General features: G+C 43.5%; 51 protein-coding genes, 1 pseudogene and 1 riboswitch. Of the genes and pseudogenes, 20 read left to right on the top strand and 32 right to left on the bottom strand.

The window, feature by feature from the left end:
- Positions 1-14: 14 nt before the first annotated feature.
- The 3 genes from B5J94_RS09895 to lnt all read right to left on the bottom strand — a co-directional run bounded on the left by B5J94_RS09895 (position 15) and on the right by lnt (position 3456).
- Positions 15-857 carry a peptide MFS transporter gene (locus B5J94_RS09895; RefSeq protein WP_079364106.1) on the bottom strand — a complete coding sequence of 281 codons (843 nt, stop codon included), beginning with the start codon at positions 855-857 and terminating at the stop codon, positions 15-17.
- Positions 858-1097: 240 nt separating this feature from the next.
- On the bottom strand, positions 1098-1577 hold the full coding sequence (locus B5J94_RS09890) for a hypothetical protein (protein ID WP_062498347.1): 480 nt from the start codon (positions 1575-1577) through the stop codon (positions 1098-1100).
- A gap of 247 nt (positions 1578-1824) precedes the next feature.
- Positions 1825-3456 carry an apolipoprotein N-acyltransferase gene (gene lnt, locus B5J94_RS09885; protein WP_373280013.1) on the bottom strand — a complete coding sequence of 544 codons (1632 nt, stop codon included), beginning with the start codon at positions 3454-3456 and terminating at the stop codon, positions 1825-1827.
- A gap of 161 nt (positions 3457-3617) precedes the next feature.
- On the opposite strand from lnt, the gene B5J94_RS09880 reads away from it, so the two are divergent.
- The 10 genes from B5J94_RS09880 (at position 3618) to B5J94_RS09835 (ending at position 13783) form a co-directional block, all read left to right on the top strand.
- Positions 3618-3857, top strand: coding sequence for a type II toxin -antitoxin system TacA 1-like antitoxin (locus tag B5J94_RS09880; RefSeq protein ID WP_062498348.1), 240 nt, complete (start codon positions 3618-3620; stop codon positions 3855-3857).
- A gap of 211 nt (positions 3858-4068) precedes the next feature.
- Positions 4069-4413, top strand: a complete 345-nt coding sequence (locus B5J94_RS09875; RefSeq protein WP_062498349.1) for a PIN domain-containing protein — start codon at positions 4069-4071, stop codon at positions 4411-4413.
- A 92-nt stretch (positions 4414-4505) separates the two neighbouring features.
- Positions 4506-7379 (top strand): valine--tRNA ligase, encoded by a 2874-nt coding sequence (locus tag B5J94_RS09870; RefSeq protein WP_062498350.1) that lies wholly within the window; start codon positions 4506-4508, stop codon positions 7377-7379.
- Between the two features lie 2 nt (positions 7380-7381).
- Complete coding sequence (locus B5J94_RS09865) at positions 7382-8572, top strand: HNH endonuclease (RefSeq protein WP_062498351.1); 1191 nt, start codon at positions 7382-7384, stop codon at positions 8570-8572.
- A complete protein-coding gene (locus tag B5J94_RS09860; RefSeq protein ID WP_211271077.1) occupies positions 8569-9621 on the top strand; it encodes a DNA cytosine methyltransferase in 1053 nt (350 codons plus the stop codon). The genes B5J94_RS09865 and B5J94_RS09860 overlap by 4 nt, the downstream gene beginning before the upstream one ends.
- Positions 9622-9639: 18 nt before the next feature.
- Entirely contained in the window at positions 9640-10344 is a 705-nt protein-coding gene (locus B5J94_RS09855; RefSeq protein ID WP_143821961.1) for a hypothetical protein, read from the top strand.
- The gene (locus tag B5J94_RS09850) at positions 10337-11032 is read left to right on the top strand and encodes a DNA-methyltransferase (protein WP_079364105.1); all 696 of its coding nucleotides are present in this window, start codon (positions 10337-10339) and stop codon (positions 11030-11032) included. The genes B5J94_RS09855 and B5J94_RS09850 overlap by 8 nt, the downstream gene beginning before the upstream one ends.
- A 178-nt stretch (positions 11033-11210) precedes the next feature.
- Entirely contained in the window at positions 11211-12116 is a 906-nt protein-coding gene (locus B5J94_RS09845; protein WP_062498354.1) for a DNA adenine methylase, read from the top strand.
- A gap of 1 nt (position 12117) precedes the next feature.
- Positions 12118-12960 (top strand): type II restriction endonuclease, encoded by an 843-nt coding sequence (locus B5J94_RS09840; protein ID WP_062498355.1) that lies wholly within the window; start codon positions 12118-12120, stop codon positions 12958-12960.
- Position 12961: 1 nt separating this feature from the next.
- Positions 12962-13783 (top strand): DNA-methyltransferase, encoded by an 822-nt coding sequence (locus B5J94_RS09835; protein WP_062498356.1) that lies wholly within the window; start codon positions 12962-12964, stop codon positions 13781-13783.
- Between the two features lie 7 nt (positions 13784-13790).
- Here the strand turns inward: B5J94_RS09835 and B5J94_RS09830 are convergent, their stop codons facing one another.
- The 4 genes from B5J94_RS09830 to B5J94_RS09815 form a co-directional block, all read right to left on the bottom strand.
- The gene (locus B5J94_RS09830) at positions 13791-14696 is read right to left on the bottom strand and encodes a histone deacetylase family protein (RefSeq protein WP_062498357.1); all 906 of its coding nucleotides are present in this window, start codon (positions 14694-14696) and stop codon (positions 13791-13793) included.
- Between the two features lie 3 nt (positions 14697-14699).
- A complete protein-coding gene (locus tag B5J94_RS09825) occupies positions 14700-15386 on the bottom strand; it encodes a hypothetical protein (RefSeq protein ID WP_062498358.1) in 687 nt (228 codons plus the stop codon).
- A 142-nt stretch (positions 15387-15528) separates the two neighbouring features.
- Positions 15529-15939 (bottom strand): hypothetical protein, encoded by a 411-nt coding sequence (locus tag B5J94_RS09820; RefSeq protein ID WP_062498359.1) that lies wholly within the window; start codon positions 15937-15939, stop codon positions 15529-15531.
- A 44-nt stretch (positions 15940-15983) separates the two neighbouring features.
- Positions 15984-16223, bottom strand: a complete 240-nt coding sequence (locus B5J94_RS09815; RefSeq protein ID WP_062498360.1) for a hypothetical protein — start codon at positions 16221-16223, stop codon at positions 15984-15986.
- A gap of 138 nt (positions 16224-16361) precedes the next feature.
- Between B5J94_RS09815 and ccmA the strand changes: the two genes are divergently transcribed.
- Both ccmA and B5J94_RS09805 read left to right on the top strand, forming a co-directional pair.
- Positions 16362-16964 carry a heme ABC exporter ATP-binding protein CcmA gene (ccmA, locus tag B5J94_RS09810; protein WP_062498361.1) on the top strand — a complete coding sequence of 201 codons (603 nt, stop codon included), beginning with the start codon at positions 16362-16364 and terminating at the stop codon, positions 16962-16964.
- Positions 16961-17620 (top strand): heme exporter protein CcmB, encoded by a 660-nt coding sequence (locus B5J94_RS09805; protein WP_062498362.1) that lies wholly within the window; start codon positions 16961-16963, stop codon positions 17618-17620. The genes ccmA and B5J94_RS09805 overlap by 4 nt, the downstream gene beginning before the upstream one ends.
- A 116-nt stretch (positions 17621-17736) precedes the next feature.
- Here B5J94_RS09805 and B5J94_RS09800 read toward each other — a convergent pair whose 3' ends face one another.
- Genes B5J94_RS09800 through tsaD form a run of 3 tightly spaced genes read right to left on the bottom strand, consistent with a single transcriptional unit; the run spans position 17737 to position 20374 of the window.
- Positions 17737-18897 (bottom strand): SIR2 family NAD-dependent protein deacylase, encoded by a 1161-nt coding sequence (locus B5J94_RS09800; protein WP_228144579.1) that lies wholly within the window; start codon positions 18895-18897, stop codon positions 17737-17739.
- Entirely contained in the window at positions 18885-19277 is a 393-nt protein-coding gene (locus B5J94_RS14830) for an arsenical pump-driving ATPase GET3 (protein ID WP_228144578.1), read from the bottom strand. The genes B5J94_RS09800 and B5J94_RS14830 overlap by 13 nt, the downstream gene beginning before the upstream one ends.
- A 47-nt stretch (positions 19278-19324) precedes the next feature.
- Complete coding sequence (tsaD, locus tag B5J94_RS09795) at positions 19325-20374, bottom strand: tRNA (adenosine(37)-N6)-threonylcarbamoyltransferase complex transferase subunit TsaD (RefSeq protein ID WP_062498363.1); 1050 nt, start codon at positions 20372-20374, stop codon at positions 19325-19327.
- Positions 20375-20594: 220 nt separating this feature from the next.
- Between tsaD and coaE the strand changes: the two genes are divergently transcribed.
- Together coaE and B5J94_RS13935 are read left to right on the top strand one after the other, a co-directional pair.
- Positions 20595-21242, top strand: a complete 648-nt coding sequence (coaE, locus tag B5J94_RS09790; RefSeq protein WP_062498370.1) for a dephospho-CoA kinase — start codon at positions 20595-20597, stop codon at positions 21240-21242.
- A gap of 23 nt (positions 21243-21265) precedes the next feature.
- Positions 21266-21490 (top strand): hypothetical protein, encoded by a 225-nt coding sequence (locus B5J94_RS13935; protein ID WP_062498364.1) that lies wholly within the window; start codon positions 21266-21268, stop codon positions 21488-21490.
- An 88-nt stretch (positions 21491-21578) separates the two neighbouring features.
- Here B5J94_RS13935 and B5J94_RS09785 read toward each other — a convergent pair whose 3' ends face one another.
- From B5J94_RS09785 to B5J94_RS09755, 8 genes are all read right to left on the bottom strand, one after another.
- Positions 21579-22820 (bottom strand): NRAMP family divalent metal transporter, encoded by a 1242-nt coding sequence (locus tag B5J94_RS09785; protein WP_062498371.1) that lies wholly within the window; start codon positions 22818-22820, stop codon positions 21579-21581.
- Between the two features lie 85 nt (positions 22821-22905).
- Positions 22906-22998: riboswitch (TPP riboswitch) on the bottom strand.
- Positions 22965-23096: a hypothetical protein gene (locus tag B5J94_RS15035; RefSeq protein ID WP_255216915.1), complete on the bottom strand. Its 132-nt coding sequence runs from the start codon at positions 23094-23096 to the stop codon at positions 22965-22967. (Overlaps the previous riboswitch by 34 nt.)
- A 9-nt stretch (positions 23097-23105) precedes the next feature.
- A complete protein-coding gene (gene lysM / locus B5J94_RS09780; protein ID WP_062498365.1) occupies positions 23106-23600 on the bottom strand; it encodes a peptidoglycan-binding protein LysM in 495 nt (164 codons plus the stop codon).
- A 489-nt stretch (positions 23601-24089) separates the two neighbouring features.
- Entirely contained in the window at positions 24090-24323 is a 234-nt protein-coding gene (acpP, locus tag B5J94_RS09775) for an acyl carrier protein (RefSeq protein ID WP_029103911.1), read from the bottom strand.
- A gap of 157 nt (positions 24324-24480) precedes the next feature.
- Positions 24481-25209 carry a 3-oxoacyl-ACP reductase FabG gene (fabG, locus tag B5J94_RS09770; protein ID WP_029103912.1) on the bottom strand — a complete coding sequence of 243 codons (729 nt, stop codon included), beginning with the start codon at positions 25207-25209 and terminating at the stop codon, positions 24481-24483.
- Positions 25199-26146, bottom strand: a complete 948-nt coding sequence (gene fabD, locus B5J94_RS09765; protein WP_062500711.1) for an ACP S-malonyltransferase — start codon at positions 26144-26146, stop codon at positions 25199-25201. Before fabD ends, fabG begins: the two co-directional genes overlap by 11 nt.
- Positions 26147-26522: 376 nt before the next feature.
- On the bottom strand, positions 26523-26705 hold the full coding sequence (rpmF, locus tag B5J94_RS09760) for a 50S ribosomal protein L32 (protein ID WP_029103914.1): 183 nt from the start codon (positions 26703-26705) through the stop codon (positions 26523-26525).
- Between the two features lie 176 nt (positions 26706-26881).
- On the bottom strand, positions 26882-27433 hold the full coding sequence (locus B5J94_RS09755) for a YceD family protein (protein ID WP_062500709.1): 552 nt from the start codon (positions 27431-27433) through the stop codon (positions 26882-26884).
- Positions 27434-27546: 113 nt separating this feature from the next.
- Between B5J94_RS09755 and B5J94_RS09750 the strand changes: the two genes are divergently transcribed.
- Together B5J94_RS09750 and B5J94_RS09745 are read left to right on the top strand one after the other, a co-directional pair.
- The gene (locus tag B5J94_RS09750; RefSeq protein ID WP_062500707.1) at positions 27547-28269 is read left to right on the top strand and encodes an elongation factor P hydroxylase; all 723 of its coding nucleotides are present in this window, start codon (positions 27547-27549) and stop codon (positions 28267-28269) included.
- 27 nt (positions 28270-28296) lie between these two features.
- Positions 28297-28845 carry a Sua5/YciO/YrdC/YwlC family protein gene (locus B5J94_RS09745; protein ID WP_062500705.1) on the top strand — a complete coding sequence of 183 codons (549 nt, stop codon included), beginning with the start codon at positions 28297-28299 and terminating at the stop codon, positions 28843-28845.
- Positions 28846-28937: 92 nt separating this feature from the next.
- Here B5J94_RS09745 and minE read toward each other — a convergent pair whose 3' ends face one another.
- From minE to B5J94_RS09720, 5 genes are all read right to left on the bottom strand, one after another.
- Entirely contained in the window at positions 28938-29213 is a 276-nt protein-coding gene (gene minE / locus B5J94_RS09740; protein ID WP_029103917.1) for a cell division topological specificity factor MinE, read from the bottom strand.
- A 1-nt stretch (position 29214) separates the two neighbouring features.
- On the bottom strand, positions 29215-30030 hold the full coding sequence (gene minD / locus B5J94_RS09735; RefSeq protein WP_062500703.1) for a septum site-determining protein MinD: 816 nt from the start codon (positions 30028-30030) through the stop codon (positions 29215-29217).
- 455 nt (positions 30031-30485) lie between these two features.
- On the bottom strand, positions 30486-31259 hold the full coding sequence (minC, locus tag B5J94_RS09730) for a septum site-determining protein MinC (RefSeq protein WP_062501328.1): 774 nt from the start codon (positions 31257-31259) through the stop codon (positions 30486-30488).
- Between the two features lie 152 nt (positions 31260-31411).
- Complete coding sequence (locus B5J94_RS09725; protein WP_062501326.1) at positions 31412-32518, bottom strand: hypothetical protein; 1107 nt, start codon at positions 32516-32518, stop codon at positions 31412-31414.
- A gap of 108 nt (positions 32519-32626) precedes the next feature.
- Entirely contained in the window at positions 32627-33580 is a 954-nt protein-coding gene (locus tag B5J94_RS09720; RefSeq protein WP_062501323.1) for an acetyltransferase, read from the bottom strand.
- An 833-nt stretch (positions 33581-34413) separates the two neighbouring features.
- On the opposite strand from B5J94_RS09720, the gene B5J94_RS09715 reads away from it, so the two are divergent.
- Together B5J94_RS09715 and B5J94_RS09710 are read left to right on the top strand one after the other, a co-directional pair.
- The gene (locus B5J94_RS09715; protein WP_062500313.1) at positions 34414-35055 is read left to right on the top strand and encodes an OmpA family protein; all 642 of its coding nucleotides are present in this window, start codon (positions 34414-34416) and stop codon (positions 35053-35055) included.
- A 235-nt stretch (positions 35056-35290) separates the two neighbouring features.
- Positions 35291-35959, top strand: coding sequence for a M48 family metallopeptidase (locus B5J94_RS09710; protein WP_062500315.1), 669 nt, complete (start codon positions 35291-35293; stop codon positions 35957-35959).
- 5 nt (positions 35960-35964) lie between these two features.
- Here the strand turns inward: B5J94_RS09710 and B5J94_RS09705 are convergent, their stop codons facing one another.
- Positions 35965-36861 carry a hydrogen peroxide-inducible genes activator gene (locus tag B5J94_RS09705; RefSeq protein WP_062500317.1) on the bottom strand — a complete coding sequence of 299 codons (897 nt, stop codon included), beginning with the start codon at positions 36859-36861 and terminating at the stop codon, positions 35965-35967.
- 203 nt (positions 36862-37064) lie between these two features.
- On the opposite strand from B5J94_RS09705, the gene ahpC reads away from it, so the two are divergent.
- Entirely contained in the window at positions 37065-37631 is a 567-nt protein-coding gene (gene ahpC / locus B5J94_RS09700) for an alkyl hydroperoxide reductase subunit C (protein ID WP_062500319.1), read from the top strand.
- Positions 37632-37787: 156 nt separating this feature from the next.
- On the opposite strand, the gene B5J94_RS09695 is transcribed toward ahpC, so the two are convergent.
- Positions 37788-38009 carry a YdcH family protein gene (locus B5J94_RS09695; RefSeq protein WP_062500321.1) on the bottom strand — a complete coding sequence of 74 codons (222 nt, stop codon included), beginning with the start codon at positions 38007-38009 and terminating at the stop codon, positions 37788-37790.
- Between the two features lie 288 nt (positions 38010-38297).
- Between B5J94_RS09695 and ahpF the strand changes: the two genes are divergently transcribed.
- Positions 38298-39854, top strand: a complete 1557-nt coding sequence (gene ahpF / locus B5J94_RS09690) for an alkyl hydroperoxide reductase subunit F (protein WP_062500323.1) — start codon at positions 38298-38300, stop codon at positions 39852-39854.
- 260 nt (positions 39855-40114) lie between these two features.
- Here ahpF and B5J94_RS09685 read toward each other — a convergent pair whose 3' ends face one another.
- From B5J94_RS09685 to B5J94_RS09660, 7 genes and pseudogenes are all read right to left on the bottom strand, one after another.
- A complete protein-coding gene (locus tag B5J94_RS09685; RefSeq protein WP_079364108.1) occupies positions 40115-43261 on the bottom strand; it encodes an autotransporter outer membrane beta-barrel domain-containing protein in 3147 nt (1048 codons plus the stop codon).
- Between the two features lie 409 nt (positions 43262-43670).
- Complete coding sequence (locus tag B5J94_RS09680; RefSeq protein ID WP_062499281.1) at positions 43671-44198, bottom strand: cytochrome b; 528 nt, start codon at positions 44196-44198, stop codon at positions 43671-43673.
- A gap of 30 nt (positions 44199-44228) precedes the next feature.
- A complete protein-coding gene (locus B5J94_RS09675; protein ID WP_062499280.1) occupies positions 44229-44729 on the bottom strand; it encodes a hypothetical protein in 501 nt (166 codons plus the stop codon).
- Between the two features lie 3 nt (positions 44730-44732).
- Positions 44733-45905: a chemotaxis protein CheB gene (locus B5J94_RS09670; RefSeq protein WP_079364103.1), complete on the bottom strand. Its 1173-nt coding sequence runs from the start codon at positions 45903-45905 to the stop codon at positions 44733-44735.
- Positions 45906-45916: 11 nt separating this feature from the next.
- A complete protein-coding gene (locus B5J94_RS15210; protein WP_444542970.1) occupies positions 45917-46753 on the bottom strand; it encodes a response regulator in 837 nt (278 codons plus the stop codon).
- 18 nt (positions 46754-46771) lie between these two features.
- Positions 46772-51301 (bottom strand): annotated as a pseudogene (locus B5J94_RS15150) (Hpt domain-containing protein); the annotation flags it as partial.
- Between the two features lie 2726 nt (positions 51302-54027).
- Positions 54028-54425: CheR family methyltransferase (locus B5J94_RS09660; RefSeq protein ID WP_322853509.1), on the bottom strand; the 398-nt coding region annotated here is incomplete at its 5' end.

Below are 54425 nucleotides of genomic sequence, written 5' to 3'. Positions count from 1 at the left end.
ATTTGGGGGTCGGTTCAGATGATGAGATACGTCATGGCATCACGAATCGCCACGGCATTGATGGTTAGTACGCCTGTACTTACCATCACCACCAACCCACACAACGCCACCAAAAAGGCAAAAACCACTTTGCCCACATGAGCCACACGGCGACTGGGCTTATCCCAGCTGACACTCATGCCTTTGCTGTTCGCAAATTCGGTCAGGTATTTTTTGGCGACAAAACGATACACCAACAACGCAATGAGCATGCCAATCCCACCGATGGTAAAGCCTGTGTGCCACTGACCTTTGTCCACAAAATAACCTGTGGCTATCGGGGCAACCATCGCCCCTAGGTTGATGGACATATAAAAAACGGTAAATCCTGAGTCTCGCCTGTCATCTTTGTCATCATAAAGCGAGCCGACCATCACCGCAATACACGTCTTAAACAGCCCCGTCCCCAGCACCAATAAAATCAGCCCCACAAAAAACATGGTCATGCCAAGCATGGGCAATGCCGACATGCCAATCGCCAAATGCCCCAGTGCCATGATGATACAGCCCCACCACAGTGAACGCTCCTGTCCAAGCCAGTTGTCAGCCAACCATCCGCCTGCCAATGGCACCAAATACATCATGCCACTAAATATCCCATAAATGGCGGCGGCTGTCGTGTCATCAAAACCAAAACCACCCGAGACGATGGCGGTCGTCATGAACAAAACCAGCAAAGGGCGAATGCCATAATAAGAAAAACGCTCCCACATCTCCACAAAAAATAGCCCTTGCAAGGGCTTGGGATGTCCTAAAAATGCTTTGTCTAGCTTTTTAAAGTGGGCATCTGCGTTGGTGTCTGCCGATGAATTTGCCATGCTTTTTTCCTTAAAATGATGATTTTAGATATTTGCAAGCAACATTAACCCCATTCTCAATTTTATATAAATAATTGACTCATCAAGGGTAAATTGCAATTTTCCCCCACAACAAATAATGATAGAACAATCAATGAGTTACCATTTTAAGCTAGGATTGGGGTTTGTTTTATCAATTTTTTGCATAAAAATCATGATTCATAAAAAACCTTATTTAATGATAAATAAGGTTTTGTCAGATTACTGGGTGACTTCCTGCTCACTGGGAGCTGTTTGGGCATCATCACCTGCCACACTCTCGGCAGTGGTCTCATGTGGTGCATCGCTGGTCGCCACGTCACTGGCAACAGGTTGATCTTCTGCTGACTTTTCTTGGACGGGGGTCTGAGCATCGCCTGCTGAGTTGGCAACTTGTTCGGCCGCTTCTTGTTCGGCGGTGTCGCTGGCGGCAGTATCTGCGGTCGCATCAGGGGCGGTCGCTACTGCCACGGCTTCTGCCTTTTGGGCATCGGTGGGATTGTTCTCTTGCTGGATGAGTTCGTCTAAGGCTCTGCCTGCGGGTGTGGCTGAGACGGCTGCAGGCTCATGGTTGCCCGCTGGGCGTAGCCATGCAAAAACGGCAATACCGCCGATGAGAACCAAAAGTAGAACCACACCAATCAAAGCATGGATGATTTCTTTGGTTGGGTTGTTTTCAGAAGCGTCGTGTGCGTGTGCCATAAATCACCTGTCGTGTTGATGGGTTTGATTTAACCGTTTGTTTGGGCATTTAATGATACGATTTTTAAAACCTTTACAAAGTTTTAAATGTCAAATTTTTAAAATTTTACAGTTTTTAAAATTCACTCATCAAATGCTTACATGAGTTTTATTTTTAAGACATAAATTTTTCTCTATTATATACCAATTTTTACCATTTTGTACAATCCCATATTAAAATTATGGGTAATTTTTACATTTTTTGTCATCAGTCTCGCACGCCATCGCCTTGATAGTACAGTTCATGACTGGCATCATAAAGGTTTTGACGTCTGACGACAAAGCTAAGCCCGATGAGCAACAAGCACAATATCAGTATCGGGTAACTGCCCCATCGCATAAAAGGTGTCGTCCCTGTCATCATCGGCACATCCCCACGCAATACCGTCGGCACAAAAGAAGGTGCTTGACTGACGATACGTCCCTTATCATCAATAAATGCCGTAACCCCCGTATTGGTTGCTCGTGCAAACCAACGCCCTGTCTCTATGCTTCGCATTTGCACCATTTGTAGGTGTTGCAAAGGGCCTGCACTTGTGCCAAACCACGCATCATTTGAGACAGTCAGGAGAAATTGGGTGTCTTTGGCGTTTTTGCGAGTGGTGTCAGGATATGCCACCTCGTAGCACACCGCCGGCCCCATGGGCTGATTTTTGACCAACAGTGGTTTTTGGGTATCATCACCACGACTATAACTCATCATGTTTTGCATGCCTGCTAAATCAGGCAAAATATTTAGCATCCCCTCAAAAGGAATGTACTCGCCAAAGGGAACAAGATTTTGTTTTTTATACAAACCATCACTGTCCTGATCCAACACCAACACACTATTATATAGGTGTGGATAATCTCGCTCGGCAGGGTCATAATGCTCTATGTCCCGATAAGGAATGCCCATGACCCATGTCGCTCCCTGTGTGCGAGCATGAGTGTGTACGTCATGGATAAACGCCCACGCTTCGTCTTGGAACATGGGAATGGATGCTTCGGGCCACACCACGACATCCTGCCCCCATTCACTCTCTGACAGCTGGGCGTAGATGTTTAGGGTCTCGTGGCGGTATTCGGTTAGCCATTTTAAATCTTGGGGGATGTTGCCCTGCACGAGCGACATGGACAATCTCTCGCCCGTGGGGGTCGTCCATTTGGGGTCAATGACCCACACCAATATGGCAAACAACACCAAAAAAGCACTGATGAACAAAAACCCTAATTTTTGGCGAAACACTTCTACCACACTCGCCCCGAACAGCACCGCCACAAAGCTGATTGCAAATACGCCAAACATCGGTGCCAGCGAGCTTATCCACGCCAAATCGGCAAAAGCATAGCCCACGAACAGCCACGGAAATCCCGTCAGTAGCCATGTCTTTATCCACTCTTGTATCACCCACAAAGATGCAAACGCCAAAGGCTGACGACCCATAAAACGCACAAACAGCCACGCCATCACCGCATGGAACAGCCCCATGATAAACGCCATCAGTGCTATCATGATAAGAGCAAGCCACATCGGGATGTTGCCATACTCATGAATGGACGTATAAAGCCAAAACGCCCCCACCGCCCACAGCCCAAAGCCATACGCCTGCCCCACCCAAAACGCACGCCCCGCCCTATCTTCACCGACAAGACAAGCGTATAGCACCATGGGCGAGAGTATGGCTATCGTCCATAGTTTGTACGGGGCAAGCGACAGTGAGAACATCGCTCCTACCATCAGGCACAACAGAACAGGAATGATGAGTGGCAGGCGTTTTTTGGTGGTGATTTTTTGGCGAGTGGCACGCTTGGCAAGTCGGGAAGCTGGCATGCTGACGGAAGTGGCTTGATGGGTCATGACAAAGAACAAGGCAAATAACCGCTTATTTTAGCAAATTTTCGGGGTAAATGTCATCTTTTCATCCCCAATCGGGCAATCCGAGTGTACCGCCAAGATTGCCAAGGGGGAGTTAATCAGTGTACAATACACCCTAACAACCCAAAATAAAGGGGAATGCCATGATTATAGAGCTGCCACCCCAAACCGAGCAAATCATCGCCCAAGTCGCCAAAGAGAAAGGGCAAAGCGTGCATGATTTTATCGTGATGAGCGCCTACGAAAAAGCAGTACAAGCCATGACGGACAAACCGCAAGCACAGGGCTTGGGCGAGCGTATTCATCTGATTTTTGCAAAGGCGGACTTTCCTGAACTTAGTTTACCGCAACGCACCGATCACCCAAGACACATTGAGTCATGAATGATTTATCAGTCAGCTATTTATTAGATACAGCTAACAAAATTTAATTTTACTACGGAAACCATTCGCCCTAAGCTCGTCAAAAAGTCGGTTTCTTTTATGGCTTGACGGGATCACCATGAATGGAGAGCGTAGCACTTTTTCATTTTGCAGAGTGTACTAATGTTATTTCAGAATTAAATAAGCCAGAACCTAATTTAAATGTCATTCGTTGGTAAATCAGCACCCCACGGCTTTTATTAGCACCATTACCAAGGCTGAGTTATTGTATGGCGTGGCAAATTTATCTGATGGCAAAAGAAAACGACAGCTATCCCAAGCCACCGATGAGATTTTGGCATTATTTGGAAATCGTACATTGTCATTTTGCACCAAAAGTGCCGAGCATTATACCAAAGTCATCAGCGACCGCCAAAAGCAAGGCAGACCTATTTTAATGGCAGACGCATTGATTGCCAGCATTGCCCTTGCCAATGGTTTGACAGTTGTTCCAAGAAACATCAAAGATTTTGATGGTATTGATAAATTAGCACTATTTAACCCTTTTAATCCATGAAAATCAAAATACCCTTTCCCAAACCCCCAATTTTACGGTAAAATTAGGGGTTTTTATTTTATATTCAATTCAAAGCATTTAAAGGTACTCTCATGACCCTACCCACAACCTACACCCCGTCCGAACTTGAACAAAAATGGTACACCACTTGGGAAGACAAAGGCTATTTTCGCCCAACCCTTGATAAGCCAAAATCTTTCTCTATTGCCATTCCCCCACCAAACGTAACAGGCTCGCTCCATATGGGACATGGCTTTAACAACACCATTATGGACGCACTCACCCGCTTTCATCGCATGAAAGGCTACAACACGCTGTGGCAACCAGGTACCGACCACGCTGGTATCGCCACGCAAATGGTGGTGGAACGTCAGCTTGGGTTACAAGGCATCAGCCGTCATGATTTGGGGCGTGAGAAGTTTATTGAAAAAGTGTGGGAGTGGAAAGGGCAGTCTGGTGGTAACATCACTCGCCAAATCCGCCGTCTTGGCTCGTCCGTGGACTGGTCTCGTGAACGCTTTACCATGGACGATGATTTATCCAAAGTGGTCAAAGAAGTGTTTGTCCGCTTGCATGATGAAGGCTTGATTTATCGTGGCAAACGCTTGGTAAACTGGGACTGCAAACTGCACACCGCCCTATCCGACCTAGAAGTAGAAAGCGTGGAAGAGCAAGGCAGTTTGTGGCATTTTAGATATTATTTTGCCGACAAAAATTTGACAACCCAAGACGGTAAAAATTACCTTGTCGTGGCGACCACACGCCCCGAAACCCTGCTTGGCGACAGTGCCGTGGCGGTACACCCTGATGATGAGCGGTATGCCCATTTGATCGGTAAAACGATTGTCCTACCGATTAGTGGACGTGAAGTGCCGATTGTGGCGGACGATTATGTAGAAAAAGACTTTGGGACAGGGTGCGTAAAAATTACCCCTGCCCACGATTTTAACGACTATGAACTTGGTAAACGCCACGAGTTGCCACTTATCAATATTTTTGATGAAGATGCGTGCGTTAAGGCGGAATTTGACTTTATTGCCAAAGTGGGCGAGCAGATTTCCGACCACATCACCGCACCAGTCGAGTATGCAGGGCTTGACCGTTTTGTCGCTCGTAAAAAACTCGTGGAGCAAGCCCAAAACGAAAACTGGCTTGAAAAAATTGAACCTTACACCCTAAAAGCCCCCCGTGGCGACCGCTCTGGCGTGATTGTTGAGCCACTTTTGACCGACCAATGGTATGTCAAAATCGCCCCCCTTGCCGAGCCTGCCATAGATGCGGTGCAAAATGGCGACATCAAATTCGTCCCTGAGCAGTATACCAATATGTATATGGCGTGGATGCGTGATATTCAAGACTGGTGTATCAGCCGTCAGCTGTGGTGGGGTCATCGCATTCCTGCGTGGTATGATGACAATGGCGGTGTGTATGTGGGGCGTGATGAAGATGAAGTGCGTGCCAAATATAACTTGGGCGACACCCCACTTTGTCAAGATGAAGACGTGCTGGATACTTGGTTTAGCTCGGCTTTGTGGACGTTTAGCACGCTGGACTGGACAGGGACAGATGCCGACTTTGACAACGCCATTTTACAAAACTTTCACCCCACAAGCGTCCTAGTTACAGGCTTTGACATCATTTTCTTTTGGGTTGCCCGTATGATTATGATGACGCTTCATTTTGTCAAGGACAAGGACGGCAAGCCACAAGTGCCATTTCACACCGTCTATGTGCATGGTTTGGTGCGTGATAGCGAAGGGCAAAAGATGAGTAAATCTAAGGGCAACGTGCTTGACCCCTTGGATTTGATTGACAGCATTGACCTAGAAAGTCTGGTGGCAAAACGCACCACAGGGCTTATGAACCCCAAAGATGCCGTTAAAATTGAAAAAGCCACTCGCAAAGAGTTCCCCGAAGGCATTCTTGCCTATGGCACAGATGCGGTGCGTTTTACCTTTGCAAGCCTAGCCAACACAGGGCGAGACATCAATTTTGACCTAAAACGTGTGGAAGGCTATCGTAACTTTTGTAACAAGATTTGGAACGCCACTCGCTTTGTCTTGATGAATGTAGAAGGCAAGCCAATCAGCGACACGCCCCGCCCCGAGCTGTGGGAGCTGTCCGAAAAATGGATAGTTAGCCGACTACAAAAATGCGAACAAGCGGTAAATTTGGCGTTTGAGACCTATCGTTTTGATTTGGCGAGCCAAGCGATTTATGACTTTATTTGGAATGAATACTGCGACTGGTATGTGGAGCTTGTCAAGCCTATCCTAAACGATGAGAGCGTATCGGACGAGCGAAAGGCGGAGATTCGCCGTGTACTGTTGTCGGTGCTGGAAGTTGCTTTGCGTTTGACGCACCCCATTATGCCGTTTATTACCGAAGAGATTTGGCAAACGCTTGCTCCCATGCTTGGGCAGACAGGCGAGAGTATCATGCTCGCTCCGTTCCCTGTGCCAAACGATGAACGCATTGACGAGCAAGCCGAAAGCGACATGACGTGGCTACAAAGCCTTATCGGTGCGGTGCGAAACATTCGTGGCGAGATGAAACTGGGCAATGCCGTGCGTCTGCCTGTGCTACTGCAAGGCGTAACGGACGAACAAAAGGCAAGCCTTGCACGCATTGAAAGCCAGTTTAAAGCCCTTGCCAAGGTTGAGATGCTAACCATTGTCAGCGATGATGACGAGATTCCGCTATCATCACAAGCCTTGATTGGTTCGCTAAAAGTGCTGGTGCCGATGAAAGGCTTGATTGACCCGACCGCCGAGCTTAACCGCCTAAATAAAGTGCGTGATAAACTGCAAGCCCAAGCAGATGCCATCAACAAAAAACTGTCCAACGAAAGCTTTGTCGCCAAAGCCCCCGCTCAGGTGGTACAAGCAGAAAAGATGAAATTGGCAGAATTAAATGGGCAATTGGCAGAAGTGGAGAAGCAGGTGGGGGCGTTGAAGGAGCTATAATTATGAAACCATCATCTTCTCTACAATCTAATTTGGATTATGACAGATTTCTTAGTAGTGCTAGTTTACCAGCACTACTAGTTGCTTTTGCCAATGCTAAACCAATCACAAAACCGTTTGTTGGTTTTGTGATTGAATCGTCATACAAGTGCTCAAAATACTCACCTAATGAGCTTACCGATGAAATTTATCAAAAAAACAATCAATTGTTAAGCCAGTTCACAAGTTTAGACTTTCAATTAAATGGCAAAAAACATCAGTTTTTTATTCAAAGCGATTTATCCTGCGATGATTTTTTTGCACTGGTTTATAAAAATATTCTCATTAAAGGCTCCACCATTGACAATGATGAATTTTCCAAATTAATTTTGCTGTCATTTTTTGCTTTGCGTGGCAGTCCTGATTTTAAATTAAATTTTTATAGTCTGGATTTACCAAGACAAATCGTTAATAAAAAATATTTGGATAATTTATTTAAACTATCTACTAACGTGAGCGATTTACGCCAATTAAATCTAAATTTTAGAGAGTTGCAAGAACAATTCATTACAGGTAAGAACGAAAGAAACACTCAATTTCGCATCAATTTACGTTATTTTTATGATAACTTTTCTGATGATTTGGCAACAATAAATATCTTTAAAAGTAATGTCTTAAAACATAACGCCAACTTAATCAAAACTAAAAATATTGCCCAAGAAAGCCAAACATTTATAGAGCGACTAAATTTTTATCGTGATAATGTTCTAAATCAAACCAAAACCCAACATGAAATTGAGCAATTACGTAAAAACTTAGGATTTATTTATGATGATTCTATTGATGAAAAAACCACACGCAACCAAGGTATTGTACAATATGTACGAGCCTATTTTCCTGATGAATGTGCCTGTTGCAAAAATCAATATGACATCAAAGACCGTTCATTTACCTATCGCCACAGCGACCGTTATTATTTAGAAGTTCATCATGTCATCTCTTTTGCCTCTGATAGAACACTTGACCAAATTGATAATTTGGTCAAAGTTTGCCCAACATGTCATCGTGCATTGAGCAAAAATCGTGCTGATGAACAATATCAAAAAGAACTCATTAGCGAAATTCTCATCAATGCCCCAAAAGCCAAAGAATTTTGTTTAAATTTTACTGATGAGAATGATTGCATTCAATTTATTTATGACAGATTAAGATGATGAATATACTAGATTTATTTTGCGGGGCAGGTGGTTTATCTTATGGATTTGAACAAGCTGGATTTAATGCCATTTTGGGCGTTGATTTTAATGAACAAGCCCTAGATACTTATCAAAAAAATCATAAAAATAGCCAAATCTTATGTGGTGACTTGACTTCTTGCGAATTAAAAAATGAAATTGTCAAAATTGCCAAAACCAATAATGTGCGTGCAATTTTGGGAGGTCCTCCTTGCCAAGGCTTTTCTTTAAAGGGTAAAAAGCTGGGCATGAATGACAGTCGCAATTTTTTATTTAAAGAATATTTAGAAATTGTACGGCAAGTCAATCCTGATTTTATCGTCATGGAAAATGTCAAAGCCCTAACCAATAAAACCAATGAATATTTTTTAACTCAAATATTAACAGGGCTAAAAAGTATGGGTTATTTTGTGAATTATCAAGTATTAAATGCCAAAGATTATGGCGTACCACAGAGCCGAGAACGTATTTTTATCATCGCCACAAAAAACCAACCTTTTGATTTTGATGCCATTGCCAAACAGCCAAAGGTAACCGTAGAACAGGCAATTTCTGATTTGAATTTTTTAAAAAGTGGCGAGGGGGATTTTTCGCAAGTCTACCCAACCAAACCCCAATCGCATTATCAGCAACAAATGCGACAAAAAAGCTCACTGCTGTACAATCACCAAGCGACTAACCACAGTTCTGTTGCCCTGCAAAAACTGGCAATGATACCGCCTGAGGGAGATAAAACAAGCCTACCTGCACATCTAAAAGGACGGCAAAAATTTGACACCACTTGGGGGCGACTAAAATGGCAAAGCGTATCGCCCACCATTGATACAAGATTTGACACACCCAGCAATGGTTGTAACTCACACCCTACATTACATCGTGCCATTACCCCAAGAGAGGCGGCTCGTTTACAGAGTTTTCCTGATGATTTTGTTTTTTATGGCAAAAAAACCGAAATCTGTAAACAAATTGGCAATGCCGTACCGCCAAGATTGGCTCATCAAATTGCATTAGCTCTAAAAACCATTTAACTTAATTAAAGACACCCCATGAATCAATACACCACCAAGATTAATGATTATTTGGAAAATTCAGCCTGTAAAATATTACAGGCTTGTCTTCTAAAATCAAGTTATATATTTCAAAGAAACAATATGACATCAAATGACATAGACCTAAAAGTTCTTGACAGTCAAAATAAAATGCTGTGCACGATTGACGTGCAATATAGCATGAACTATGCCAAATATGGCGATGTTAGAATTGACTTAATGTCAGCAGGGCGTCTTATAGAAAATACAGGAAGAGAAATTTGGAAGCTTAATAAAGACATTAAAGAGTCAAATGAGCCTTATCATTATTTCAAATCTCTATTTATTATAAATAAATCTGGGAAATATTTTGAAAAACAAGCTAAAAATATGCTGGGTGTTTTTTATTATTTTTACAATGGCAGTTTTGATAAAAATATAGATAATTTTAAAGCCCATAAAGCTGATTTTGTATTTTTCCTACCCACAAGAGTCGTTCTACAAGAATTGGAAAACAGTGCTCATGTGGTTATAAAAATAAACGACAAAAAGAAAAATGGCATTAATGAAAATCATCATTCGGCTTTTATCTGTTTAAATATTAATGAAATTTCAAAAAATTATGATATTCCCATATTTCAAAACAAAGATTATTTTTCTAAACACTTTCCAACTCTATTTCAAAAAGAATTAGATATCTTTCTTGGGAATAATTATGACTAACTTACTATTTCAAGACGACTGTATTTCCCAAATGCTACAATTAAAAAATAATAATATATCCATCAATCACATCATCACAGACCCACCTTATGCCATTTCATCAGAAAATAATTTTCATACGATGAATAACCCCAGAAAAGGGGTGGATTTTGGCGATTGGGATTGGGATTTTGACCCTTGTTTGTGGCTTGATGACGCTTATCCTTTATTGGACAAAAATGGCTCTATGGTTATTTTTTGCTCTTATCGTTTTATCTCCCAAATCATTCATAAAATAGAGCATTTGGGAGGCGTGGTAAAAGACGTGATGATTTGGCAAAAACAAAATCCCATGCCACGAAATATAAACCGCAGATATGTGCAAGATATGGAATTTATCATTTGGGCGGTCAAAAACAAAAACAGCAAATGGGTGTTTAATAAACCCGCTAACAAGCCTTATCAACGTGGGTTTTTTCAAACGCCCACACTGCTTGGTAAAGAACGCACCAAGCACCCCACGCAAAAACCCTTAGCTCTCATGAGTGAGATTATCCAAATTCACACCAATGAAAATGAGATAATCCTAGACCCATTTATGGGCGTTGGTAGTACAGGTGTGGCTAGCATGATGTTAAATCGTGGTTTTGTGGGAATTGAAAAAGAGTTGCAATGGTTTGAAATTGCAAAACAGAGAATGTGTGATTAACTCTTAACATTAAAAATCGTGAACTTCTTGGCTATTTTAAACACTCCACCTATTATAATATATGCCATCGTGGTGATTGGCAGTTGGCAGAAGTGGAGAAGCAGGTGGGGCAGCTTGGGAATTTGTGATCCTAACAACAGCAAATGGATCATCTTTTGGTCTATTTGCTTAACTTATTATGATAAACAATAGAAAAGTCATGAAACCTTTTATAAAATGGGCGGGCGGTAAGAATTCTTTGCTTGATAAAATTCAAAAACGCTTGCCTGATTTTGTTTACTCACAAGATTTTTGTTTGGTAGAGCCTTTTGTTGGTGGTGGGGCGGTGTCCTTGTGGGCATTGTCCGATTTGCCACATCTAAAACAGCTTATCATCAATGATTACAATGCTGATTTAACCAATGTTTATCAAGTCATTAAAAATAAACCAGATGATTTGATAAAATATATTGAAAATATGCAAAATCATTATGATAAACTCACAGACATAGAAAGTAAAAAACCTTATTTTTATCACAAACGAGATGTTTTTAATCAAAGAAATGGCAATGATGTTGAACAGGCAGGTTTATTTATTTTTTTAAATAAATCTGCTTTTAATGGCTTGTATCGTGTTAATAAAAACAATCAATTCAATGTTCCTATCGGCAGTTATAAGAAACCAACATTTATAGACAAAGACAATATTTTAAATATTTCAAAAAAACTACAAAATACAAAAATACTAACAGGGGATTTTGAATTGGTTTTAAATCACTTGCCAAATAATTTTCCTTGCATATTTTATCTTGATCCACCTTATCGCCCAATCAGTGATACAGCAAGTTTTACCGCTTATTCTGATAGTGGCTTTGATGATAATGAACAAAAACGGTTGGCAAACTTTTGTAAAAAAATAGATGAGATGGGTCATTACTTTTTATTAAGCAATTCCGATCCAAAAAATACCAATTTATCTGATGATTTTTTTGATGAATTGTATCAAGATTTTAAAATTGAAAGAATACAAGCCAATCGTGCCATTAGTGCCAGCAGTAATGGTCGCAAAAAGGTAAATGAAATTATAGTCAGTAACGGAGTTTAACATGAAATTAGCATTTGATGATTTTTTTAATAGCATGCCAGAAACAAATGCCACTTTGGATTATTTTACTGACTTTGATAAAGTAAAAAAGAATGTCGCTCAAATTGAGATCAAATTAAATCAACTGAATTATTTGTTAGGCAAAGATGATTTGGCACAAGCCGTTTATGAACTATATGCAGAATGCCCAAATGCGTTTTCTATCTTAGAAATACTGATTGCAGTTAGAAAAAAGGAACAAAAGAAAAGCCTAGATGAAAAAGGTCAAGTGGTAACATTAAATAACTACTTTCAATCAGCGGATAAAATTATAGATTTTCTTAACAATACAGGGCTTGCTGATGTATTTAGAGATAAAAACATCAAAAATTTAGTTGATTATGTGTTTGGCATTGAAGTAGGCTTGGATACCAATGCTCGTAAAAATCGTGGCGGAGACAATATGTCAAAAGCTGTTCAATCGTTATTTGACCGTGCTGGCATTTATTATAAAAAGGAAGTTAGAAATACCATTTTTACAGACATTGAAAGTTTGGGGGCTGATGTTAAACAATTTGATTTTGTCATCAAAACAAAAATCAAAACCTATGTGATTGAAACCAATTATTATAATAGCGGTGGCTCAAAATTAAATGAAGTTGCCAGAGCTTATACCGATGTCGCCCCAAAAATAAATCAATATCCGCAGTATGAATTTGTTTGGATTACCGATGGGCAAGGGTGGAAAACTGCCAAAAATAAATTACAAGAAGCCTATATTCATATTCCCTCCGTTTATAATTTATACACTTTGCAAAGTTTTATTGAACAGATAAATAGTGAAGGTGTTATAAGAGATTGGTGAAATGAGACTAAATCCTTATTTTGAAGCAAGTGATCAAACCTTTAATATCTACCAAGGTAATTGTATTGATATCATGTCGTATTTTCAGAGCAATTCCATAGATATGATATTTGCTGATCCACCTTATTTTTTATCCAATGATGGATTAACTTTTAAAAATGGCATTATCCAATCGGTTAATAAAGGCGAATGGGATACAAATGACAATGAAAACAGCATTTACAATTTTAATCATGAATGGATAGCACAATCCAGACGATTATTAAAAGACAATGGAACCATTTGGATAAGTGGCACACACCATAATATTTTTACCGTTGGTCAATTATTAAAAGAAAATAACTTTAAAATATTAAATATAATCACTTGGGAAAAACCCAATCCACCACCTAATTTTTCTTGTCGTTATTTTACCCATTCGAGTGAATGGATAATTTGGGCAAGAAAGCATTCTAAGATGCCACATTATTTTGATTATGATTTGATGAAAAAATTAAATGGTGATAAACAAGCCAAAGATGTTTGGCGATTGCCTGCCGTAAGCAAATGGGAAAAAGAGCAAGGCAAACACCCAACGCAAAAACCTCTTGGGTTATTATCTCGGATCATCTTGGCAAGCACTAAAAAAGGTAACATGGTACTAGATCCTTTTTCAGGTTCGGGTACCACAGGCATTGCAGCAACCATTTTGGGTAGGCAATTTATCGGCATTGATAAAGAATTGGAATTTTTAGAATTATCAAAAAGGCGTTATCAAGCAATTACACCCAAATCAAAATATGAATTTAAACAAAAAATTCGTGAGCAGATTAGTTTGGTGTAAAGGCACTTTAAGATGTCATTAACCCCACGGCCACCCCAAACACCCCACAATGAGCCGCCGCCACTGTCTCAATGTCAGGTGAATAGCCCCCACCCATGACGACAGCGACAGGTATGCCGTAGCGGTGGGCGACACTTAGCACCATTTCATCACGCTCATGACAGCCCTGCATGGACAGCGACAGCTTGCCGAGCTTATCGGTGGCAAGCACGTCCACACCCGCCTGATAAAAGATAAAATCAGGGCAAAACTCATCAATCAGCCTAGGCAACGTACCCGCCAGCACGCTCAAATACTCATCATCGCCCGTGCCGTCATCAAGCTCGATGTCTAGGTCGGACGGCGGTTTGATAAAGGGGTAGTTCTTTTTGCCGTGCATACTAAACACAAAAACATGGGGGTTATGTGCCATGATAGACGCATTGCCATTGCCCTGATGTACGTCCAAATCCACACTCAAAATGCGTTTGGCTTGCCCCCGTGCTAAGAGCAGATTGCTCGCCACGCACACATCATTAAACACACAAAATCCCTCACCATGGTCAGCAAATCCGTGGTGCGTACCACCTGATACCGACAATGATATGCCGTATTCTTTGGCGTATAAGGCACATTCATAGGTGGCGTGTGTGATGTAGCGTTCTCGTTTGACAAGCTCTGCTGACATGGGTAGTCCGATTTTACGGATTTCTTTGTCGGTTAGTGTGCCTGTTTTTAATTTGTGCCAATAGTCGGCGGTGTGGGTGGTTAGGATTTCTTGCTCGGATAAGAGTTGGGGGTGAAATAGGTTATCGGGTGTGATAATGCCTTCTTGGAGCAGTTTTTGGGGAATTAGGTCGTATTTTGCCATAGGAAAGCGGTGGGACGCTGGTACACTATGGCAAAATAGGGGCGAATGAGCGATTTTTAGCATGGCTTATTGGGCGGTGTGGGTGGGTAGAAAAAACGTCCGCTTTTCATCGTCCACAACCGCTTTTATCTCATCGCCCACGTCCACATAATCCCCTGCAAACTGGCTTGGCTCATCGTCTGCCAGCACGAGCGTCATGATACCCCGAGCCACTTCGGTAAGCCCTGCTAAGGCTTGCAGATAACAGCCGAGCGATTTGTCAGTCAATGGGTTAAACTCCACGTCAAAGGCAATCTTGGCACGCACTTCGCCGTCTGTGGGGTCAAACTCAATCCCACCAAAGCTCACGTTCATGTTCATCTTGGCAATCTCCATAAGCATGGCGGTATAATGACTCACAGGCACACTGTCGTCTAATATGCCAAATGCCGAGACAAGCTGATTGTCTTCGTTGATACGAAACACGCACGTCCAGTCGTTCTCACGGTCGGTAAAGCCCATGATAAGATGATGTGTGTGTCCGCCGTCATCAGGTGGGCGGTGGTCGTATTTCCAGTCTTGTTTGTCAAGCCACGCCATGATGTCGCAGGTTATGGGGTGCGATGTGGGCTTGGCGGTGGGGGCGGTTAGGATTTGTTTGGGTTTGACGGTTTTTGGGGTATCTGCCCCCTTGTCCGCCACTTTATCTGCTGTGGTGTCCGCTCCTGTATCAGGCTTGGGTTTTTTAAATAGACTTTTGATTTTTTTAAACATAAGGTTGCCTTGGTTGTATTTTAAAAGATTGATATTTCAAGAATTAGCATAACAAAAAATGGGGGAATTAAAAAGCATTATTTGGGGTTTTTGGGGATTTTTCAATTTGACAAATTTGACAGGGGCATTCACTTTTAAATCATCATTTACTTACCGTTAAATACTGCGGTGCAGGTAGCCAAAATGACTTATCATAACGATAATGGTCGGTGCAATCCACGATGATGATACTGTCCTGCTTTTTATGCCAAATAAAGTGTAACACCATATCAGACGTGTGATAACGTCCTGTTGTACTTAGGCGGTAAGACGGTATGCCGATGCGATAATGCCACAGATGATTGGTGTGGGTGTAGGTATAAGTATAATTGGGGTCGGTTGGCAACAGATTTCGCCAAGACGGGCTGATTTTGCCTTTATAATGACAAAAAACAGCATGGTCAAATCCGTGTTGCTCAACCAAATAAATAAAATCCACAATCGCATTTTGTAAATTGGACGGAAAATTAGGATATTCTTTTACAAATTCATCGCCAAATAAAATATCGGTCATAAAAAAGCCCTGTTTGTCATCAGGGCGTATTATATCAGGATTGTTTAGGCGTGGTTAATTTGTTTGGCACGGTTTAATAAAAACGCATGAATTTGTGATTTATCCAGCCCTTTTGGCAAAACAACCCTATCGGCATGAATGGCTTTATCCATACGCTGTCGGTCTAAGGCAATGGGCGTGTAGTCGTCTGTCATGTGTTTATCATGATATACGCCACGATAGATGTGCCGTACATATTGATGATGTACGGCATGGGTATTGTCAATGATAGGAGTAAATAACATGGAAAGCTCATAAATACTATGCAATAATGCATATTTTAAACATTTTTAATCTCGCAAAACAATCATCATTTTTGCCGTCATCATTCAAATTTCCCCCAAAATTTGCTATGATAACACTTTACAATCAAGAACAGCCCCATGACCCATTCAGCAATCCTACAACTACACCAAGTCGCCATTGGACGGGGCGATTTTATCTTGTGCGATGATGTCAATCTCACCCTACACGCAGGCGATGTGTGTCATCTCATCGGTGAAAACGGACTGGGCAAAACCACCCTACTCAACCAAACCGCAGGGCTACTCCCTACCACGCACGGCACGATAGAAAAATCGCCACTGGTGTACGTCTCTCATCAGCTGGGTATCAGCCCTGCCTTGACGGTCGCCCAAAATTTACGGTTTTTGTTTTCGCTGTATGATGTGCAGGCGGATAATGATACCATTGATATCGCCCTTGACATGGTTGGGCTGTATGGCTTGGGCGATACGTCTAGCGTTCAGCTATCAGCAGGACAAAAAAGACGAATCGGACTGGCACGGCTGTTTATCATGACCCCCACCCATGCCCCCTTATGGCTACTTGATGAGCCTTTGACTGCCCTAGATGTGGCAATGGTCGCCAAATTAGAAAAACGCATGGGCGAGTTTGCAGACATGGGCGGAGCGGTGCTTGCCACGAGCCACCAAGCCATGCAAGGGGCAAACCGTGTGCTAGACTTAGCGGAGTTTGCCCTATGAGAACCCTACTACAACGAGAATGGCAAATCAAACGTCAAGGGGCGGTGCAGTGGCTCTACCCCTTGGTGCTGTTTTTACTTATCATCACGCTGTTTCCGCTCGCCATTGGGGCAGAGCCTGCCACGCTGTTACGCTTGGCAAGTTCGGCGGTGTGGATAGCGGTGCTGTTGTCGCTCGTTATGGGCATAGAAGAGCTGTTTCGCCCTGATTTTGATAATGGCACGCTTGCTGAGCTTGTCGTCTCAAATACCCCACTTGCCACATGGGTAGCCGTGCGGTTGGCGGTGCATTGGCTGTTTAGTGCAGGCTTTGTGGCGGTGTTATCATTTCTAGCGATACCCTTGTTTGGCTTGCCTGTGGGCGACACGCTCATGCTGGCGGTATCTATCGTGGTCGGCTCGCCCATGCTTCTTATGCTGTCCGCCATCGCAAGCTCGCTCACGCTTACCCTAAAAAACGGGGCGGTACTTGTGCCACTCATCGCCCTACCCATGCAACTGCCTGTGCTGATTTTTGCCACAGGGGCGGTGGATTTGTACGCCACAGGGCTAAATGGCTTGCCCATTCTTGCCATGCTTGGGGCGGGCAGTATTTTGGCAGTGATGATAACGCCTTTTGTGATTGCAGGGATTTTAAAAATGGCGTGGGCGGATTGATTGGGGTTTTTGTTTTGCAAAAAGTATGCTACAAAGAAAACCGTTCGTGGTGAGCCGTGCCCCCACAACGGTTTTCCTACCCGAAGGTACGGCTTAGGGCGAACGGAAAACTAGTTTTACACACTTTTTAGACTACCACCATATTTTTTAATATCATACAAACACAACAACCGTTTTACTTCGGTTACTGCGTTTGCATTCAAGCTTTTATTTGGCAAATTTTCCATTAAATAACTTTTAACTTCTTCAAAAGTCAAGTTGTCATGATAAAAATTCCAAAATATCAAATTGTATTTTTTGTTATTAGATAGCGATTCGTCAATAGATATATCCATGATTGAGCTGTACTTTGAGTTAATCTGATTATAATTATTAAATTTTGTTGATGAAATATGAGCATTTAATTTCTTTTTTTGCAAATTTTTAATTCTATCCACATTATCTATTTCCTGACATATATTAGAAAATGCAAATATAGGAAAAATATTCTTATTAGACAGAATTGGATGTTTATTTATTATTTTAATAAGCTCTACATTCTCTTCATCAATGATATTGAAATAATCTCTTACGATGTCGTTTAAATTTCTAAAATCATAACGAATATTGTTTTTTGACCCTATAGCCAAAACCATATCATCGTTATCTAAGTTGTCAATATCATCTGTGATTGTTACAGCAACCCCACCATTTCCTACAACAATTTTATGCCAAACAGACTGAACTTTTCTAATTTCCATTGCAGAAACACGTAAAGTTAAATCTGATATTTTTTGGTAAATAGCAGAGAAATTATCTGTTTTTATTTTGTTTATTCTTATCGTTCCAATTTCACTGATTTGTATATCATGCTCTATAACTTCAGTGTTCATATTACCATTGTCAAATCCTACTAGCAAAAAATTATTTCTGATTTTTTCAGCTTCTTCCGAATTAACATCAACATAAGAAAATATAGTCTTCAATATACTAATTATATTCTCATCAGCCAAACTATAACCTATAAATATAATTGGGTTGTGCATAAATAATGATAAAATTTGAGCCTTAATCAACTCATATTTTTTATCAAATTTTTCATAATCTGATTCTGTAATAACAATACTATCATAATCAGTAACACAGCCATGAATTTTATAAACTGAACCATAAGGATTACTAAAAAGTATTTTATTACCAACCAAAGGGTTGAATTTAAAGACATGCTCTATGAACTGATCATAGTTTGTTGTAATAATAGAGCCAATATTCTTCCTTGCTTTTATTAAATCTGCCAACTCTGATTTTTTTCACTTTTCTCTGATATATCGCTTAAAATTTGACTGATATATATTTTAAATCTACTTATTTTTAACTCCTTATCCATGTTTTCATAAAAAATATCATTTACATCTTTAAAATCTGAACGATTCTTTGATATTTTTTCAAAATCAAATTCCAATTTTTCCGCCAACTTTTTATAATTCACCTTTCCCTCATTTGAAAAATCAGACAATAACTCCAAAAATAATCTTTTCTCTCCATATATATCAATGGCAATTTTTTCCAACAACTCTCTCCAAGTATAAGACACGTTCAAATATCTTAAACTAAAACCAGTTCCCAAAAACAAAACTGGATGATTTCTCATTTCTTTAAAAAACTTCTCAATACTCATAAAATAACCTTTGCACTTCCCAAAATTGCCAAATTACTTAGATTTTATCACTCGCTTGTCTCACATACCCCCAAACTCTCCATACTCCACCGTGGCACGCACGCCACCGCCAAATCGTCCGCCTGCCCCATGCCCAGACGGCAATACCCTGCATAGGCTATCATCGCCCCATTATCGGTGCATAGGTGCAAGGGAGCATAATGCACGCTCGCCCCCATCTTAGCAAGGGCGGTCTCCAAATGCGTGCGTAAGGTCGCATTGGCAGACACGCCCCCTGCGATGACGAGTTGTTTTAGCCCTGTCTGTTTTAGGGCTTTGGTGCATTTTTTGACAAGCGTGTCCACCACCGCATACTGAAAACTTGCCGAGATGTCCGCCCGTACCACAGGGTCGCTGTCGCTCCCTTTGGTGTCTTTGATGAGATTATGCACGGCTGTTTTCATGCCACTAAAACTAAAATCTAGCCCCTTACCCATCATCGGACGTGGCAAATCATAGGCATGGGGATTACCCCCTTTGGCAAGTCGCTCCACGTTCGGCCCCCCAGGGTAAGGCAGACCAAGCATTTTGGCGGTTTTATCAAAACACTCGCCCACCGCATCATCAATGCTCTCACCCAATATCTCATACCGCCCCACGCCGTCCGCCCTGACAAGCATGGTATGACCGCCCGAGACGAGTAGGCAGACAAAAGGGAAATTGACCCCTTTATCATTTTCTATCATCGGAGCAAGCAAATGCCCTTCCATATGATGAACACCAATGGCAGGTACGCCAAGCCCATAGGCAAGCGTCCGCCCAAATAACGCCCCCGTCATCAATGCCCCAATCAAGCCGGGCCCCTTGGTGTAGGCGACCGCATCAATGTCGGATTTGGCGATATTTGCCTTATCCAGCAGCTCATTAAATAATGGTACAAGTTTACGAATGTGGTCTCTACTGGCAAGCTCAGGCACGACCCCGCCATAAGTGGCGTGTAGCTCAATCTGGCTATATAACACTTGGGCAAGCACCCCACCTTGACCGCCGTTTAATTCACTATCATAAATGGCAAGTCCTGTCTCATCGCAGGACGTTTCTAAACCTAATACTTTCATGATTTGTTTTCCAAAAATTTGGGGTATTATAGCATTTTTATTTATCGTGAAAGAATTTAAAATTTGCCACCTTGATAAGAGCGAATGTGATTCACCCCTACACACCCGTATTGCAAAAAACATTTTAATTAAGTAATGTTAATCATTTTAATGTTTAAATTCATTGAAAAATTTATCAAGCTATGTTAATTTTACATTTTTAACCGAATCCCACACCAAAATGCCAAACACCCCCAAATCCCCCTTTATCATCGGCTTAACAGGCGGTATCGGTAGCGGAAAAACTGCCGTGAGCGACCATTTTGCCACGCTCGGCATAGACGTGATAGATGCTGATGTCATCAGCCATACCATCACCGCCAAAGGCTCGCCTGTATTAGATGAGCTTGCCCACGCTTTTGGGGCGGATATTCTTACGGACGGTGTGCTTAACCGCACTTACCTGCGTGAGCTTGTCTTTGCTGACCCTGCCAAACTTGCCACGCTAAATGCCATCACCCACCCTGCCATACGCACCCAAATCAAGCACGAGCTTGACCACGCCAGTAGCCCCTACGCCATATTATCCGCCCCGCTTTTATTAGAAAGTATTAAAGGCGATGATAAGGGTTTGACCGCCCTTTGTGATAGGATTTTGGTGGTGGACGTGCCGATAGAGCTACAAATACAGCGAGCCAGCAGACGAGACGGACAAAGTGATAAGGACATTTTAGCAATCATTGACAAGCAAATCCGCCGAGATATACGCCTATCTTATGCCAATGACGTGATAGATAATACAGGGAGTTTGGCTAATTTATATCGCCAAATCAATGCGTTACATCAAACATATCTGGCTATGGCAAACGATTTAGCAAAAGATAAATGATTTAAAAAGCACCTTGTAAGCAAATGCTTACACGCATTGATGACATTGGCGTATTTTCTTATGGGCTAGATTTTGGCATAATACGCACATCAGCAAGGATATGGCAAATGGATAAGCCAACATGGAAGACCGCTGATATTATGGAAGCCCTTATGGATAACGCAAGTAGCAAAACCCCTATGAAACCACAAACTCCCCCAAGTTTGTGGTTTTGTTTTTATCCATTTTATAATTATAAATATGGTTAAAAAGTAAGGTGTGTACCACGCACCTTTTAAATAAAAAATCATATTGGTACATGATATACACCCTGCCACCAAACAAATATTTGACAACTCAGCGACTACCCAAATACAGCCCCACCATCGCCACCAAATACAACAGCCCTGCATACGCCAGCATATTGACCCACACAGGTTGGGGCAAGCATTTATGACGCAAGCCCCAATTTAACCACGCAAACACAGGGGCAAACAAAAACGACAAGGTCATGGCAAAGGCAATCATCTTACCCACCATACCCCCAAACAGCCCAATGACCACCCCCGCCATCAACAGCGAGCCTAGCGTCCAGTAGCGAAGGTGTTTTTGTTGGGTGTTGTCATCAAGCGGTCGGTTTTGTAAAATCGCCACCGCTTGCTGATTGCCCCGTGAATAGCCGTCCACCGCCACGATTGTCGTGCCATAGATACACACAAACGCCACAAACAGCATAGGCAGACGTGTCCACTCGCCAATGGCGTGGGCGTACATACCCACGAACTCACCGACAAACTTACCGCCTTGTAGTGGCTCGCCATCGCCTATCGCCACCATCGCCCCCAACGCCATGAACATGAGTGCCAGCACCACGCTCACGGCATAGCTGACATTAAAATCACGGCGATAGCGGTGCTTATAGTCAGGGTTGATTTTGTTTTTTTCGGCAATCCACAGCGAGCTTGACACACTAAGCTCCATCGGAGCAGGCATCCAGCCCATCAGTGCCACCAAAAACGGCACGGCACTCCACACCCATGGGGACGGGGGCGACACAGGGGCAGACGGTATGGGATTTGCCATGACCATGACAAGGGCGACCAGCGTGATGACACTTAGAGCAAGCATGATAAATTTGGAGATGTGGTCAAGTTTTTGGTATTGTTTGCCAAAGATGAGCCACACAAAACTTATCATGATAATCGCATTTAACATTGGCAACGGCACGCCCTGTCCCATCATCATGCCAAGCAGTACCGCCGACAGTAGCGTACCCCCTGCGACATTGACGACTGTGGCGAACATATTAAACACCAAAAACAGCATGAGATAGCCACGCCCACGCTCGGCATAGCCTGCCAGTAGCGTTTTGTCGTTTTGGTTGGCATAGTCAAAGGCAAGGCGAAAAAAGGGATATTTTAAGGCATTGACCAGCACAATCAGCCCTGCCAATTGCCAGCCATAATACACGCCTGCTTGTGTGGACGCAATAATGTGCGAACCGCCCACACAGGACGACGCCATGATGATACCAGGCCCATACTGGCTAAAAAATGCGGATTTGGGCGGTGTGGATAAAGTAGTGAGTTTGGTTGTCATGATAAACCCCGATAAATAAAGGGCAACCCATGACCGTCCACACCAAAAACTACCCTGATGATGACCACCAAGGATAAAGACAATAAGAATGACACGATTAGTTTCCTACGTCAGTATTAACTGTATCAGGTTCACGGGTATTTCTCAGCCGTCATGGACAGCACCCCGACTAATGGAGCGGTTATTGTATAAAATTTCACCCAGCTTGACAATATCATTTTGCCAATTTTTAGCATAAAAAACACCTTGATAGCCATCAAGGTGTTTATCATTCATGCCGTCATATTAGGCAGGGATACGCAACACTTGACCCACATAGATTTTGTCAGGGTGAGATAGTAGCGGTTGGTTCGCTTCAAAGATTTTGTTGTACTCGTTGGCATTGCCGTACATTTCTTTGGCGATTTTAGATAAGGTATCGCCTGATTTGACGGTATAAAAACGAGACTCAGGCTCTGGGGTTGCCACGGTTAATTGGTCGTCCACTTGGGCAACGTGCTGAACGTTACCAGCAGCAAGCACCGCTTTTTCACGGTCGGCTTGCGATGCGGCCATACCTGACAGGACAACCGTATCAGTATTACCATTATAGTTGACCTTTAAGCCAGTGATATTAGCATTAGCTTGCACACGAGCCAACAGCAAATTGGCAATCTCTTGGGCGCTAGGCTCAGCAGGAGCTGATGTTGTTGGTGTAGGGGTTGTTGGGGCTGATTGCTCTTTTTTATTGCGGTTAAATACTTTATCGCCGATGTCTTTGGCAAAACTAAAAATACCCATGATGGCTCCTTATTTGGATTTGATAGAAAGTGTGTTGACGTTTAGCATGGTTTGTCTAGCAACCATCCTTAAACTCCCTGCTATCTTAGTATAAAATGATAAAAATTTGCACTGTATTTATGCGTAAAATTGTTATACTTATGTAGGGCATGCCTACCCTTTATAACACAATTTAATATTCAGAAATTTTATAGCAATAAAATGATGCTTTTGCATGAAAAATGGCTATCCGACCACTTAAATTTAAAAAATTAAGTAAAAAATCTTAAAAATTTACCCAGTTTAAGTGGTCGGATTGTTTTTCATCGTCAAAAACTTGCTTGATAGAATGACTATCAACCTGCGTTTTTTCCTTGAAAAACGGGCGATTCCCCTGCTTTTTTAAACAGGCATTTTTCATTACAAACATAAAAGGCAGGCGCGCCCTAATGACATAAAAAAACCACTTTTTAAAACTAAAAAGTGGTGTGTGTTTGACTTCTGCCTGGCTTATACTTTGGCAGACACGTAGTCAATGGCTTTTTGAACAGTGGTCAGCTCAGCTGAATCTTCGTCAGGAATGGTAATACCAAACTCATTTTCAAACGCCATCACAAGCTCCACTAGGTCAAGAGAGTCTGCACCTAGGTCGTCCATGAAAGACGCTGCATTGTTAATCTCGTCAGCATTTAGGCTAAGTTGCTCAGCAACGGCTGCTTTTACTTTGGCTTCGATATCGCTCATAAGAGTATCCTTTTTAACATGGGAATTTAAGAAAATCAGCACCAATGATTTGATGACTGAAAACTTGTGTATGATAAAACATTTTTGTCATTTGTGCAAGTGCTATTAGTACGCTCGTTCACAAATTTACATAAAATCGTGACGTACACGTGACAAATCACATGTACATGCCACCATTGACCGCCAGCACTTCGCCAGTGATGTAGCTTGCCCCATCACTTGCCAAAAACGACACCGCCGCGGCAATCTCCTCAGGCTGAGCCATACGCCCAAGCGGTACAGCGTCCAACATGGAGTTTACCAAACGCTCGTCTAGCTCTTCGGTCATGTCTGTCTCTACAAAGCCAGGAGCGACACAGTTTACCGTTACGCCACGAGAGCCAATCTCACGAGCCAACGCACGGGTAAAGCCCTCCACGCCTGCCTTAGATGCGGCATAGTTGGTCTGACCTGCATTTCCCATCTGCCCGACCACGGATGTGACGTTAATGATACGTCCAGAGCGGGCTTTCATCATGCCACGCACCGCACGGCGACTCATGCGATAGATGGCGGTCAAGTTGGTGTCAAGCACGCTCGCCCAGTCTTCATCTTTCATTCGCATGAGCAGACCATCTTTGGTAATGCCTGCGTTATTGACCAGTACATTGACCGAACCATACACACTATCAATCTCTTCAAAGAGCTTATCAATCGCCGCATCATCACAGACATCAAGCACACGCCCGATACCGCCCGACTCAGACAGATACTCTTCTATCGCTTCTGCCCCACGCTCGCTGGTGGCGGTGCCAATGACAAAATGCCCTTCGCTGGCAAACTGCTCGGCAATGGCACGCCCGATACCACGGCTTGCCCCTGTGACTAGGATAATCTTACGACTCATCTAATTGCTCCAATTTTTCTAAACGTGCTAATTTGTCCGTCGGCAAAGCGACAATCGGTGTCTCTTGGCGTTTGGCAAGGTTGGATAGGACATTGCCCGGTCCGCATTCAATCACAACATCGATTTGTTTATCGGCAAGTTTTTGCATGGTTCGTGACCACAACACCGGCATGGATAACTGTTCGGTCAAGGCGGTCTTGATGTCGTTGACATGCTTATGCACTTGGGCATGACGGTTTTGGATGACGGGGATTTGGGCGGTGGCAAATTCGGTCTCATCCAAAAGTTTTGCCAATGCATCACTGGCAGGGTTCATCAGCTCACAGTGCGATGGCACAGAGACTTTGAGTGGCACCGCCTTTTTGCCCAGTGCTTCTACCGCTGACAGCACATGGCTCACACCCACTTGTGTGCCTGCAATCACCACTTGACCAAGGCTATTAAAGTTGGCAGGACCTACAATGCCTGCGTTTTCGGTAGCATCTTCGCACAGACTGGCGACCTGCTCATCATCTAGCCCCAGCACTGCCGCCATCTGCGTATCTATCCCTGCCACCGCCCTTGTCATGAGCTTACCTCGTTCATGCACAAGCTTGACCGCATCTGTCAGGCTAAGCACGCCACTTGCCACCAATGCCGAGTACTCACCGAGCGAATGCCCTGCCAAACACAGCGGTGTTATTCCCTGTGCTGACAGTTTGTCTTTGACAATCTGCCAAATCGCCACGCTCGCCGTAAGCAGAGCAGGCTGAGTAAATTCGGTCTTGTTTAGGCGACTCTCATCATGGGTTATCTCCCACAAATCCATGCCCAAAGCACGACTTGCTTCGTCAAACGTAGTCTTTATCGCACTAAAATGCTCGGCAAGCTCATCCATCATGCCAATGGTCTGCGACCCTTGACCAGGGAAAATCACTGCCACACGTTTTGTTGTCATGTTACACCATTTTTTATCAAACATTCATCACGCTGATGAACGTGTCATTTTACCATAAATAATAAACATTTGTTTACAAATTATCGAATAAATTTGCAAGCAAATTTTTTACAATTTAACGCCCGATAGCCATTAGACTTCTTTTTAAACCCCAATTTTGTGGATTTTTTAAAACTTCAACCCCGGTATTTACAAGGGTTTTTTAAATTTGGCAAGAAGTCTATTTTTATAAAACAGTTGTTGTTTAAATTAAACTGTACCATAAAAACAGGCACGTCCTGCTGATAGCCATCAATATTTAAAATAAAAAAGCCAAGCTCATGCGGTCATGGAACTTGGCTTAGGCTTGGTTTTTACAAGGTAGAAACCAAACAAATTAGCTTTCGGCGGCTACTTTAAATAGCTGACGACCACGGTAAAAACCGTCTTTGGTCGCATGGTGACGAATGTGTTTTTCGCCAGTGGTAGAATCAATGCTTAGAGTAGCAACGCTGATACGGTCGTGAGAACGACGCATATCACGGCGTGAACGGCTTTTGCGGTTTTGTTGAACTGCCATGATAGCTCCTAAAATAAAGTACGGCAAATGACTGCCAAATTTAAATGAAAGTGGGTATCTGTGGCGGTAGCATCATTTTCGCCTAATCAAATGGGTGCAGATACATTAAACGCCCTATTATACCAAAAATTTGACATTTTAAAAGCCCATTTTTGCAAAATTTACAAAATATTGGCTTAACCCGACAGCTTGCCCTTTAACTGCCCCAACACAGCAAAGGGATTCTCGGCAGGTTCATCCGCCACGTCGCCCACGCTGTCTGTATGCATATCACAATCATCATGGCGTGGCGAGAGCGGAATGGCAAGCAGTAGCTCATCTTCTAGCATGTCCGCCACGGGGAGCATTTTTTTGTCATCGGGGCAAATCTCATCTAACAGGACATAATCTGCCGTCTCATCTAGGGCTTCTAGGTAGCCAATCTTGTTTTCGCTCTCTAAGATTGCCATGCGGTAATTGCCCGAGACATCCACAGGCATGGGGTCAAGACAGCGTTGGCACGCCACGGACAGCGTCGCTTTGACATCATAGGTTAGCCACAGGATTTTGTCTTGTCGGGCGAGCGTCAAGGCAACGCTTAGCAAATCACCACTAGCGATAACCTGCCCTGCTAGGCGTGGCAAGGCAGTCATAGGAACATCGCCCTGCCATGTAAAGCCGATGTCTGCCCATTTGTCAAAGGCGATGTTTTGGGGCAGTGTGCCTGATTGGTTCATGGGTGCGGTCATCTTGTCTTCATCATAAAAATTTGGCTTATTATTTCATAAAACCTGCCAAAATTCACGCAAAATTTGTGGGGCGTGGTATAATTTTTGTTTTTAGATAAATTTAGATACAGCAGATGAAAAGCACTGATTTTAGCAAGCTGGGTCTGCACGCCCAAACATCACTTTGGCAAGCCTTTTATGATGACAAAACCATACAGGCGTGCGTGGCAGACGTGTGCCGTTTTGATGAGACATATCGCACGCTAAAACGGACGTGGCAAACCCTAAGCGATGATGAGCATGAACAGACCGACTGGCTCATCGCCCTATTTAACCATCTCTATCAGCACAGTGCCATGCCGACCCTACTCGTACGTGGTAAGAGCGAGCCTGAATACTTTGCCAGCAAAGACGGCATGCCTGCCCGCATTGAGTTCGCTCATGGGTTCTTCCAAAGTGCGTTGCATGAGACAAGTCATTGGTGCGTGGCAGGGGCAACACGCAGGGGACTTGATGATTTTGGCTATTGGTACTGCCCTGACGGGCGAGATGAGATGACCCAACGCCAGTTTGAGAAGGTAGAAATCAAACCCCAAGCCATCGAATGCCTGCTGTCATTGGCGTTGGGGCGGTATTTTTATGTCTCAGCGGACAACCTAAATGCCGATTTTGACACATCAAACAGCACCTTTGCCACAGACGTGTACGCCCAAGCTCATGCCTATTTGCAAAATCCACACGCACCGTCTCACCCTTTATCCAAAGATGCCAAACGCCTGATTTGGGTGTGTTTAGACATGAATATGGCAAGGCAGGGGGTGATTTGTAAATATCATTTACCCCACAAATCCATCTAACACATTATCAGTTTATAAGGACAATCCATGAAAACACTCTACATCCACCCTGACAACCCCCAACCCCGTCTGATAGACGAAACGGCAACTGCCTTATCATCGGGCAAAGTCATCATCATACCGACCGAGTGTGGCTACCGTTTCGCCTTTGGGATGAGTGCCAAAGACGCCTTTGAACGCTTGGTGCGTCTGGGGTCGGATGAGTCTGATTTGCTGTTGGTGTGTCAAAACATCAGTCAGCTGTCAGGCGTGGCGGTTATAACAAATGATGCGTTTATCACCCTAAAAAATGACTTTTTGCCCCAGCACGCCTTTATCTTGGAGCCAACCAAAGCGGTCAATAAAAAAATCATCAGCAAAAAATCACTTCGCTTTACCACATCTGCCACGCCCGTGATGACGGCATTGTTAGAACAAATTGGCGAGCCGTTTTTTATCGCCCCACTCGTCTATCAAGGTGAGCCTGTCAGCGAGCATTATGACATCACGGACAAATTAGACTCACAAGCAGACATCTTTGTGGATGTGGGCGTGATTGATGATGTTGAGATAAGCGTGGTTGATTTGACGGGTTAGGATTTGTTTTTATTGGTAGATTTTTAAAACCCAAATGCCAATTTTAAAAAACAAAAAAGGTGCAAATCGCACCTTTTTATCCGTCTTGCCTGTTATTTACGGTCAGGCAAATTGATGTTCATTTCAAGCACATCAAGGCTCTCTTCATGACGCTGTTTGATATTAACATCATCAATCTGTACGCCACTGATGAATTTATTAACCACCGCCAAAATCTCACGCTTCATCTCATCCACACGCTCAGGGGTTAGGCGAGTGTTTAGGCGGTCGTGGCTTGCGACGATGACTTTTAGGCGGTCTTTGGCGATAGACGCACTGGTTGGCTCATCGCCCCCACCAAATAACGTACTCCAAAATCCTTTTTTCATATCAGCCCCCGAACAACTTAGCAAAGAAACCTTTCTTTTTGACATCAATGTGACGCAAAGGACGGTTTTCACCCAAGAATCGTGCCACGATGTCATCATAGCATTGACCTGCTGCCGAGTCTTTAAAATAAATGACAGGCTGACCGTGGTTTGACGCTTCTAGCACAGCATTCGACTCTGGAATGACGCCGATGAGTGGCACTTTTAGAATGTCATTGGCAATGTCATCAATGTCCATCATCTCACCGTGAGCGGCACGCTCTGGGTTGTAGCGAGTAATGATGAGATGTTCTTTGACGCTACCTCCTTCTTCGACACGTTTGGTGCGAGACTGCAAGATACCGATGATACGGTCAGAATCTCGCACGCTCGATACTTCTGGGTTGGTGACAATCAAAGCTTCATCGGCGTGATACATGGCAAGCTGTGCCCCACGCTCAATCCCTGCCGGACTGTCGCAGATGATGTAGTCAAAGCCTAGCTCATCAGACAGCTCTTTCATGACCGCTGCCACGCCTTCATCGGTTAAGGCGTCTTTGTCACGGGTTTGCGAGGCAGGTAAGATGTACAGATTTTCCTGCTGTTTGTCTTTGACCAGTGCTTGTGAGAGCTTGGCATTACCACTGATGACATCCACAAAGTCATAGACAATGCGGTTCTCACAGCCCATGATAAGGTCAAGGTTACGCAAACCCACGTCGAAGTCGATGATGACTGTCTTATAACCGCGCTCTGCCAGACCTGCCCCAAAAGACGCACTGGTGGTGGTCTTACCCACACCGCCTTTACCTGATGTTACTACGATGATTTTTGCCACAGGGCAACTCCTTATAATTTGGTATTACTACATTTATCAATTTAGCAATTTAAAAAATACTTTGTGCTCAACTGTCTTTTTTATCATTGCTGTTATTTTTACCCTATTCATCAATGATTTACTACCAGTTAAGATTTAGAAAAAATTTATCTATTTTACCATAATTTTAGGGCATGTTGAACTTTTGTATTTGCAATGAAAATCACGAAAAATCGCACGTTTTTCAAGGAAAAAGTGAAGTTTGATAGTCGTTCTATCAAACAAGCTTTTGACGATGAAAAACGATCCGACCACTTAATCGTGTAAATTTTAAGAGTTTTAACTTAATTTTTTAAATTAAGTGGTCGGATAGCCATCTTTCATGCAAAGACACCATTTTATTTCTATAAAATTTCTAAATTTTAAATTGTGTTATAAAGGTTCAACATGCCCTGAACAATGATAAACCAAACCCATCACGCCATGAGCGTAAAGATAAGCCCCTTATCTTCATCATAGCTGACTTGCACCGCCTTATGCGGAATGGCGTCGCTTAGGCAGTAGGTGCCTGCCACCGAGATCAACGTGGGGTTGAACTTTTGGCAAAAAATACGGGCGTGTTTGTCGCCTGTCGCCCCAGCAACCAGTCGCCCTTGTCCATGTCCATAAATGTGCAAACTGTTATCGGTAATGGCCTCTGCACCATTGTTTACCCCACCGATGATGATTAAATCGCCACCTAAGTGTTGTAAACTCTGACCTGAACGAAGCATTTGACCATGCACTCTACTGGTTACACCTTGCTCTTGCTGGGGGATGGTTTGGGGTGTAGGCCGATTGCTAAACTCGCCTGCTTGCTCTGATGATTTTAGTTGTGATGATTGAGATTGTGATGATGGGGCATTATTATCCACACTACTTGTTTTTGACGTTGGGGCAAAATGTGAGTCAACTGGCAAAATGCGTTCCATACGTTTACCATCAGCAGGAAAGCTCGCCAATCGTAGGGCATTTGCCTGCTCGCTTAATACACCATCAACCACGCCTATCGGCTGTACGCCCATCTGCCACAACATCTCAACCAATGCCGACAAATCAAGCTTACACTCACTGTCTAGCACCACAGGCACGGACGTGTTGTCTTTTAATAGAACACTTAGTTCATCTTGAATGGCAGTTAAGTCATCGGTGTGTAGTTTTAGACGGCTAAAACTGAGCATCTTGCCAAATAAAGTAATCGCTTTCATAATATTATTACCATTATTACCATTGTCTAACATTTTGTCAATTTTACCATTTTTTTGATATTTTAGGGTAAAATCACCGCTCTTATGTGGCTGTTTTGGTGTTTTTGATGATAAATGGTGTGAATTTATGGGTAAAATACCACAACCGCCATAGACTATAAATGAAGCTGCTCTTTGTGTTTCCACTGCTGGACTTTGACTTGCTTTTCAAAAGCGTTTAGGGCATCATCGATCACCACACTGACAAAATTTTGTAGCTGTGGGTGTGTGGTATCAATATTTGCTACGCCTTTGGCGATATGAATCATCAGTGCATCCAAGGTCTTTTCATCAAACAAATGTTCATTGACCGCCATGGTAACATTCTCACCGATATGGCGACCCACATTTGTAATTTGCGATTCTATCATGCCCCCTGCGATGGGAATGAGTTTAAGATATCGTCTTAGCTCAGGAGTGTCAAGGAGTGCCTGCTCAACGGAAGTACCAATATCATGCGAGAGCCTCTGCCCTGTCTGTGCCAAAAACGCCTGTTGCAACTTTGGGGCAAGCTCACGACGAAGCAAATCAAGCACCACACTTTCAAACTCAGCACGGTTACGGTTAATCGTCGTTAAAATCAGTGTGTTATATGTCCCAGACTGTGCCATCTGCTCACGAAAGTTATCAATGGCGGTCAAAATCACTCGGTCAGAGAGTTCCTCTAAGATGACATGATAATAAAACTGGGCAGATGTTATCCACTTTTTAGGAATGACCATCACGCCTGTGTCATGCAGTCGTTTGATGATAATCCCTGCTCGCAGCAGTCTTAACGCACGAAGTATGGGAAAACATGCCAGCACCTCATACCAATGCACAAAAGGGAAAAAGAACCAGCGATAATAAGTGCGACGCTTAATGGCCAGCAACCAGCGTGCCAGCAGTTCACTCACCCAAAACAGCGTAAACATCCCCCCAATGGCGGATAAGCTCACATGATAAGTCGCTTGATAGGCACTGAGCATGCCACTAAATCCGCCCCACTCGGCAAGTTTGGTCACAAGTCCGCTCATCAAAATGTTATCGGCAAATATCAAACACAGGTCAATAACCAGCAGGATAAGCATGCCGACATCGTAGATGATTTTGGTGCGACTTTGCTTAGCGGTCGGCTCTCGCTCGTCTTTGTCCGTGCCAAAGAGCGGAATGACATCGTCTGGCACATCAGAGGGTTGGGGGATTTCTAGGTCGGACAAATGGGGGGTGTGTTTGCTACTCATGGTGTTTTGCTATGATTAAACTTGTAAACATTGGGGTATTGTAAAACTTTTTGGGCAGTTTTAAAAGGTTTGGTTTTCTCATTATTTAGCCCCACCTTTTATTTAGACCTACTCAAACTCACTCATCATTTGCCCAACTCGCTCATCTTTGGCAGTCCACACCTTATCCAAAAAGTCAAACAGCTCCGCCTTGACCATCTCATCACTGTCGTATTTACCGTCTTTTAAATCGGTAAATAACCTCTCATCCATGTCCAGATGACGAATGTCCACCCCCAAACGGGTCATCTTACCTGCCCACAGCTCGCCATAGTCAGGCACACCATCAGGATAGACCACCGTCATGTCCAATATGCCGTCTATCTTATCACCCAAACTGGCAATGGCTAAGGCAAAACCTCCTGCTTTGGGCTTTAATAGGTGCTGATAAGGCGAGTTTTGGCGGGCGTGCTTGTCCTTACTAAACCGTGTGCCTTCTAGGTAGTTGAGCAGAACAAATGGCTTATCAGCGAGCAGTCCGCAGGCACGTCTGGCTTCTTCCAAATCCCGAGTGGCAAGGGCAGGGTTTTTGGCGATTTGTGCCTTGGAGTGGCGTTTCATCATCGGAAAGTCCAAAAAATAAAACGCCTGCCCCACGATAGGAATATAGAGCAGTTCATGCTTGGCAAAAAATCGGGTAATCGGCAACCGTGACTCGCTCACATACTGCACCACACTCGTGTCCACCCACGACTGATGATTGCACACGAGCAGATACCGTCCGTCTTTTTTTAGGTCATCAGGCACCGATATCCGCCAGTCACGCTCTGGCATGAGTGTATCTAGCAGGCGGTTGTTGGTGTTAATCCAGTGGTTGGCGATAGACAGCACCGCCTTGTCGCCCTGCTTTGAACCGATCAATGTCTTGGCAAGCCCCGCCCCATATAACGGCACGCTGATTGCCACGCTGTTGGCGACCATCGTCCCAAGCCCCGTACCTAGGCGGAGTTTTTGGGCAAGTTTGGGGTGTTTGTCATGGATTTTTTGAAAAAAAGATGTGGTATTAGGGTTATTTTTATGCATATGAAAACCGCTTATTGGATAAATGTAACAATTTGTGTCAAAATCTACTCATCATCAACCCATCAGAAAAAATGCCATACCGCACCCCAATGTCGCCTGATAATGAGTGTATTACCATGCACTATTTTAGCAAATTTTTATCAAAATAATCAAAAACATCAAAAAATAATTAAATCTCTTTCCAAACTAAAAATAAACCCTTATAAGTATTGGGGTTGAAGTTTTTAAAAATCCATAAAAATCAGGGTTTGGAAAGAAGTCTATTAAAAAATAATTAAAAATTATCAAAGTTTTCAAAGGCTTTTTTAAAAAAATGACTTTGAAAACAAATAAGCCGATTTTACCATCATTATTATTTAAAATAGAGGCCCTGGTTCAAAAAGTATGCTACAAAGAAAACCGTTCGTGGCGAGCTTGGGAAACCTAATGGTTTTCCTACCCGCAGGCAGGCTCAGGGCGAACGGAAAACCTAGTTCAGCATACTTTTTAGACTACTACCAAAATAGTCAAAAATCATGGTAAAAACCGCCCATTTTGACAAATTTTGATACAATTTTACCAAAATTTTATGCATTTTCCTGTAAGAATTGCCCCTATTTTAGGGCGATTGTGCAAAATACCAGTCCATTTTTACAATTAAAATAACCGATTAACTACATACTTATAACAAATAAGAGAGTTTTTTACGGCATAATAGTCTCATCAAATGGTTTGGGCTTGGTTTAAATATGTTTAAATACCTGTTTAGATTTTAATATCTAAACACCCATATCAAAATCAAGTCCAAGCCACTTTGGGGATTTTAAATTTACCATCTCTCATAGGAGTATTTTATGAAAAAAATTCTTACCATCACCGCCGTTTCTGCAAGTATGATTTTGGCAGGTTGTGCCAGTACTGGCACAGGCATGAACGACACCACAAGACAAACGGGTCTTGGTGCGTTGGGAGGTGCTGCCCTAGGTGCTGCCATCTCTAAGGCAACAGGTGGCGAACACACAGGTCGTGATGCTGCCATCGGTGCGGCACTCGGTGCAGGTGTTGGTGCTTATATGAGTCGTCAAGAAGCCAAACTCAAAGAGCAAACCGCAGGCACAGGCATTGAGGTTCAAAGAGACCCTGTTACCAATAACATTAACCTATCCATCCCAGAGGCGATTACCTTTGATGTTGGCAGATACGACATTAAGTCCAGCTCATATGGCACACTAAATCAGGTGGCTCAGACACTCAATCAGTATGACCAAACCACAGTGATGGTCAATGGTTATGCCTCCATTGAAGGCAATGCCAATTTTAATCAGGTACTATCACAAAATCGTGCCTCTGCTGTTGCCAACTATTTGGTAGGTCGTGGTGTTAACTCTTACCGTATTGATGCCATCGGACATGGTGCAACCACTCAATTTGGTAGCAGATACGAACCAAACCGTCGTGTTGAGCTAACCATCCTAGCCCCACAAAGCGTGAACTAATTTTATCCCTTTGGGTAAACCAAAACAGGTCATGTATGTGACCTGTTTTTTGTTTTTTAATTTTTCTTTTTAAAAGCCATCATGTTACAGCTAACAAAATTGAATTTTACCACGGAAACTGTTCGCCCTGAGCTATTTTCCGTCATGGTTCGACAGACTCACCACGAACGGAAACCGTAGCACTTTTTCATTTTGTAGAGTGTAAAATATTTTTAAACCCAATACATCACCACCCATGCCCCACACCGATTTATTCGCCCATTTTGACAAACATGACATCACGCTCATCATCCACAAAAAAGCCGTCAAAAACGTCAATTTTCGCCTAACATTCATAAACACTCGCCCCTGCTTTGCTGTCAGTGTACCACGTCATCTGTCCAATGATGACATTCACCGCCTTATCATGTCCAAGTCTGCATGGGCAATGGCTCACGCCCACAAACGCAAACACACCCACACCGACCACAGTCCAAGCCACGCCCACCCCAAGCTGTGGGGCGAGCCTTTTGATGTGGCGGACTATCTGACACAGCACCCTATCAGGCTATCAAAACAGCAACGCCAAGACCCCCACGCCTGCCGACTTGCCATCTATGAGCATGAACTCAAAGCTCGCCTGCCCACCCTAGCAGACACATGGCAACCTGTGGTCGGTCGCTTTGCCGATGAGATTCGCACCAAGAAAATGCACACTCGTTGGGGCAGTTGCAACACCCATGAAGCTTGCATTTGGCTATCCACTTATCTGCCTGCCTATCCCTACCCCTGCACCGAATATGTCTTTGTGCATGAACTGTGCCATCTTATCCATCCCAACCACAGCCCTGCTTTTTGGCATGAAGTCAAAAAAGCCATGCCTGACTATCAGACATGGCATAATTTGCTAAAAGGTAAGCCCTAATTGGCTTAGCCTTTGGCTTCATGGGCGGTTAAGGCTTCATTAAAAATCTCGCTTAGGATTTTGACGTCATTGACCCGTGCATAGTTTAGGCGAGTAACGAACGCGAGTCGTCTGTGTGGTCCTGTCTCATTTAGGGGTAAGGCAGTTACGTCATCGCCGATTTGCTCTAACGCCATCTTAGGTACTAGGGTTGTCCCCATGCCCACTTTTGCCATCTGAATGAGCGTGTTAAGACTGGCGTCCGAAAAGCCCGATTTTAGCTCGTTTTTATTCATGGTACAAACCGACAGCACCTGATCGGTCAAACAGTGACCCTCACCCAGTAACAGCACATCATTTTCAAACAACTCTGTGCTTGAAATGCTTGTCTTATCTTGCTTACTGTCTTTGGGGAAAATGGCATAAAAATTCTCCGCCCAAAACTCAAAGGCATGCAGACCATCAACCGCATAAGGCAGTGCCAAGATGGCGGTGTCAATATACCCATAACGCACCTGCTCTAACAGGCGTTCGGTCTGTTTTTCGGTCACCGCAATCTCAAACTGGGGGTACTTATCTTTGAGCATTGGCAACACTTTGGGAAGCAGATACGGGGCGATGGTCGGGATAATGCCTATCGTCATCGGGTAAGCAAGGGGCAACTGATGGCTGTGGGCTCGGGTCGTTAAGTCGCTAATCTCGCTAAACACTCGCTGGGCTCGCTCCAACAAATCTTCGCCGATGGGCGTGATAAGCACCTGCTTGTTATTACGCTCAAAAATCTGCGTGTCTAGCTGTTTTTCAAGCTCGGCAATGCCAAGACTTAGGGCAGATTGGGAAATGTTACACTCTTCGGCAGCACGTTTAAAATGCTTGTGTTTGGCAACGGCAAGGGCGAACTCTAACTGACGCAAGGTAATCATCACGCATTCCTTAATTTTAAAAAATCGTACCTGCTATTTTACACCTAAGTTTGATAAAACAAAACCTTTTATTTAAAACTTTTAACTGGATAAACCGTTAATTTTTGTTATCATGTAATGACTTTAAGGATTTTATCCTTTGATGAGTAAGCTCCAACCACTCATCACATTGACATTTTTAACAACAAACCATAGGTGACAATATGACTGCTATTATCAACCAACAAATTCCAGAATTTACCACCGAAGCTTTTGTAAACGGTGAGTTCAAAACCATCTCATCAGAAGACACCAAAGGCAAATGGTCTATCTTCATGTTCTACCCACACGACTTTACGTTCGTTTGCCCAACCGAGCTTGAAGACATGGCTGACCACTACGAAGAGCTACAAGGTCTTGGCGTAGAAGTGTATGCCGTCTCTACCGACAGCCATTTTGTTCACAAAGCATGGCACGATTCATCTGCTGCCATTAGCAAAGTAAAATACCCAATGCTAGGCGACGGCACTGGTAAAATCACTCGTGGCTTTAACATCATGATTGAAGACGAGCACGCTGCATTGCGTGGTACTTTCTTAGTAGACCCAGACGGTCTTATTAAGGTTGCCGAGATTCACGACTTAGGCATCGGTCGCTCTGCCAAAGACATGATTCGCAAAGTCAAAGCCGCCCAATATGTGCGTGAAAATGACGGCGAAGTTTGCCCAGCTGCTTGGGAGGCAGGTCAAGAAACCTTAAAACCAAGTTTGGATTTGGTTGGTAAAATCTGATTTGATGATTGGTCAAAAAGAGATAAAATCGCTCAAAATTTGGGCGATTTTTTATGGTCAAATGAAAAATGATTACATAAAAAACACAGGTCTCATACCTGTGTTTTAGAACCTATGTTTAAAACCTGCATGTAAAACGTTTTTGAAATAACCTACTCATGCCTTACTAAGCAAATATTGATACAATTCATCTTTTAGGGCAAGTTTTTTGCGTTTTAGCCCTTCAATTTCTTCGCCACGGCTATTATGGGCAATGGGGTCATTTTCAAGATTGGTAATCTCTTCATCAAGTTTGTTATGAGCATCAAAGAGTTTAACAAAATGCAAATCATTTTTGGTTTTTAGTTCGGTGATGAGTTCACGGTATTCTGGGAACATGAAAATTCTCCTGATTTATCAATGGGTTAGTAATATTCCAACAGCTGATTTAATGGTAACTTGTCCACCAAATCCACTTATTTGGTATGGCTTTATCTTAGCAAGAATTGGCGGTATAAGCAAGCAAAATTATCTTTTTTATGTGCTTTTTTGTATGAATTTTCTTTTTGGGATTAATTTAGTTTTATAAACTTAATATTAAAAACGTTTAAATTTTCTAAATATCAAATAACCCTTATAATACTAGGTAATTTAAACATATTCATAGGCAATTTATAGGTACACACCATGCTAGACAAATCTTTACTTGACGCTGTCAAAACTTACAGCACCAACATGACCCGCCCCATTGCCATGATTTTGGGACAAGGCGACCACGCCAAACGTGCCGAATTGGTGGACTTTTTGGAGCAAATCGCCAGTTGCTCGGACAAAATCGGCTTTGACAAGACAGTTGTGGACACTGATTTGTCGCCCATGAGCTTTAAGATTGCCACAGATAACCGTGATACAGGCATTGTGTTTAGTGGCATTCCGGGCGGTCATGAGTTTACGTCTCTCTTGCTTGCCATTTTGCACGCTGGCGGTCATACCATGAAGCTGGACGAAGGCATTCAAGAACTTGTTAAACGCATTCAAAAACCACTTAAATTTCAAACCTTTGTCTCGCTATCGTGCCACAACTGCCCTGATGTCGTGCAAGCGTTGAACCAATTTGCTGTGTTAAATGACGGCATTGAAAACGAGATGATTGATGGTGGCGTGTTCCCAGAATTGGTTGAAGCCAACAACATTCAAGGCGTGCCTGCGGTGTTTTTAAACGGCAAACCATTTTTAAATGGTAAAGTTGATACCGCCCGTATCATTGACAAACTGCAAGCCGAGTACCCCGACCTGCTTGCCGAAGGTCAAGCCGAACAGCTGGAAACCCAAGACGTAACTGTGATTGGCGGAGGGCCAGCAGGCAGTGCGGCGGCGATTTATACCGCTCGCAAGGGGCTTCGTGTGGCACTTGTGGCTGACCGCATTGGCGGACAAGTCAAGGATACCCAAGACATCGAGAACTTGATTTCCATACCGCTTACCAACGGCAATACCTTAGTAAGCAACCTTGCCACGCACATCAAAGAATACAACATCACCGTTAAAGAACACGTGAGCGTATCGTCTATCGAAGAAGTCAAAGGCGGTTATCAAGTTACCCTAAACACAGGGGCAAGCTGGACTTCACGCACGCTGATTATTGCCACAGGGGCAAAATGGCGTAAACTTGGTGTCAAAGGCGAAGATGAGAACATCGGCAACGGCGTGGCGTACTGCCCACACTGCGATGGCCCCTTCTTTAAGGGCAAGCCTGTGGCGGTCATCGGCGGTGGTAACTCGGGCGTGGAAGCGGCGTTGGACTTGGCGGGTATCGTTCAGCACGTTACCGTGTTGGAATTTGGCGATAAACTCAGAGCCGACCAAGTTCTGATTGACAAGGCAAACGCCAAAGACAACATCACGATTATCAAAAACGCCGCCACGCAAGAGATTACGGCAAATGGCGGTAAAGTAGATAGCCTTATCTATCAAGACCGAGTGTCGGGCGAGAATGTAACTTTGCCACTGTCAGCAGTATTTGTACAAATCGGACTGGTGCCAAACTCTGATGTTGTCAAGGATTTGGTAGATGTTACCGCTCATGGCGAGATTGAGATTGATGCCAAATGTCGCACCAACAAAGCAGGGGTATTTGCCTGTGGGGACGTAACCACTGTGCCTTATAAGCAAATTAACATCGCCATGGGCGAAGGCTCAAAGGCAGGACTGTCGGCATTTGAATATCTGATGATGAATTCTTGATTGGTTCAAGATTTGTATTTAAAAGCCTAATACCCAAAAAGCACACTTTATGATAAAGTGTGCTTTTTGTTAGCAAATAAATAATTTGCGTCAAAATTTTGTACGCTTGCTAATTTTTAAAAACAGGTTGAAACAATTAAAAAGCCAAGCCCCATCAAGGCTTGGCTTAATCAAGCCTTGATGGGGCATGCCAATCTTTTTCCCTTAATTGCGACTAAGGTTACAAGATTGGCTTCATCATCAAGAATTTTTACAAAACATTAAAACTTCCACTTAATAGCGACTGTACCGCCATTGGTACTGGTGTTTTTGCTAAATTCTCCTTGATATTGCCCCAAAATTTCAGTATTGGCACTTAGCTGATGACGTACGCCTAGACCGAGCGACCCTGAGAATTTGTCATTCTTTTGGGCAGTTTGGTTAAAGCTGACATCGGACAGACCATTAAATGAGGCACTGATGGTGGGGCGATGGTCGTTTTCCAGATGACCTGCCACGCTACCGATAAGCTGGGTGTTGTGATTGATAGGTTTGGCGAAGTGAACACCAGCAGTGGCACGCACGATGTTTTCACTTTCCTTGCTTACACTTACACCAAAATTATTAATTGAATCAGTGCCGCTGACAGACTCTTTATAACCATCACTAGTTAGGCGAGTGTAGCGTAATTGAGCAAATGGCGAGATGTGGTCGTTGATGGTGCCAATACGATGGTCGACACCGATACCAAGCTGGGTGATTTTGGCATCATAATCAGCTTTTGCTTTGCCTGTGAGGATATTTGCCACATTAATGTCTCGCTCGGTTTCGATATTGGCACGACCATAACCAACAAAGCCATTGACATTGGTGTCATCGCTTAGGGCATAATCGCCATAAACATAAGCCTGAGTGAGTTTGGTTTGTAGGTTTTGGCGAACCGAAGTACCTGTGCTGTCAATGTCGCTATTGGAGTGTCCGAGTGCCACACCCAGACGCAAGTCATCGCTTGCCATAGCGTCTGTCCCCACCACAAAGCCGTGTGAGTTACCATCAAATCCGGAAAATCCGTCTCGCTTATCGGCTTTATGTTTTTGTCCAACGGCTTGTAGCCACACAGAATTGCTTAGGTTATCACTGCGTTTAAACAGCGAGCGTCCGCCAGCGTCTGAGCCTTGCGTGATATCAGCACGGGTGGTAAAGATGCGATCGGTAACTGCGGTGGTAGCTAGGTTATGCTGTTCGTTGATGACGGTGGGGGCTTGGGCGTTAATCGCTGGTTCAAGATTTTCGGTGATTTGGCTTAGTTGCTCATCATCAAGTTTTGCCACAGTTTGTAGGGCAACAAGGGTTTTACCCAAACTGCTATTGGGGCTTGATACCGCTTTATCAAGTACACTTGCTACCCCCAAACCTGCGGTTTTATGGGTGTTTTGGACGGCATGAGCAAATACACCATCGTTGGTGTTGGTGTTATTTCCACCAGCATTTCCACCAGCATTTCCACCAGCATTTCCACCAGCATTTCCACCAGCATTTCCACCAGCATTTCCACCAGCATTTCCACCAGCATTTCCACCAGTATTTCCAGAGGCCTTTGCGGTCAGATGTACATTGTTGCCATCATAAACAGGCGTGATGGGAGATTTTATGCTTTGACCTTGACCATCAACCACATCAAATCGATCAAATTCACCCAAGCGGCCGTTTGTGGTGATGACATTTTTCCAGTCGGCAGATTGGGTTTTGACCAGCGTGTGAACCAAGTCAGAGGCTTGTACTGACAAATGACCATCGGTAAAGTTTGCTTGACCACTGATGTTTAGGCGGCCATAGGTGTTTTGGTTTTCAAGGCGAATGCGTATTTCATCGCCTTTTTGCATGATAAAATTACCAGTATGGGCTTTGGTTGTAGTGCCAACAGTAACCACGCCAATGGGCTTGGGTGCTGGGATATTGTCTTTTACCACCAAATTCACGGCGTTGTTTTTGTATTGGGTGTCTAAATTGGAGGTGATAGGGTTGCCCTCGTGGTCGAGAACTTGAAAATTTGTAAATTTGCCCGTGAGCGTGTTTGCTTTGACGATTTCGTCCCATTGAGCATTGGGATTTTGGCTAGTAATGAGTTTTTTGACAATGTTAGCGGCATAAACCGTGAGATTGCCTTGCTCGATGTTTAGATTACCTGCAACATGAAATTGACCATAGTCGGCATGAGTGTCATTTCGGCTATCACTACCAATGCCGATCCCTAATGTTTCACCAGCTTTCATGGTGTAGTCGCCAAGCAATTCTAGCTTACCTTGTATAACATTGAAATCGCCATCAAATTGCTTGCTTTGGGTGGACATGGTTAGCGTGCCACCACCAACTTTCATAAAACTACCAGAATAGTTGATGGGACTGGGGCGTAATGTGAATTTGCCAACATCGCCAGTTAAACGAGCGTTAGGATTAATGGTAACATTATATTGATTAACATTAAATTCAATGCCATCTGATTTTAGTTCAATCTTATCATTAGTGGTAAACCCTTTAAAGAAGTCATCTTGGTTGCCTTGCTCTATCTTGATGTCAGCACCGTTTAGCACGAGGTTGGCTTTGCCGGCTGTACCTCGTTCAATGTTATTCACAGCGACATTACCGCCACTAGACACGTTAAGATTGCCAGTGGCTTTCTCGCCGATGATCAGACGGTTTGCACTAATCATGCCGTCATTTTTGACATTAACCGTGCCATCGCCTTCGTCACCGATGGTGATGGTGATGGCATTGACTTGTGATTTGTGGTCTTTTCTTTGACCTGCCCCATCGATGTTGATGGTGCCACCTGCTCCGTGATTGGTTGAGCTAATCCAAATGTCTCGAGCATTGACTTTTGAACCACTATTGACATTGAGTGTACCATTACCGCCATCACCGACTATAAGATAGAGGTCGGCTTGTAGTTTGGACTCGCCAGACAGATTGACTGTGCCATGACCATGAGCGACACGATTGACCTCATCGCCCATGACACCAAGTAAGATGCTGTCGGCAGAGCGGACGGTTGCTCCATTTTCAATGTTGAGGATACCTGTTCCATACTGTCCAACCCCAATCCATTGGCGACCTTTGTGGGGATTGTTTGAGTCGTATACACCTTTTGCACTCATCGAGCGAACCACATCTTTTCCTGAGACAGTTACGGTAACATGGCTACCTTTGGTGGTGGCGATGTTGATGGGTTCTGCTCTGTCGCTACTTGTGGTGTAGTGTTTATCCTCATTAATGTCAAGGGCAAAAGCCGAACCGCTCGCCATCGCACCTGCCAGTACGCTGACCTTAAAAATCTTACCCGATGATTTGCCACACGCTTTGGCAAATTCGCACACGCACTGATAGATGCCTAAACTGCGGTTAAAGATAATACGATAAATGTGGTTCATAAGAATTCCTGTCTCTATAAAAACAAATACTAAGGATGAGTTGCATTAATTGGCAGAACTTACATCGATCAAACACAGCCCACAAACAATCAACCAACACTATTGTATAAATATACATAAAGTCATACATGAATACAACAGTAAACATAGTTATACCACAAATGTTTAACAAATACCGTTCAAAATTCCGACGTTGAGATAAAAGGTGTTATTTTTCATACAAAAGGCAATACAAGTGTTGTTTTAGCCTTTTAAAGTACCATGTAAATTTCAATGGATAACCCCAGCTACTTTCTCGCAATAATAAAGGGTGAAAATCAAACCAATTCACTATTGGATTATTTTTTAATAAATACAATCAATTCTCTTACCCAAAAACAAGCCCCAAACCATGTTGGGGCTTTTCACTTTATTTCATTCGACTTATCAAATTATCTTTCATCACAAACTGATGATACAACGCCCCACCAACATGGGCGATGACCAGAAACACCAACACATAAAACACCGCCCCTGTATGTAGTCCGTTCATCACCTTTGCCATCTGCCTATCAATACCAACCACACTTGGCAAACTAAACAGCCCAAACACGCTCACGCCCCGACCGCCATACATACTCATGAGCATGCCTGTGATGGGCATGGCAAGCATGGCAATATACAAGCCCAAATGGGTCAGATGGGCTATCGCCGTTTGCCATTTTGGCATGGGCGGATGTGGTGGAGCTTTGGTGATAAAGCGGTTAATGATACGCAAAACCGTCCAAATAAAGAAGCTTGCTCCGATGGATTTATGCAAACTGATGTATTCATCACCCATATTAATGCTAATAAATGCCACAATAATAAGCAACGCCCCCACCCAATGAAAAATACGAGTAAAAAGGCTGTGTTTATCAGTACGCTGTGTTGGCTGGCTTTTGGCTGGCGTGGTCATAATTTTTTTTCATGAATAAAAATGGGGGAATTAACTGTCCAAATCCACCAAACGGTGAGCGATTAAGTCCAAGTCAGGCACGACATACATCTCGCCATCTAGCGTTACCGCTTGGTACAGATAGTTTTCCTGTCTTTGTTCACGATTGGGCAAATTAGGGACAGGCAGCTGAATGTTAGCAACTTCTTCATCGCTTAGTGTGACATCCGTCACATCCGAGATACGCACCCGTCTGGTTGTCAGCTCGCCTGCGGTTTGCAGTGCCAAACGGTGAACGTCCGAGTTCCCCTCCAAGACGATGAGCTTGTCCGCTTCGATGTCTTTGGGAATCAGATGATACACCGAGACCTCTTGACCTCGCCATAGATATGTCCAGATTCGCTCATGGCATTCGTCCACGCTCATGATAAGGGCGGTTGGCACCAGCCAATTGGGCTGACCGATGGCAGGGATGGCGGTCACTTCTAATGTACCATGCTCAGCGGTGAGCAAGCTGACAGGTTCGAATTGGTGTTTTTGGATTTTATTCATTATCTATTCCAAATTAGCATTAACAGTATATTTAAACCCTCGAAGCATGTGCGTAATACGTCCTGCCAACTCCAAAGGTGTACCCACAAACTGGCAAAACCCTGAATCAATCATCGCTTGGGGCTGACTGGGGCAACCACTACTCTCAGGGCTTTGTGCCCATAGGTGACTTTTGTTTTGGGCAATTTGAGCAAGGTGTGCCGAACCGTCGTTACCCATGCCCGAAAAAATAATACCAATCAGTTCGCTACCGTATACTTCACTGGTGTTTTTGAGGAGCTGACTGATACTCGGCTGATACTCGCCCTCCCAAGGCTTATCCAGCAAAATCACCCGACCCTCGCTGTCACAGACGATTTGCTGTTCAATGGGGGCAACCAAACACAGTCCTGATTGCAGGCTTTGACTGGTACCCACCACACGGCATCGCCACTCGTTATTGCGTGTCAGCACCTTGGGAAGTCCATGAATCATCTCTTTGTCAAAATGATGTCCGATTAAAATGGCAATCGGCAGTTCAGGTGAGAGATTATCCAAAAATACCTTTAAGGCATCCGGTCCACCCATGGACGCCCCCAAAAACAACACGTACCGCCACGGGCGAGTGGTTGGGCGAGTGCATGAATGGCTTTTTTTGGCAAGAAGCTTGATGGCAGACACGCCCAGCGAATCACACAGCCGACGCAATAGCGAGCGTTGCCATCTTTGGTAATTCTCATCATGCTTGGGGTTGGGAGCCTCTTGAAAACCCACCAACACCAGACGTGGCTCATAAGTATCAATCAAGGCTTGCAGACTGTCTGATAATGGCGAATCAACCAACCACACCATGTCTTTGGGCAGTTTGGACTTTGCCATCACATCAAGCTGTTCGGTACTAAAACAGCCAATGACATCAAAGCCCACATCACGCAGTCCATCGTCAAAAGCAAACCGCTGACTGCGATTGTCACTGACGACGATGACCTTGACATCCTTAGGGTTAAAGTTGTGATTTTTGGGAACAACTTTTAAAATCTGCTCTTCAAGCTCACCAAAGGTCTTATCAATCTCGGCATGAATGGACTGCACTTTGGCTTTGTCGGCTTGAATTTTATCATGCCAATACTGTGCTGCCACACTCAGGGGTGTCGCCCTTGATGTGTCAGTATGATTGCCATGATTGTCGTTTTCCATTATCTCATCACTTAGCTGGCTTTAACATCAAGCAGATTGCCAATACGCTCTAACAACTCCACCTCTTGGAATGGCTTACCCATGTAATCATTAACACCAATCTCAAAGGCACGATCTCGGTGTTTCTCGCCTGTTCTTGATGTGATCATAATGATTGGCAAATGGCTCAAACGAGAACTATGACGTACCTGTGTGGCAACCTCAAATCCATCCATGCGTGGCATCTCAATGTCAAGCAACATCAAATCAGGCATGTTGTCCTGCAAAATCTCAATGGCATCAACACCGTCTTTGGCGACAATTACCTCAAAGCCTTGACGTTCTAGGAAACGAGAGGTTACCTTACGTACTGTTACCGAATCATCTACCACCATGATAAGATGACGACGGCTGGCAGTGGGTTCTACCTCTTTGACCTCTCGTTTTGCCTGAGCGGTACGCATGAGTGCTAACAGGTCAAGGATGAGCATGACCGAACCATCGCCCATGATGGTTGCCGCTGAAATGCCCGATAAGTTGGACAGTTGGCGACCCAATGGTTTTACCACAATCTCAATACGAGAGCCTACAATTTCATCCACTTGTAAGGCAAGAGCTTGTCCTGTTTGTGTTTTGATGATGATGACAGGCAAGGTAGTACCTGAGATAATCTCATTAAAATAATTACCCGCCAAAATTTCATTAAGATAACGCAAGCGATAGTTTTTGTTGTCAATCTTGATGGTGTTTTTGCCCGACTGATGATAAGCCAGTAGTTCGGTGGCATTCATCTGTACCACACTCTCAATCTGCACCAACGGAATGGCATACTGGCGGTCAGCCGCTCGTACAACAAGCACATCTGACATAGATACAGTCAGTGGTACACGAATGATAAAGCGAGAACCTTTGCCAGACTCTGACTCTACCGATACCGAGCCACCCAACTGACGAATCTCTGTTCGCACAACATCCATGCCCACGCCACGCCCTGATATTTGAGTTACTTTGCTTGTGGTAGACAGACCTGCGTTAAAGATATATTGCATGATATCACTGTCAGAGAGCTTCTCATTGGGGCTGATAAGTCCTTGACTGATGGCTTTATTACGTACCGCCTCCACGTTCACGCCTGAACCATCATCAGAGAGCAAAATAACCATCTCACCGCCCTCACGCATGACCTCCAACACGATACGTCCTGTTAGTGGCTTGCCCATCTCGCTCCGTTTGGCGGGCGTCTCCACACCATGGTCAACAGCGTTACGAAGCATGTGTTCTAGCGATGATGTGATGCGGTCAAGAATGCTTCTGTCCATCTCATCATCGGCGTTAATCACTGTCAGCTCAACATTTTTGCCAAGCTCGCTGGCCGTTTGACGCACGATACGTTGCAAGCGTGGGGTTAGACGTGAAAAAGGCACCATCCGTGAATTCATCAGACTGTTTTGTAAGTCCGCTTGTGTGCGTGACAGTTGTAGCAATAAATTTTCGCCATCACGGGTCTTATCAAGCATGGTTGCCTTAATGTCTAGCAAATCCGACGCCGACTCTGAGAGTGATTTTGACAGCTGGTTTAGTGATGAATATTGGTCCATCTCCAAAGGGTCAAAACCCTCATCTAAACCATCATCATCAATCTGTGCCAAAATCTGCTCTTCTAGCTCAATATCCATCCGACGCAACTGGTCAAACAGACGCTGAACCGTAACACCCATCTCCTCAATACTGCCTGTGATGCTGGCAAGATTCATGTCAATACGAGCACGGTTAATCGCCGCCTCGCCTGACAGGTTAATCATGCGTTCAAGTAATGGGGCTGAGATGCGAATCATCTCATTGCTATTACTGCTGTCCACGCTCTCACCAAACACACCTTTCATAGGTGGCATGTGACTGATGTCACGGACATTTTTAGATGCTGTCAAAAAGGCTTGGTATTCGTTGATGACATTAATTTGTTTTTCAAGCGAAACCACAGGCACTTCATTTAAGTTGTCAGGATTTTTGACAAAATGTCGCAGGGCATCCACCAGTGGCGTAGGATGTGGTGGGTTATAATTGTGTTCAAGCAATCCAATCGCTGATGTAATCCAATCATGACAGGCAAAGAGTAGATTTGTTACCATGCGTGTGGCGGGCAAGCGACGGTTTGCCAACTCTTCATAAACGGTCTCCATCTCGTGAGCCAAATCGGCCATGCCGTTGGCAGAGACCATTCTCGCCCCACCTTTGATGGTGTGTAGCTTACGCTGTAATGACTGCAAACTTGCCACATCTGATGTGTTGTTACGAAACGCCACAAAATCTTCGCTACTGCTCTCAGCAAGTTCTTTGGCTTCTTCTAAGAATGTAGCCAAAATGTCCTTATCAGGCAGCACATTCTGCCATGAATCATTGATAAAACGCTGATATTTGACCGTCTCATCAAGTGGTGCTTCGCTTGTCTCTGGCGTGGATGGCGTTTTTTGGTCTTGTTTGGTGTCAAGCATGGGAATGGCTATTGTTGCCCCCTCTGGCACTTTCCCTGCGGACAAATAGGCTTGCAAATCAGCAATGGTATTATCAGCAAAGAAAGACTGCTTGGTATTTTTAACCGCATCCAACTGCAAAGACAACACATCCTGCACACGTTGCATGGTACGCACCCACAGATCGGTAACGGTCATCTGCTTGTTTGTAAAACGTTCGTACACACTCTCTGCTTCGTGAGTGAGATCACCAATACTACTAATGCCTGCCAATCTCGCCCCGCCTTTGATGGTATGTAAATGACGTTGCAAAGTTTTTAGGTGGTCAAGGTTGTCTTTGTCATCACGCCATTGCCCAAAAACTTCTGTCACCTCAGCATCAAGCTCTAATGCTTCATCCAAAAAGATTTCTAGCAGTTCATCATCGGTGCTAATTGTCTCCAAACGAATGGGGGCTGACTGCGATGCCTTTTCATCATCTGATGTCTGAGATGCAGTGGCATTTGTCTGGGCGGACTGCTCTGTTAAGACATTTGCCAGTTCTTGGTAATAATTGTTTTGCTCTGATGTGATGGTATTTAGATGATTTAAAGCCTCTTTATTTACCGTCAATGCCATGCTGCCTGCCATGGCATCAAACAGCCCAATGAGCTCATGATGCACCGCAAGCAAGGCATCAATAAAGCCATCATCTTTGGCCTGCTCGGGATGTTCTTTTATGAGCTCATAGGCAGATTTTAAGGACATGAGCAGGTTTTGAAATTTTGGTAAGTCATGCGTACGTTCTAAGAGCGTCTCAATTTGAGCAAGTTGTGTTTTGGCATAGTTTTGTACAACATCATGCTCTTTGCCAACCACATTTTCCAGTTCAAGTTCAGCATCTAGCAGTTCATCAATGCCATCAATGAGAGTCTCTACATGATAAATATCATTCTCATCAAGCATTAATTCTTTGATTTCTTGTTTATCATCAGCAAGCTCTCCCAACTCTTGGGCACTGATGAGATTATCATCGGTTTGATTGTAAGCATTTAAATAACCATCAATGAATGCCACCGCATTTTTGAGTGCTTGTTTGTGCTTATTGCCCATCGGTGCGTCATGATGCTGTAAACTTTGCAAACCACGCTCAATGATGGCACCTACCTCGCCTACCTCCACAAGCGGTGTTAAACCCGATGCCCCACGTAAGGTATGAAATGCACGCACCACGTTATTATCCACAGGCGTTTTAGCATCTGCTTCATGCGTATCTAAAAATGTGGTTACCTCTGCCAAAAGCTCTCTGGCTTCTTCAATAAAAATCTGACACAGCATGTCCTCTTCATCATTTGCAGGACTTCTTGGTGTCGTACGAGACATTAACTGACCTGCCTGCTCTACCAGATTAAGTGCTTCGTGGGCAGGCTTGGTTTTCTTGGCAGTTTTGTTCTCTTGGGTGTTGTTTGCCTCTTGGATGACCTCATCATTGCCAATATCTTGACCCGATAAGTGTTGTGCTGATGGTTTTGTCAAAACAGGTTCAGACACCAACCCTTTGTCATCTAATGATTGCCAACCAACATCAATACGCTTGTCAATATCGCCATCTTGGATATCGGTATCTTTATCCAAATCATCATTGACATCTAGCACACGATAATCAAAGTCTTTGCCATACCCTTTGCTATACGCATGAGCCACCGCTTCCCACAGCTTTATCTTGGCAGGATAATCATCAGATTTGGATTTAAAGATTGACACCAATGCACCAAACTCACCAATCACATCGCCAATGAGAGCTTGCATGCCAGCATCCATCGGTACAGTCTCATCTAGGACACGGTTTAGCATGTTTTCAATAGACCACGCCAACTCACCCAATTCATACGCCCCAACCATACGCCCTGAACCTTTTAGCGTATGAAAACCTCGGCGGATGTCGGTCAGCGTGCCTTTGTCAGGACTGCTTTGGTATTTATCAAAAAGCGGAATGATGGTCTCTAAGACCTCGCCTGCCTCTTCAATATAAATCTCACGAATGTCCTCATCAACTTCCATCGGTTCATACGTGGTCGCCTTAGCAGTCTCAATAAAAGGCATTAACACATCTGGTAGCGTGCTTTGTGTTTTTGATGATACTTCATCAACATCAACACCATTTAAACCGTCGCCAACATCACTTGTTGATGCCTGTTCTGCCTCATCAATTACCCTCTCATCGTCGCCAGCACTCATGTCAGTTTCATCAGATGCCAAATCATCTGCCACATTCTCATCTGCTGGCTTAGGAGCACCTTCATCCATAGGTCTGCCCGCCAAAATGTTATTGGCACGCATGACCACCAGTGCATTATCCACACTGGGAGATTTGGTATTGGCAAAATCTTGCACCATGATGGGGATAATGTTGGCGGTCTCACTGACAATGGCCACCACATCAGGGCTGATTTTAATCGTCTCATCTAGGACACGGTTTAGCATGTTTTCAATTGCCCAAGCGGTTTCACCCACTTGCAACGCTCCAACCATACGCCCTGAACCTTTGAGTGTGTGCCAATTACGGCGGATTTCTTTGAGTGCTTTTAGATTGTGGGGGTCAGCTTGCCATTTTGGTAGGTGCGTGTGCATCTCCTCCATGACCTCATCAACTTCTTCGATGAAAATCTCACGAAATTCTTCATCATGGCTAAAATCATCTTCTTTTAGGCTTGCCTTGGCAGCAATATAAGCTTCGCTTAGAGAGTCTGTATCTTGCCCATCATCCAATACTTGCTCGGTAGGTTCATCTTGTTGGTAAGTTTTATCATCAGCGTCATCAGCGTCATCTTCTCCGATAAGAATTTGCTCTGTTTCATTTGACTGTGGTTCATCTTGTCTTTGGTTGGTAAAGTTGTCCGCCAATTTAGGCTCAACCAATACCACATCCTGTTCAGAATCGCCCTCCGATTTGGGTTCGTGAGCCATCTCATCATCAAAGACAACCTTATCGGACACATTTTGATCATCATCTGTTTGAACAACATCCACATCAGTCGTCATCTCATCTGCATTTATCTCATTAGCAGATGGCTCATCAAAAGCCAATAACTCACTGCTTGCAAGACTTGGTACAACATTATCTACCGTGCCTTCATTGACATAATCAGACAACAAAATCTCATCATCTTGGGCAGCATACACGCCATCTTCTGCTGTGCTTGGCTCTTGGTCGGATAACTCATCTACCAACAATTCATCATCATGGTCATCATCGTCATCTAAGGTCAGTGCAATACCATCATCAAACAAATCAAGCTCAATATCATCAGACAGTTGTTGGGCGATTTGTGGTTCATCTTGATTTTGGGTGTCTTGATTTTGGGTGTCTTGGTTATTTGATAATATGGGTTCATCAATAAAAATATCATCAAAGAGTTCATCGTCTGAAATATCAAAATCGGTTTGGTTATTAGTGCTTGTTGCAACATCATCAATACCAAAGTCATCATCAAAGCTAAGCGTGTCATCAAATAAATCATCAAAATCATCTTGAAATGCTTGGCTGATTTGGTCGTCTTGGGTGTTATGATGATTGACATCTTGGTAACTGGTATCTGTGACATTGGCATGTTCATCTGGCGTTATGGCAACTGTCTTAGCATCTTGATGGATATCCAGATTGGCATCATCAATGCTGACATTATCAGCATCGGCATTAGCATTTATCACATCATCATCCACAGAGACATCATCTGTTGGCAACGCATTTGTAACTTGCTCTTGATGATTATCTTGATGGTTATCTTGGGTACTGTTTTGTACAGACAATTCATCAGTATGACTCACAACAACATCTTGTGCATGGTGGACCTGCTCATTATGGGCATCCAAATCTACACCCAAATCCATATCTGCATTTGTATCCACATCAAGCGTCTGTTGGGCATCATCTAAATGCGTCTGCGATGATAAAGCGGGCAAATGTTCGCCTGCATCATCATAAACCGTGGCATGCTGATGGGCAAGACGTCGTGCCATCTCCACATCAGACAGTTCAGGTTCGTTTAGATTGGCATCAAGCAATAATTTTTGCACATCATCGGCACATTCTTCTATCCGGGTCAGCAGTGCATGATCAAATATTTGCTGTGCCAAATTATCAAGGAACATCTCAAATAAAGACAAGCTCTCTGCGGTCTTATGGGCAATTTGCCATGACAGATGATTTGGTGATTTGTCTTGAAGCAGGGTGAACACCTCCGCCATTTTTGTTGCCACTGTCGCTGCATCAAACAATCCTAGGTCATTAAAACTTTTGACCAACACCTCAAAACTCTTAGATGATGGCAGTTTATCAGTTTGCTTATCTTGTAGGTAATCTAAGAACTTATCTTTAAACTGCTCCATCAAAATACGCACATCACGAAGTACATCATTGTCATTGGCAATCATTTCATCATGATGATTGTCTTTGGTGTTAATAACCTCGGCGGTACTGGTGATGGCGGTATACAAATCTTGGAGCTGAGTGTTTATTTGCCATTGCATTTGAGCAAACATCTCATTACTACTTTGAGCGGTGGTGGCATCATTGATGATTTGTTCCACATAGCGAGCATAAAATGACCAACCACGTGCTGACAGTTGCTCTTGTAGGGCAGATAAAACATTTGTCTCAATCTTGTTATCTGCCAACGCAAAGATTAGCCCTTCAATGGTGGTTAATACATGGGAAAAGAAAGTTTGATTGTCCGTTAAAATCTCATTGAGACGTTTTAAAAAGTTATGAGCTTGTTCATTGAGTGTGTCCAGATTGGCAAGTGCCACATAAATATCAGCAATGACATTTTCAAGCCAAATACTCGCTTCAAGCTCTGGGGTAATGCCTGCCTTTTGAAAAGCAATCACACGGTCAAGCTCACCTAAAATATGGGCATAATAAGATGGTAACGGCTTGGTATTTAGTGCTGTATTTTCAAGCCATAATACCGTGATAAGCCACAACCTTTGCAATACAGGCTCTACTGTTGCCCCTGCCAAATGTGTACTAAGGTTACGCAATTTGGTTAATTGTTCGCCATTGACCCCACTTTGGATAAGTTGCCCTGCAAGCGTTCGCCATGCCTGATTGATTTCTTGATAATTATTATCATCTAGTACGCTTGGCTGTATGGCATGTAACTGTATTTGTTCACTAAATCGTTCGTGGACAACTGATTGCAAAATACTTTGTTTGTCTATATTATTGTCCCCCAAATGAGCACTCACCAAATTCAAATAATAGATGCGTGAATTTAATAAAGAGCGTCGCAAAAATCCAGTGGTGGCATAGCGATTTATCTCATGCTGTAACAGATGACTGGCATAGATGATTTTTGGTGCTAATACCGCAGGGTTGCCCACTTTTGTAAAATAATCAGCAGTTTGGGCGATGGTTTGGGCAAGTTTGGTAAAGTCGGGTAAATTTGCCATGACAAGCACGTTGCCAATAATGTCATATTGACGAGCAAAATGAGCCAAAAGCTCAGATGGCGATGGTGCTATATGGGCATGCAACGCCCAAAATTCCTGATTTAATGGGTCAATGAGCCATTCTAATGCCACTAATTCATTGGACTGCTTAATCATCTTATCATCCTAAAACAATCTTAAAAATAATATCTTGATCGGCTTACGCCATTTTTAAATCATTATTTGATGTGGGTGGTCATTTATTGGCTTATTTTTTGCCAAGCATTAATTTGTCCGTTATCCACACGTCTCATACTGGGGTGTTGCCAAAACATGGCCTCATTGGGAGCAAGCAGAACATAACCCCCAATGTCTAAATTCTGCACAAAATATGCCAAGATGTCTCTTTGGTCAAATTTTCTAAAATAAATCAGCACATTTTGACAAATAATCACCTGTTGCTTAGGCAGTTCAAGTGGTGTTTTTGCAAAAAGATTATGCCAAAAAAAATGAGTGTGTTGTCGGATTGCTTGATTCACTTGCCATATTTTTTGGCAATTAGCAACATCTGCATTATTTTGTATGGCATGGAGCTGAGAGTGATGGCGGGCAGGGATTTCATTAATTTGCCTGCCCATATTGAACCGCACCCCAAAAG

Origin of the sequence: Moraxella lacunata (assembly GCF_002027545.1) — a bacterium.
In the GTDB taxonomy this organism is placed as follows: domain Bacteria; phylum Pseudomonadota; class Gammaproteobacteria; order Pseudomonadales; family Moraxellaceae; genus Moraxella; species Moraxella lacunata.
This window is presented reverse-complemented; position numbering and strand designations above follow the sequence as displayed.

Coding starts and splice junctions, on each gene's coding strand:
- fabD (WP_062500711.1), bottom strand. CDS start 26,146: ATGACAACAAAACGTGTGGCAGTGATTTTCCCTGGTCAAGGGTCGCAG.
- B5J94_RS09680 (WP_062499281.1), bottom strand. CDS start 44,198: ATGACCACGCCAGCCAAAAGCCAGCCAACACAGCGTACTGATAAACAC.
- B5J94_RS09785 (WP_062498371.1), bottom strand. CDS start 22,820: ATGACAACCAAACTCACTACTTTATCCACACCGCCCAAATCCGCATTT.
- ahpF (WP_062500323.1), top strand. CDS start 38,298: ATGCTAGACAAATCTTTACTTGACGCTGTCAAAACTTACAGCACCAAC.
- B5J94_RS09815 (WP_062498360.1), bottom strand. CDS start 16,223: ATGTTATTTACTCCTATCATTGACAATACCCATGCCGTACATCATCAA.
- lysM (WP_062498365.1), bottom strand. CDS start 23,600: ATGGGTATTTTTAGTTTTGCCAAAGACATCGGCGATAAAGTATTTAAC.
- ahpC (WP_062500319.1), top strand. CDS start 37,065: ATGACTGCTATTATCAACCAACAAATTCCAGAATTTACCACCGAAGCT.
- B5J94_RS09840 (WP_062498355.1), top strand. CDS start 12,118: ATGAAATTAGCATTTGATGATTTTTTTAATAGCATGCCAGAAACAAAT.
- B5J94_RS15210 (WP_444542970.1), bottom strand. CDS start 46,753: ATGTCAGATGTGCTTGTTGTACGAGCGGCTGACCGCCAGTATGCCATT.
- B5J94_RS09715 (WP_062500313.1), top strand. CDS start 34,414: ATGAAAAAAATTCTTACCATCACCGCCGTTTCTGCAAGTATGATTTTG.
- B5J94_RS09830 (WP_062498357.1), bottom strand. CDS start 14,696: ATGCTAAAAATCGCTCATTCGCCCCTATTTTGCCATAGTGTACCAGCG.
- B5J94_RS09705 (WP_062500317.1), bottom strand. CDS start 36,861: ATGATTACCTTGCGTCAGTTAGAGTTCGCCCTTGCCGTTGCCAAACAC.
- B5J94_RS09845 (WP_062498354.1), top strand. CDS start 11,211: ATGATAAACAATAGAAAAGTCATGAAACCTTTTATAAAATGGGCGGGC.
- tsaD (WP_062498363.1), bottom strand. CDS start 20,374: ATGAAAGTATTAGGTTTAGAAACGTCCTGCGATGAGACAGGACTTGCC.
- B5J94_RS09720 (WP_062501323.1), bottom strand. CDS start 33,580: ATGCATAAAAATAACCCTAATACCACATCTTTTTTTCAAAAAATCCAT.
- B5J94_RS09860 (WP_211271077.1), top strand. CDS start 8,569: ATGATGAATATACTAGATTTATTTTGCGGGGCAGGTGGTTTATCTTAT.
- B5J94_RS09750 (WP_062500707.1), top strand. CDS start 27,547: ATGAAAAGCACTGATTTTAGCAAGCTGGGTCTGCACGCCCAAACATCA.
- B5J94_RS09725 (WP_062501326.1), bottom strand. CDS start 32,518: ATGAGTAGCAAACACACCCCCCATTTGTCCGACCTAGAAATCCCCCAA.
- B5J94_RS09870 (WP_062498350.1), top strand. CDS start 4,506: ATGACCCTACCCACAACCTACACCCCGTCCGAACTTGAACAAAAATGG.
- B5J94_RS09865 (WP_062498351.1), top strand. CDS start 7,382: ATGAAACCATCATCTTCTCTACAATCTAATTTGGATTATGACAGATTT.
- B5J94_RS14830 (WP_228144578.1), bottom strand. CDS start 19,277: ATGAGTATTGAGAAGTTTTTTAAAGAAATGAGAAATCATCCAGTTTTG.
- B5J94_RS15035 (WP_255216915.1), bottom strand. CDS start 23,096: ATGAATGATAAACACCTTGATGGCTATCAAGGTGTTTTTTATGCTAAA.
- B5J94_RS09835 (WP_062498356.1), top strand. CDS start 12,962: ATGAGACTAAATCCTTATTTTGAAGCAAGTGATCAAACCTTTAATATC.
- B5J94_RS09685 (WP_079364108.1), bottom strand. CDS start 43,261: ATGAACCACATTTATCGTATTATCTTTAACCGCAGTTTAGGCATCTAT.
- B5J94_RS09850 (WP_079364105.1), top strand. CDS start 10,337: ATGACTAACTTACTATTTCAAGACGACTGTATTTCCCAAATGCTACAA.
- B5J94_RS09895 (WP_079364106.1), bottom strand. CDS start 857: ATGGCAAATTCATCGGCAGACACCAACGCAGATGCCCACTTTAAAAAG.
- B5J94_RS09710 (WP_062500315.1), top strand. CDS start 35,291: ATGCCCCACACCGATTTATTCGCCCATTTTGACAAACATGACATCACG.
- B5J94_RS13935 (WP_062498364.1), top strand. CDS start 21,266: ATGCTTACACGCATTGATGACATTGGCGTATTTTCTTATGGGCTAGAT.
- coaE (WP_062498370.1), top strand. CDS start 20,595: ATGCCAAACACCCCCAAATCCCCCTTTATCATCGGCTTAACAGGCGGT.
- fabG (WP_029103912.1), bottom strand. CDS start 25,209: ATGAGTCGTAAGATTATCCTAGTCACAGGGGCAAGCCGTGGTATCGGG.
- B5J94_RS09755 (WP_062500709.1), bottom strand. CDS start 27,433: ATGACCGCACCCATGAACCAATCAGGCACACTGCCCCAAAACATCGCC.
- acpP (WP_029103911.1), bottom strand. CDS start 24,323: ATGAGCGATATCGAAGCCAAAGTAAAAGCAGCCGTTGCTGAGCAACTT.
- B5J94_RS09820 (WP_062498359.1), bottom strand. CDS start 15,939: ATGACCGATATTTTATTTGGCGATGAATTTGTAAAAGAATATCCTAAT.
- B5J94_RS09805 (WP_062498362.1), top strand. CDS start 16,961: ATGAGAACCCTACTACAACGAGAATGGCAAATCAAACGTCAAGGGGCG.
- minE (WP_029103917.1), bottom strand. CDS start 29,213: ATGAAAAAAGGATTTTGGAGTACGTTATTTGGTGGGGGCGATGAGCCA.
- ccmA (WP_062498361.1), top strand. CDS start 16,362: ATGACCCATTCAGCAATCCTACAACTACACCAAGTCGCCATTGGACGG.
- B5J94_RS09880 (WP_062498348.1), top strand. CDS start 3,618: ATGATTATAGAGCTGCCACCCCAAACCGAGCAAATCATCGCCCAAGTC.
- B5J94_RS09670 (WP_079364103.1), bottom strand. CDS start 45,905: ATGGAAAACGACAATCATGGCAATCATACTGACACATCAAGGGCGACA.
- B5J94_RS09675 (WP_062499280.1), bottom strand. CDS start 44,729: ATGAATAAAATCCAAAAACACCAATTCGAACCTGTCAGCTTGCTCACC.
- lnt (WP_373280013.1), bottom strand. CDS start 3,456: ATGACCCATCAAGCCACTTCCGTCAGCATGCCAGCTTCCCGACTTGCC.
- B5J94_RS09855 (WP_143821961.1), top strand. CDS start 9,640: ATGAATCAATACACCACCAAGATTAATGATTATTTGGAAAATTCAGCC.
- B5J94_RS09890 (WP_062498347.1), bottom strand. CDS start 1,577: ATGGCACACGCACACGACGCTTCTGAAAACAACCCAACCAAAGAAATC.
- B5J94_RS09825 (WP_062498358.1), bottom strand. CDS start 15,386: ATGTTTAAAAAAATCAAAAGTCTATTTAAAAAACCCAAGCCTGATACA.
- rpmF (WP_029103914.1), bottom strand. CDS start 26,705: ATGGCAGTTCAACAAAACCGCAAAAGCCGTTCACGCCGTGATATGCGT.
- B5J94_RS09745 (WP_062500705.1), top strand. CDS start 28,297: ATGAAAACACTCTACATCCACCCTGACAACCCCCAACCCCGTCTGATA.
- B5J94_RS09695 (WP_062500321.1), bottom strand. CDS start 38,009: ATGTTCCCAGAATACCGTGAACTCATCACCGAACTAAAAACCAAAAAT.